The following is a 57671-nucleotide window of genomic DNA, read 5'->3' as shown; positions in this document are numbered from 1 at the left end:
CCAGAGATGCATGAGCTGAATATCGGCCATGCCATTATTGGCCAGGCGGTGATGAGCGGTCTACCGGCCGCGGTGACGGACATGAAACTACTGATGCGGGAAGCGCGTCGCTAATGGCGGTACTGGGCTTGGGAACCGACATCGTGGAGATGGCGCGTATCGAAGCGGTGGTGGAACGTAGCGGCGATCGCCTGGCTCGCCGGGTGTTAAGCCCGGCCGAATGGGAGGTGTATCAGCAGCATCAGCAGCCGGTACGCTTCCTGGCTAAACGTTTTGCGGTCAAAGAGGCCGCCGCCAAGGCGTTCGGCACCGGCATCCGCAACGGCCTGGCGTTCAATCAGTTCGAAGTGTTCAATGATGGCCTGGGGAAACCCAATATCCGGCTGCATGAACGTGCTGCCGAGCTGGCGCAGGAGATGGGGGTGAAGTCGATCCACGTTTCTCTGGCGGATGAACGCCGCTATGCCTGTGCTACGGTGATCATCGAGGGGTAAGGACGGATTTGCTCTGAGTGGCTGTCAGGTGCCGGAGTCAATCTAGTCCCCTCATCCCAACCTTCTCCCACTGGGAGAAGGAGCTAGTTAGGTGTCGCCGTCTGTTACAGAAGTAAGTCTATGGCACCTTCGTTGGAAGAGCAAAGGTGAGCTCAGTAACGATAAATAGCTCGATCGGCCCCCTCTCCCTTTGGGAGAGTGCATTTAACTCACAGGCTATCGGCATGGTGCAGCACGACAAACTTGTCCCACAGCTGTTCCTGGTTCTCTACGTGCTGCGGATCGGTAATGATGGTGTTATCGATCGGGCACACCTGCTGGCAGGTTGGGGTCTCGTAATGCCCCACGCATTCGGTGCAGCGGTTGGCATCGATCTGATAAATCTCATCCCCCATCGAAATCGCCTGGTTCGGGCATTCCAGCTCGCACATATCGCAATTGATACATTTTTTGGTGATTAATAGAGCCATATCAACTGATTGCCTTTTCTTAAATAAATCAATTGGTTAAGTGTTCTTTGCTTTCCTTGTTATTTACCCCATGGAACTAATGGATAAGGAATTTCAACGCCGCGCACTGTAACACAGAATACGGCCAACCCCAAAATCACTAGTGTCTAGCATAGTTTATAAAATGCCGCCTCTAGATAGAAGCGGCGGAAATAATTAGTTGCAACCTTTGGTGAAATCTATTACCAGTATGTTATTTATTTGATAAAGAATAAAATGGTCGGTTTCAGCTTTAAAGGCTGTTGAACAACGAGAGTTTATGGCATCGGCTTGGGCTGCCGACGTAGCTGGAAGCCACTCTCGCTTTATGCCTTCAAATTCAAAGCGTTTATTGGTCCACCACCAACCCGGGGAGTATCTGTTAATGGCGGAAATAATGGGGAAGTTTTTTTCGCTGTTGGCAAAGACTTCTGATTGAGGAAAGCTGCCTACGGTTACAATATGTTTATAGACCAGGTTAGCAGCGCTTGCTTTAATTTCTTGAATTAAAATGCTGGTAAAGTACTCTTGCGATTTTATTGCATTAGTAACGGCACTAACCATGATTAAGGTATAAAGGAATGCCGCCAGGGGAACAATAAGGAAGAGTTTCGTCTTTTCCTTGAGTGCCAGCATGATAACCATGTTAAAGAAGATGACGACGCCACCGATACCAACGTAAATTCGTGGAAAGTTACTAATAGGGGTTTCAAGAATCAATAGAGAGCCCACGCTCATTATCAATACGGCAAATGGTGAAATTAAGATAATGGCTCTTAACGAAATCTCCTGAATGTTACACTCCTTCTTTTTTCTTGAAAGAAGAATCAATGTGATGGCTATGAGCGTCAAAACTAAAAATAAGGCAACCATTATAGTTCCATTGCCTTTCATGAAACTATTATTAATGAATGTATAGTAGGAAATGAAATTATCAACAATCAGCTTTGTTATACTCTCGCTGGCAAGCCCTGGGTGATCCTCTGTATGGTTGCCACTAAAGTATTTTGGAACGACTACCAATAGGTATAGCAAAGATGCAATGACAAATTGGCCTGTTCTGGATGCCAATCTCAGCAGCGTAAGTTTGTTACTCTCATTATCACTGTAAGACTTAATTAACTCTATCGCTGCAAGAATGACGAAGAGGTTAACCGAAGCTTGATAAGTGCTGTAGGTGCCCACAACGACAGCAACACCAAGCAGAAAGTTTTTATATTCTTGCTGATATCTATAGCTGAAAGCTATCAATGGCAATGAAATGCTGATGAGTAGTGTCAGACTGTCAAATCTATATAACAATATCTCTGGCGTGGAAGGAGCTAGCAGATAGGTTAGTGGAATAATCGCATAAATTTTGTGACTGGGTAGATAGACTTTTGCATAGGCATTGAGGCAGATGACGAGAATGATACTGCCAAATATTAACGGCAATGGGTAAAGATCAACAAGATGGCTTCTGAAGTTAATGATTTTCATTACTAAATCGGCAATAGGTCGCCCATCGGCCCCCCAGTTGGTATAACCAATGGTGGCTCTGCCCATATCATCGACATAATACAGGTTTGCCAATAGAACTGGCAGTATGAGTAGTCCTATAGCATAGCTGAGGAGTTTTAAATGGCTATGGTTTTTCATTTTTTGCCTTTCAGTAAATAGCGTGGTCTTTTTTTAGTTTCGATATAGATCCTGCCAATATACTCGCCGAGTACACCGATCCCTATCAATTGCACACCACCAAGAAACAGTATTGAAACAAGAATCGAAGGATACCCAGCAACGGGATTTCCCCAAATCAGCTTATCAATGATCATCCATACCCCATAGAAAAAGGATAAAGCTGCCACAAAAAAGCCGATATATGACCAGATCCTGAGCGGGAGTGTTGAAAAACTGGTAAAACCTTCAAGTGCCAGGTTCCATAACTTCCAGCCATTAAATTTTGTCTGACCTGCGATTCGCTCGGTACGGGTGTATTCCACGACCGCAGTATCTCCTTCCACCCAACCGAGGATCCCCTTCATAAACAAATTTCTCTCCTGCAACAATTTGATATTTTCTACTGTTTCTCGGGAGAGCAGTCGGAAATCGCCTACGTTCTCTTCAATTTTGGAAGAACTTATTTTATTGTGAAGTTTATAGAACCATCTGGCTGTTTTACGCTTGAAAGGACTGTCGGTGCTCCTATCGGCCCGTTTGGCTAGCACGATCTGCCAGCCTTCCTGCCATTTATTGATCAACTGAGGAATGACTTCGATAGGATCCTGAAGGTCAACATCAATCGGGATGACCGCATCGCCGATGGCATGTTCCAAGCCAGCCAAGAGGGCGGGTTCCTTGCCAAAATTTCTTATGAAGCTGAGGGCCTTTACGGCTGGGTCCGCATTTGCAAGTGATTGAATAATCTGCTCGGTCGCATCTTTGCTACCATCATTAATGAAGACAATTTCGATATCATATTCGGACAGCTTTTCTTTTACTGTACGATAGAATATAGGTATTGCATCTTCTTCGTTGAAGACTGGAACAACTAATGAAATTTTCATTTTTTCACCCTGAAAACAATGAAATTAGAATAGACAAAGCCTGCTATAAGGCTGATAAAGGAAAATGCGACTAGCGTGATCAGGGGAGGAGTATGCATTTTATCAGCCGACCACCCTATAGTTGCCGCCATTGCCCCCATAAAGAGCACAAACAGTATATAGCGCAGAGAGGTTGCCTTTGCTTGAAATGTCCAGCGAGCGTTGGCAAAAAATGAGAAGGTTACTGCGACACAAAATGCTGCTGAATTGGCCAGTAACTGACTGGCTCCCAGCGTGTATAAAGCCGCGAATACCAACCAGTGGATCAGTGTATTAATTAACCCTATTGATGTATACCTGGCGAATAATGATAATATTTTGGATGGCTGGCCCACTCTAGGATCCTGTTTTTGGTGTTTACTCTAGCTACCCAGCATCTTAGCCGTTGTTGGTTAGATGAAAAAGCAGCAATTGCCGTGCTGGGAATGAAATGTTGATTTTATGATCCTGTCTTGGTGGCACGAGCCCTGTGGGCTGGTTTTCTGCTGTGTACCGGATATAACTTCACCTGCTCTAATTAGTTACAGGGGGATTTCTGAGCGCGCAGATTATACGTCTTACACCCGTTTTTTCACTAACTGTTCGCTGTGGTGGAGGCAATCGCGGGCATGATCGAGCTCGAACTCGTGCTGGAGCAGCGCCATAAACAGCAGGTCGGTCAGGGCGAACTGCGCGGTGCTGGAAGATATCGCCGCGCTGCGGATATTGGGCTCTTGCGCAATGGTATAAAGGCAGTGATCGGCCCGTTGCTGTAGGCCATTAGGCGAGAAACTGGTCAGAGCCAACACCTTGGCTCCGGCAATACGTGCTTCTTCGGCGGCCAGGTTGATTTCACGCCGTTCGCCGCTAAACGAGATCGCCAGCAGCAGGTCATCCTTACTCAGCGCCTTTATCGTCGCCAGTTGAACGTACATATCCGCTTCTGCCACCGCCATCACGCCAATCTTTAGCAGCTTGAACGACAGGTCTTTGGCCACTAGCCCGGAAGCCCCGATGCCGACCAAGATCACCCGCCTCGCCGCACGCAGCATCTCCAGGGCGGTAAGCAGCCGCTGTTCACTGTTGATATCCAGAGTAGCTCGTAATGCGGCCTGCTTTTCCAGCAGCAATTTCTCGCCGACGGTTTTGAGTGGATCGCTGCTCAGAATGTGATTATGGACAGTCACCACCGGTGCGACCTGCGGTTGAGCCAACACCTCACCCAATGCCAGTTTCAGCGCCGGAAATCCTTTGTAGCCCAGTTTCTGGGCGAACTTGACCACGCTCGATTGGCTGACACCGGCCAACTGGGCCAGCTTTTGTGAGCTGAGGTGAAGGGCCTGTTCGGCGTCATCCAACAGAAAGTCCGCCAGTTTGCGATCGTTTTGTGCCAGCGTTGGGTAAATCTGACGAATGCGAAGAAGGGTACTCATGGTTTTTTCCTTTGAGCCAACTGGCATTCTGCCACGCCGGTGGCAAAACGGGCAGCAATCATTTTTGCGAGCAGCAACACTATGACTTGATGAGTTAACGCGCCTTTGGCGTTGAGCAATGTCGGTTGTATCTGGTTGGTCTAGTGATTACGATAATAGCCGGTTGTATTTTCACCTGCATAATGGGGTCAACGATCCCGAGGAGTAACGCTTGACTGACAAAGCGGTTGCACAGGCCCAGCGCGTGGTATTTTTCGATCTGGATGGCACCTTGCATCAGGAAGACATGTTTGGCAGTTTCCTGCGCTTTTTGCTACGGCATCTGCCGTTGAACCTGGTGCTGGTGGTGCCGCTGTTGCCCATTATCGGATTGGGTTTGTTGATCGGTGGGCGGGCAACGCGCTGGCCCATGAGCCTGCTATTGTGGGCAATGACTTTTGGCCGTTCAGAGGCCAGGCTGAAAGCGCTGGAGGCGAAATTCGTCGACTATTTTCGCCGTAAGGTCACCGCCTTTCCGGTCGTGCAGATGCGTTTGCGTCAGTACCTGGATGCCCAGGATGCTCAAGTATGGTTGATCACCGGCTCGCCGGAACGGCTGGTGGAGCAGGTTTATCGGGACTCTGCGTTCCTGCCACGGGTACAACTGGTGGGGAGCAGCATTGTGCGTCGTTACGGGGGCTGGGTATTGCCCATGCGCTGCCTGGGAGTACAAAAGGTGGTGCAACTGGAGCAGCGTCTGGGAGCGCCATTGAAATTGTTCAGTGGCTACAGTGACAGCAAACAGGATAACCCTTTGCTCTATTTTTGCGAACACCGCTGGCGGGTAGGTAAAGAAGGCGAGTTACAGCAGTTGGATTAAATGAGGCTCCCCCAGTAAAACGAGGGAGCCTGGCAGCGGTTACATGGCTGCTTTAAAGATTGCAACGATCTGTTCGTGGCTTGCCTGAATTGGGTTGGTAAATCCGCAGGCGTCGTTCAGGGCGTTAGTGGCTAACGTAGCAAAGTCTTCTTCTTTGACTTGCAGATCGCGTAAGCCAGCAGGAATTCCCACATCTTTCGCCAGTTGGCGAATGGCGGCGATACAAGCGGCAGCCCCTTGCTCATCGCTAAGGCCTGCAACATTTACGCCCATAGCGGCGGCAATGTCTTTCAGACGCCCTGCGGCCACCTGAGTATTGAACTCTTGCACGTGCGGCAACAGCACGGCGTTACACACGCCATGTGGCAGGTTGTAGAAACCACCCAACTGGTGCGCCATAGCGTGCACATAACCCAATGAGGCGTTATTAAATGCCATACCGGCCAGGAACTGGGCATAGGCCATGTTCTCGCGCGCCTGCATGTTTTGCCCATCGTTGACCGCATCACGTAAAGACTCGGCAATCATGGTGGCGGCTTTCAGCGCGCAGGCATCGGTGATTGGGTTGGCGGCGCTGGAGACGTAAGCTTCGATAGCGTGGGTCAGAGCATCCATACCCGTGGCGGCGGTCAGGCCTTTTGGCATGCCAGCCATCAGGTGAGGATCGTTTACCGACAGGATCGGGGTGACATGCTTGTCGACAATCGCCATTTTGATGTGGCGCGCTTCGTCGGTGATGATACAAAAACGCGTCATCTCGGAAGCGGTACCCGCAGTGGTGTTGATCGCGACGACCGGCAGCTGTGGCTTAGCTGAGCGATCAACCCCTTCATAGTCTTTGATTTCCCCGCCGTTAGCGGCGACCAGGGCAATCCCTTTCGCACAGTCATGCGGCGAACCGCCACCCAGAGAAACGACACAGTCGCAGCGATGTTCGCGCAACAGTGCCAGGCCCTGTTTTACGTTTTCCGTGGTCGGGTTGGGATGTGTGCCGTCATAGACGCAGCTTTCAATGTTCTGTGCCGCTAACAGGGCTTGCACCTGAGCGACGACGCCAATGCCGTTCAAAACCTTGTCGGTCACGATCAGTGCGTTATGCAGACCATGCTCTTTCATGGTTTTTGCCGCGTCTTCCAGACAGCCGGAACCAATCATGTTGACGGAAGGGATAAAGAATGTTGAGGCAGCCATAACCTACTCCTTATAAAGGCTTTTTACGTGAGGTAAACCTTATCGTGCTAATGCATAAGAGAATATGATCTATCACAATTTAGTTAGAAAAAATTTGCTTAATTTTACAGCTTGATTTTCCACCAGTTTATAACGTTTATCTGAAATTCTAAGAGGTGAACAAAATTTAATCATCATTAAATATGATGTTATTGATTTGTTGGTGGCGTTTTGAGCGATCGACAAACGTGGCAGGTTCAAGCTTATTTGCATCAACAAGGCCGAGTGGCTGCGGCAAAAGGGACTAGTGTGTATAATGCCCGCCGCGATGCGCACGAGGACTGATGTGGTGAATGAATATAGTGATGAGTATTGGATGCGTCAGGCGTTAAGCCTGGCTCAACGTGCGCAGGAAGAAGGTGAGGTGCCGGTTGGGGCGCTGCTGGTGCTGGACAATCAGGTGATTGGCGAAGGTTGGAACCGGCCGATCGGCCGCCACGATCCCACCGCTCATGCTGAAATCATGGCGCTGCGGCAGGGGGGGGCGGTATTGCAGAATTACCGCCTGCTGAATGCCACGCTGTATGTCACGCTGGAGCCTTGCGTGATGTGCGCCGGGGCTATGGTGCATAGCCGCATCCGTCGTTTGGTATACGGTGCGGCCGATGAAAAAACCGGAGCGGTGGGTTCGCTGGTGGATATTCTGCGCCATCCGGGCATGAATCATCAGGTAGAAATCGTCTCGGGCGTGCTGGCAGAAGAGTGCGCCGCCACCCTCAGCAACTTTTTCCGCATGCGTCGCGAGCAGAAAAAAGCGCTGAAACTGGCGCAGCGGGCCGGCAAAGACCCGCAATAACTACAGTTGAATAACTACAGGGCGAGTGCCAGCTTGGCCTCTACGGCCGGATAGCCCTTGGCCAGTTCGGCCTGTTTCATCGCTTCTACCGCTTTCTTCTCTTTTTCCAACAGATAGCCCACCAGGCTGACCTGATAACGGCGGATGTTTTCCACGTAGTTATAGGCTTCGCGGCCACGGGCATAGCCATAGGTGAGTGACGGATAGTAGCGCTTCTGGCTCAGCATCGGCAGGCGCTGTTTCACATCGACCCAGCTGTCGGGGTTGCCTTGTTGGCTTTTGGTGAGTTTACGCGCGTCCAGCATATGGCCCCAGCCCATGTTATAGGCGGCCAATGCGAACCAGATCCGTTCATCTTCCGGCACCGTGTCGGGTACCTTCTCCATCAGACGTTGCAGATAGAGCGCCCCGCCTTGAATACTCTGCTCCGGATCGAGCCTGTCGGTGACGCCCAGGCCGTCGGCGGTAGCTCTGGTCAGCATCATCAGCCCACGGACACCGGTGGGGGAGGTCGCCTGCGGATTCCAGTGCGATTCCTGGTAAGCGATGGCGGCCAGCAGCTTCCAGTCAATTTCGCTGGCATACTTTTCAAACAGCGAACGGAAAGTGGGCAATACCGAGTCGATGGCCGACAGGAAGGTTTTGGTATCAACGTAGTCAAAACTGCCCACGTGCCCCAGATACTTCTCTTCCAACCGGGCCAGCGTGCCGTCTTCTACCCTTTGGCTATAAAAATCCAGCAGCGCGGCGTACAGGCTATCGTCATTGCTACGCTTCAGATACCAGGTCACAGGTTCTTCATCGGTAATGTCAAAAGCGACGGCCAGCTGTGGATGGATGCGTTGCAGCAGGGCAATGGTCACGGAGTCGCCGATGGTGTAATCCAGCTTGCCATCGGCCACCTGTTCCAGCAGCTCTTTCGAGGTCATATCGCTTGATGCTTCCCAACTGAGATCGGGGTATTTGTTTTGTTTGAGCTGCTTTAGCGTGCTGACGTGGGCCGAACCGGAGGCCACCGCCAGCTTGCCTTTGATATCGGCAAAGGTTTTTGGCCGCGTGGTTCCCAGCCGGTAAACCAACTGCTGGGAAACGGAATAGTACGCTGGGCCGGTACTGGCGCGGCTGAGGCGATCCCGGTTGTAGATCAGCCCGGCGGCGAGAATATCGGCATTGTCATCATCGAGATCGTCAAACAGGTCATTGATGTTTTGGTGTGGGATCACCACCAGCTTGACCCCCAGGTAGTTGGCAAAGCTTTTGGCCAGCTCATAGTCAAGGCCACTCGGCCCCTGCGGGGTAGTGAAATAGGTTAACGGTGAGTTTAACGTGCTGACGCGCAATTCTCCCCGCGATTTGATCGCCTCGAGCTGGCCTCCCTGTCCACCACGCCAGGCGATATTGGGCCACAGGGCAAGCGCCAGCAGCAGGGCCACAACACCGATTAGAATGTAATTTATTTTTAGGCGTTTCAAATAGTTATCTCAAATAAATGCACGCTTTATGTTGACCGTAATCAGGATTTTTTCATGGTTAAATCACCAGTGCCGGGGCATTTTGCGCAACATTACGCCAGCGCGCAACTTTATTGATAGGTTATGAGAATTCGGCAACGGGAATAGCTTTTATCAATAATAGCTACGCAAACGGTTTCGTCGGCGGCTTGGATTATCTATAATGGCGCGCGTTTTCCCCCTGTTGCGCCCAATGAAGTGCTGAACCCAGTTGCTTCGAAGACGAGAGAACTTTGATTATGGAAATACTGCGTGGTTCGCCCGCTTTATCGGCTTTTCGTATTACCAAACTACTGTCCCGCTGCCAGGATGCTCAACTCCCGATCGTTGATATCTATGCCGAGTACGTTCACTTTGCCGATGTCAGCGCACCGTTAAGCGCCGAAGAGCAGGCCAAGCTGCAGCGGTTGCTCAAGTACGGCCCTTCTCTCGCTGAACATGCTCCGCAAGGCCGACTGCTGTTGGTGACGCCACGCCCGGGCACCATTTCGCCGTGGTCTTCCAAAGCCACCGATATCGCCCATAACTGTGGCCTGACGCAGGTGGTTCGTCTTGAACGCGGCCTGGCATTTTATGTCACAGCGCCGACCTTGACCGAGGCCCAGTGGCAACAGCTTGCCACCCTGCTGCACGATCGCATGATGGAAACGGTATTCAGCGAGCTGCAACAGGCGGAAACACTGTTCTCTCATCATCAACCCGCACCGTATCAGACGGTGGATATCCTGGCCCAAGGCCGCAGCGCGCTGGAACAGGCCAACACCAAACTGGGGCTGGCCCTGGCGCAGGACGAGATCGACTACCTGCTGGCCGCCTTTACCGAGTTGGGGCGCAACCCAACGGATATTGAGCTGTACATGTTCGCACAGGCCAACTCCGAACATTGCCGCCACAAGATTTTCAACGCCGACTGGGTCATCGACGGCGAACAGCAACCGAAATCGCTGTTCAAGATGATCAAAAATACCTTTGAGCAGACGCCGGACTACGTGCTTTCTGCCTATAAAGATAACGCAGCGGTGATGGAAGGTTCCCAGGTAGGGCGCTTCTTTGCCGCGCCGCAAAGCGGCCTGTATGACTATCATCAGGAAGAAGCACACATCCTGATGAAGGTGGAAACCCACAACCATCCAACGGCGATCTCGCCTTGGCCAGGAGCTGCGACCGGTTCTGGCGGTGAAATCCGCGACGAAGGCGCAACAGGCCGTGGCGCGAAGCCGAAAGCTGGCCTGGTAGGGTTCTCGGTTTCCAACCTGCGTATTCCGGGTTTCGAACAGCCTTGGGAACAGGATTTCGGCAAACCGGATCGCATCGTCACCGCGCTGGATATCATGACCGAAGGCCCATTGGGCGGCGCGGCATTCAATAACGAGTTTGGTCGTCCGGCGCTGGTCGGTTACTTCCGTACTTATGAAGAGCGCGTCAATAGCCACAACGGCGTTGAGCTGCGTGGCTACCACAAACCGATCATGCTGGCAGGCGGCCTGGGCAACATCCGCGCCGATCATGTGCAAAAAGGTGAGATCACCGTTGGTGCCAAACTGGTGGTGCTGGGTGGCCCGGCGATGAACATCGGTTTGGGCGGCGGGGCGGCTTCGTCGATGGCCTCTGGCCAGTCTGATGCCGATCTGGATTTTGCTTCGGTGCAGCGTGATAACCCGGAAATGGAACGCCGCTGCCAGGAAGTGATCGACCGCTGCTGGCAGATGGGCGATAGCAACCCGATCCTGTTTATCCACGATGTGGGTGCCGGTGGTCTGTCGAACGCGATGCCGGAACTGGTTAGCGACGGTGGCCGCGGTGGCCGTTTCGAACTGCGTGACATTCTCAACGACGAGCCGGGCATGAGCCCGCTGGAAGTGTGGTGTAACGAATCCCAAGAGCGTTATGTGATGGCGGTAGCGCCTGAGCAGATGGCGACCTTCGAGGAAATCTGCCGCCGTGAGCGCGCGCCTTTCGCGGTGATTGGCGAAGCGACGGAAGAACGCCATCTGACGCTCAACGATCGTCACTTTGACAATCAGCCGATCGACATGCCGTTGGATGTGCTGCTGGGCAAAACGCCAAAAATGACCCGCGACGTGAAACGTCAACAGGCGAGCGGCGAAGCGTTGCAGCGTGCTGGTATCTCCATTGCCGATGCGGTCGAGCGGGTGCTGCACTTGCCAGCCGTTGCGGAGAAAACTTTCCTGATCACCATTGGCGACCGTACCGTCACCGGCATGGTTGCGCGTGACCAGATGGTCGGCCCGTGGCAGATCCCGGTAGCCGACTGTGCAGTAACCACGGCCAGCCTGGACAGCTATTACGGAGAAGCGATGTCGATCGGTGAGCGTGCTCCCGTCGCATTACTGGATTTTGCCGCCTCTGGCCGCCTGGCGGTAGGGGAAGCGTTGACCAACCTGGCCGCGGTGGAAATCGGTTCGCTCAAGCGGGTGAAACTTTCCGCCAACTGGATGGCCGCAGCGGGCCACCCTGGCGAAGATGCCGGTCTGTATGAAGCGGTGAAGGCGGTGGGGGAAGAACTTTGCCCAGCGCTGGGGATCACCATTCCGGTGGGCAAAGACTCGATGTCGATGAAAACCCGCTGGCAGGAAGGCAATGAACAGCGGGAAATGACGTCACCACTGTCGCTGGTGATCACCGCATTTGCTCGCGTCGAAGATGTGCGCCACACCGTGACGCCGCAACTGCGTACCGACAAGGGTGAAAGTGCGCTGTTACTGATCGACCTGGGCAATGGTCACAATGCCCTGGGGGCAACGGCGTTGGCGCAGGTCTATCGCCAACTGGGCGACAAGCCAGCCGATGTACGCAACGTGGAGCAATTGGCCGGTTTCTTCAACGCGATGCAGCAGCTGGTGGCGGATCGTGCGCTGTTGGCCTATCACGACCGTTCCGATGGCGGCCTGTTGGTCACCTTGGCCGAGATGGCGTTTGCCGGGCATTGCGGCGTGGAAGTCGATATTCAGGCGCTGGGTTCCGACGCCTTGGCTGCCTTGTTCAACGAAGAACTGGGTGCGGTGATCCAGGTGCCTGCTGCGCAGCTGGCAGCCGTACAGCAAGTATTTGCCCAACACGGTCTGACGGATAACGTGCATCACCTTGGCCAGGCGCTGAGTGGCGATCGTTTCGTTATCACCAGCGCTGGCAAACCGGTGTACAGCGAAAGCCGCAACACCCTGCGTACCTGGTGGGCTGAAACCACCTGGCAGATGCAGCGCCTGCGTGATAACCCGGAATGTGCCGATCAGGAGCACCAGGCCAAGCAGGATGAACGCGATCCGGGCCTGAACGTCAAGCTGACCTTCGCGACCGATGACGATATCGCGGCACCTTATATAGCCAAGGGCGCACGCCCCAAGGTTGCGGTATTGCGTGAGCAAGGGGTTAACTCCCACGTTGAGATGGCGGCGGCGTTCCACCGTGCCGGTTTTGATGCGGTTGACGTTCACATGAGCGATCTGCTGGCAGGCCGCCGCGATCTGCAAGAGTTCCATACGTTGGTGGCCTGTGGCGGCTTCTCTTATGGCGACGTGTTGGGTGCCGGGGAAGGCTGGGCGAAATCGATACTGTTCAACGAGCGCGTACGTGATGAGTTTGCCGATTTCTTCCATCGTCCGCAGACCTTGGCACTGGGCGTTTGTAACGGTTGCCAGATGATGTCTAACCTGCGTGAACTGATCCCGGGGGCTGAACATTGGCCGCGCTTTGTGCGCAACCTGTCGGATCGTTTCGAAGCGCGCTTCAGTCTGGTGGAAGTGGCCAGTAGCCCGTCGCTGTTTATGCAGGGTATGACAGGCTCGCGCATGCCGATTGCCGTTTCTCATGGTGAAGGCCATGTAGAAGTGCGCGATGCGGCGCATCTGGCGGCGTTGGAACATCACGGCCTGGTTGCGTTGCGCTTTGTCGACAATCATGGTCAAGTGACCGAAGCTTACCCTGCCAACCCGAACGGTTCACCGAATGGGATTACCGCAGTGACCAGCAGCAATGGCCGCGCCACCGTAATGATGCCGCATCCTGAACGCGTGTTCCGCACCGTCAGCAACTCCTGGCATCCAGAGGAGTGGGGTGAAGACAGCCCTTGGATGCGCATGTTCCGCAACGCTCGCAAGCAACTGGGGTGATTTAACCTGAGGTTTGCGTGAAAGTTTACTAAGGCGCTGCATTGGCGCCTTTTTTTATTTCTTTATTTTTTAAGTGGTTAGCTAATATGTCGGTTTTTTGAGACAAAGGCCATATTGCCTGTCTCTAAAAAGAGACATTTAACTCATTGATTTTAATCAGGGTTAAAGCGATTGGATTTAGTTGTCGTGTTTTGGCGACGGTGTGTCGGATTAATACTCAAACTCGACTACCCAGGTAGCGCGCTGGACGTGACGTTGAAATAAATTATGTTTAATAAACAATATGATGAAAATATTTTTATAAAGTTGGCACGGATGGTGCATTATAACTATCAGTTGCTCATTCACCTTTTTATGATTGGCCCCGTCTAGTACGGAACAGCGCCTCATAAGCCTCCGAATGATGCCTAAGAAATGGTGCCTATCGTCCAACCAAACCGATAACAGACGCGCAAGCGACTTTATCAAGCATCGGACGACACGTGGAGTGAGGCACCGCCTAGTATCCAACTGTGATGAAGCGTTCATCAATCCCGGATACTTTTTGGATGCTATTCGTCCTGATCAGATGCCAGCCTAGTGCTACATCACCTGGGGACGAGGAGTAAGGGCATCCACATATTCCTTGCGATGGGGCATCATGCCCCAGCGTCAATATCCAAACCGCATTGCCTTCGTTATTTCCCTCGATACGTTCTCAAACCACATCAGTTTCCTCTTTTGGGGATAACGCGTTTTTGCTTATCTAAGCGCCATTAATCCGCTGCCGGGCTTTTCTCTCCCCGGATTGTCGGTTAGCATCTGGGCAGACTAGAGATAATGAGATGATTTCTTTGAAAAGATGGCGTCTATTTCCACGCTCGTTGCGCCAATTGGTCGTAATGGCGTTCCTGCTGGTGCTGTTACCGCTGCTGGTATTGGCTTATCAGGCCTACCAAAGCCTGGATCATCTCAGCGCGCAGGCGGCGGATATCAACCGTACGACGCTGGTGGATGCCCGCCGTAGTGAGGCAATGACCAGCGTGGCGCTGGAAATGGAGCGCAGCTATCGCCAGTATTGCGTACTGGTCGATCCGACCCTGGAGCGGCTGTACCAGAACCAGCGTAAACAGTATTCACAAATGCTGGATGCCCACGCCCCGATCCTGCCGGACGAACGTTACTACCAGACACTACGTAAACTGCTGACTCAGCTTGCCACCATCAAGTGCCAGAGCAGCGGGCCGGACAAGGACGCTTCACAACTGTTAGAGTCTTTTTCACATTCCAACGCCGAAATGGTCCAGGCCACGCGCACCGTGATTTTTTCCCGTGGGCAGCAACTGCAACAGGCGATCGCCGAGCGCGGCCAATACTTTGGCTGGCAGGCGCTGTTGCTGTTCCTGGTCAGCGTGCTGTTGGTGGTACTGTTTACCCGCATGATTATCGGGCCCGTCAAGGCCGTTGAGCGTATGATTAACCGTTTGGGGGAAGGGCGACCCATCGGCATGACGGCATCCTTTAAAGGTCCACGTGAACTGCGTTCTTTGGCTCAGCGTATTGTCTGGTTGAGCGAGCGCCTGGCCTGGCTGGAATCGCAGCGCCATGAGTTCCTGCGCCATATCTCCCATGAGTTGAAAACGCCGCTGGCCAGCATGCGTGAAGGCACCGAGCTGTTGGCTGATGGTGTGGCAGGCCCGCTCACCTCCGATCAGAAAGAGGTGGTGGCGATCCTCGATCAGAGCAGCCGCCATCTACAATTGCTGATTGAGCAACTGCTGGATTACAACCGCAAACTGGCAGATGGCCCGTCGGAACATGAAAACGTCGAGCTGGAAGAACTGGTGGATATGGTGGTCGCCGCCCACAGTTTGCCAGCTCGTGCCAAGATGATCCGTACGGAAGTCAAACTTGAGGCGGAAATCTGCTGGGCAGAGCCTACGCTATTAATGCGCGTACTGGATAATCTCTACTCCAATGCGGTGCACTACGGCAAGGAATCCGGTAACATTTGGATCCGCAGCCGCCAGGTCGGCCAACGGGTACAGATTGACGTTGCCAATACCGGCAGCGCGATCCCGCAAGCGGAACGCACCATGATTTTTGAGCCTTTTTTCCAGGGGAGTCACCAGAGAAAAGGGGCCGTTAAAGGAAGCGGACTGGGGCTGAGCATTGCACAGGACTGTATTCGCCGTATGCGTGGCGAATTGATATTGGTGGATCTCGCCGATGCCGACGTCTGCTTCCGTATTGAATTGCCATTAACCGCCGAGAATGAATAAATAATGTACACAGGGTCTAATCGCGCTTATCAATCGCAGACCGAAGGTTCACCGCGTGTTTCTCTACGCGCACCGCTCGGCAAACATTCGCTTTCTTTTTTGGGCACGATCCTTTTTGCCCCGTTTCTGCTGATCGGCTGTGTCGATCGTGCCGTCAGTAGCGGCCCGGCCCAGCAGCAACAGGAAGCGATCCCGGATACCAAGGTGGTGGATTACCGCATTGCGCCTTGCGATACGCTATGGCAACTTGACGAAAAAGAAGCCTTGGAAAACTCACTCTTCTGGCTAAGGGCGATGGACTGCGCCGATCGTATTGGCTCCACGCAGGCCAGAGCGTTGGCGAAAACCCTGCCGGGCAACGATTGGCAGAACGTGTTCAAGCAAAGCATTTTGCTGGGCAGCGCTGAGCCAAGCTCGAGCGAGCGCCGCCAGATCATCGATCGTCTGAACAGCTATCGCCTCGAATTCCCTAACTCGCTGCGTCCATTGCTGCAACTGTGGCGTCAGCAGCAGGCGTTGCAAGTGAACCTGTTTGACGAGCGGGCGCGTTACCAGCACCTGCAGGAAAGTTCGGACAGCCAGATCGATTCGCTGCGCCAGAACCAGATCCATCTGCAGAGCCAGTTGCAGGAGACCTCCCGCAAACTGGAGAACCTGACCGATATCGAACGCCAGCTTTCGTCACGCAAGCAACTGCAGGGGGAAATCCCGGAAAGCAGCGTGGCGCAGCCTAAAGCAGATGCTGCAGGCAAGCCCGCAGCACCCGCCAAAGTGGCCGAGCCCGCAGAGCCAGCCCCGGTGACTGAAACCGGTACCGCCTTGCCGGTAGAGCCGGAAGAGACCTACACGCCGCCCGCGGCTAACAAGGAGTCCCCAGCGCAATGACAGCTCGCAAACCGGCCAATCTTTTGTTGGTTGACGACGATCCCAGCCTGCTTAAGCTGTTGGGAATGCGCCTGACCAGCGAAGGTTTTCACGTTACCACGGCGGAAAGCGGACAAGAGGCCTTGCGTCTGCTGGCCCGTGAAAAGATCGACCTGGTGATCAGCGATCTGCGGATGGATGAAATGGACGGCATGGCGCTGTTTGCCGAGATCCAGAAATACCAGCCGGGGATGCCGGTGATCATCCTGACCGCCCACGGTTCCATCCCGGACGCGGTGGCGGCGACCCAGCAGGGGGTGTTCAGCTTCCTGACCAAGCCGGTCGATCGTGATGCGCTGTATAAGGCGATCGATGAAGCGCTGTCGCTGTCGTCGATCCCTGCCGGTGATGACAGCTGGCGTGAGGATTTTGTCACCCGTAGCCCGATTATGCTGCGGTTGCTTGAACAGGCCAAGATGGTCGCCCAGTCGGACGTCAGCGTGCTGATCAATGGCCAGAGCGGCACCGGCAAAGAGGTGCTGGCACAGGCCATCCATGCGGCTAGCCCACGGGCCAAGAAAGCCTTTATCGCCATCAACTGCGGTGCGTTGCCGGAGCAACTGCTGGAGTCGGAGCTGTTTGGTCATGCCAAGGGGGCGTTCACCGGTGCCGTCAGCAGCCGTGAAGGTTTGTTCCAGGCGGCAGAAGGTGGCACGCTGTTCCTGGATGAGATTGGCGATATGCCGCTCTCGCTGCAGGTAAAATTGCTACGCGTGTTGCAGGAACGCAAGGTGCGTCCACTGGGCAGCAACCGCGATCTGGATATTGACGTACGTATCATTTCCGCCACCCACCGCGATCTGCCTAAGGCGATGGTAAAAAACGAGTTCCGTGAAGATCTCTATTACCGTCTGAACGTGGTTAACCTGAAAATACCGGCGCTCAACGAGCGGGCCGAAGATATCCCGCTGCTGGCCAACCATCTGTTACGTGCTTCGGCGCTGCGCCACAAACCTTTTGTACGCAGTTTCTCCTCCGATGCCATGAAACGCCTGATGACCGCCAGTTGGCCCGGCAACGTGCGCCAGTTGGTGAACGTGATCGAGCAGTGCGTGGCATTGACCACGGCGCCGGTGATCAGTGAAGCGCTGGTCGAGCAGGCGCTGGAAGGGGAAAACACGGCGCTGCCGACCTTTGTCGAGGCGCGCAACCAGTTTGAATTACACTATTTACGTAAACTGTTGCAGATCACCAAGGGTAACGTCACCCAGGCCGCGCGCATGGCGGGCCGTAACCGTACTGAGTTCTATAAATTGTTGTCGCGCCATGAACTGGACGCCAACGATTTCAAAGAATGATGTTTTCTTTTCTGAACCTGCATGCGCAGGTTCTCAACAAAGTAGCCGGAATGATTTACACTCCGTTTTCTTTGTTGTGGCATGGCAGACCATAGAGATATGAGCAGATCACTTTCCATTGCGTTGGCCCAGCTGAATTTGCTGGTGGGCGATATTGAAGGCAACAGCGAGCGCATGTTGCAAACCGTGCAGGAGCAGCAGAAGGCGGGAGCCGATCTGGTCATGTTCACCGAACTGGCGCTGTCCGGCTATCCGCCGGAAGACTTGCTGTACCGTGATGATTTCTACCAGCGCTGCGATACTCAGCTAAGCCGCTTGCAGCAGGCCTCCGCCGATGTGGCGATCCTGGTCGGCCACCCGTGGCGTGAAGATGGCAAGCTGTATAACGCGCTGTCCCTGTTCTCTGAGGGGGCTTTGCAGGCCCGTTACTTCAAGCAACAGCTGCCTAACTACGGCGTATTCGATGAGAAGCGCTATTTCCATGCGGGCGATAAAAACTGCGTGGTGGAGCTGAAAGGTTATCGCCTGGGGTTGCTGATCTGCGAAGACCTGTGGTTCCCGGAACCGGTCGATTCGGCGAAAGCGGCGGGGGCAGAGATCCTGCTGTCGATCAACGCTTCCCCGTATAACCGTGAAAAGCCGTATATCCGCAAAACCCTGATGGCGGGCCATTGCCAGCGTACCGGTCTGCCGTTGGTCTATCTGAATCAGATCGGCGGGCAGGACGAACTGATTTTCGACGGCTGTTCAAAAGTCTTTGATGCCGCTGGCAATATGACTCATCGCCTGGCGGCTTTCGCCGAGCAGGTGACTCTGCTTGAGTTCAAAGGCCTGGAAGTGGTGCCGATGACGGCTCCGGCGGCGGAGTTGCCACAGCTGGCGCAGGTGTATGAAGCGCTGGTGCTGGCCGTACGCGACTATGTGACCAAGAACGGTTTCAAAGGTGCGGTGCTGGGCTTGTCTGGCGGGATCGACTCGGCGCTGACCCTGGCGATCGCCGTGGATGCGTTGGGCAAAGACAAGGTTCAAGCCTTGATGATGCCGTTCCGCTATACGGCAGACATCAGCATCGCCGATGCCAAGGAAGAGGCCGAAATCCTCGGTATCGAATTTGACATCGTCTCGATTGAACCGATGTTCGACGCCTTTATGGGCCAGCTCGCCCCGATGTTTGCTGATAGCGCACGGGATACCACCGAAGAAAACCTGCAGGCCCGCTGCCGTGGCGTGGTGCTGATGGCGTTGTCTAACAAACGCGGTAGCATCGTGTTAACCACGGGTAACAAAAGCGAGGTGGCTGTCGGATATTGCACGCTGTATGGTGACATGGCCGGTGGCTTCGACGTATTGAAAGATGTGCCGAAAACCCTGGTGTTCAAGCTTTCCGAATACCGTAATACTGTCTCCTACGTGATCCCTCAGCGGGTGATCGATCGTCCACCGTCTGCTGAACTGGCGCCGGATCAGCTCGATCAGGACAGCCTGCCACCGTATGACATTCTGGATGCTATTCTGGAAGGTTATGTCGAGCGCGATAAATCGGTTGCCGATCTGGTTGCTGAGGGCTTTGAAGAAGCCGTGGTGCGCAAGGTGATCCGCCTGGTGGATATCAACGAGTATAAACGCCGTCAGGCCGCCGTCGGGCCGCGCATTACCGCCCGTAACTTTGGCAAAGACCGCCGCTACCCGATCACCTCCGGCTTTGGCCGTAAAAATTGGTAATTAAGGAATAAAAATGAAAAAAATTGACGCGATTATCAAGCCCTTCAAACTGGATGACGTGCGTGAAGCACTGGCCGAAGTCGGCATCACCGGCATGACGGTGACAGAAGTGAAAGGCTTTGGTCGCCAGAAGGGCCATACCGAACTGTACCGTGGTGCCGAGTATATGGTCGACTTCCTGCCAAAGGTTAAAATCGAGATCGTAGTGGCTGACGATATCGTGGACACCTGTGTGGAAACCATCATGCAGACGGCGCAGACCGGTAAAATCGGCGACGGTAAAATTTTTGTCTTCGACGTGGCCCGTGTGGTGCGTATCCGTACCGGCGAGCAGGACGAAGAAGCGATTTAATCATTCGGCTGACAAGCCAACAGGCTCACAACAAAGGCGCGGCTTAGCTGCGCCTTTGTTGTTTTTGTGCACTGCCTCCCTATTTGCGTTCTAAAAAAGCGAACGATATCGCGTTTTTCACACATTTCCTGATGGCTTTCCGGTGAGCATCTACACTCAAACCAACTGTTTTGTTTGAGGTTGTTACCATGATGACGTTACGCCAAATCCGCCATTTTATTGCCGTGGCCGAAACCGGGTCGATCTCGGCGGCGGCGCAGGCGGTGTTTGTGTCACAGTCTTCGCTTACGCTGGCGATCCAGCAGTTGGAAACCGACATTGGTGTGCGGTTGTTTGAACGTCACGCCAAGGGAATGAACCTGACCCACCAGGGGCACCAGTTCCTGCGCCAGTCGTATCTGATCCTGGCAACGGTGGATAATGCCAAGCGCAGCCTGCAACTAGGCACCGAAAGCCTGAGTGGCAAATTGACCATCGGCGTCACCAGCCTGGTGGCGGGGTATTTCCTGGTTGAGCTGCTCAAGCGCTTCAAGTCTGCCTATCCCAACGTGACCATCCAGGTGATTGAGGACGAACGGCCCTATATCGAGCATTTGCTGGTGAGCGGTGAAATTGATATCGGGGTGCTGATCCTGTCGAACATTGAAGACCGCGATGCCTTACAGACCGAAGTGCTGATGCACTCCCCGTATCGCCTGTGGCTGCCGCCGCTGCATCCGCTGCTGGAGCACGAAAGCATCGGTTTGGCAGACGTTGCCAAACAGCCGCTGATCCAACTCAACGTTGATGAAATGGACGTTCATGCCCGGCGTATCTGGGGGAGAGCGGGCCTGAAGCCGGAGATCGCCATGAAAACTGCCTCCACCGAAGCGGTGCGCAGCCTGGTGGCGGCGGGCATGGGCATTGCCATCCTGCCGGATATGGCTTACCGCGCCTGGTCGTTGGAAGGCAATATGATTGAAGCGCGCAAGCTGGTGGATTTGCTGGAACCGCTGGATATCGGTCTGGCGTGGCGGCGTGGCAGCGCACGGCCTGAATTGGTGACGCCATTCCTCACCATTGCGCGGGAGAACAGCAAAACGAACATGACTGGCCTCAAGCCTTCGATTTAATCGAACGCTGCCTTCAGTATTTAGAATTTGTTGTCCGCAGTGCGCTCGCTTAGTCTGATTAAAACTAACTTATCACATTTAGTTAACGTTTTTGTCACATGAGGCGGCGCAATGGCAGAGTTACAGTTGGTTTCAGGTTTGTCCTGTCGGCAATTCATTAACGGCGAATCGGTCGAGGGTGAAGGCCACCAGGAGACCATTGTTAATCCTGCCAACGGTGAAACTCTGGTTTCCATTGCCGAGGCAACGCCAACTCAGGTGGGTCACGCAGTTGCCGCCGCGCAGCGGGCATTTTCCCACTGGTCACGGACCACTCCCGCTTTCCGAGCAACAATCCTGCTGCGTATTGCCGATGCTATTGAACGGCAGGCAGAACATCTGGCGCGCCTTGAAGCGCTGAACTGCGGTAAACCTTTCCATCAGGCACTGAACGACGATCTCCCCGCAGCCATTGACGTATTCCGCTTCTTCGCCGGGGCCGTGCGCACCCAGCAAGGCCAGTTGGCCGGTGAATATGTTGAGGGCCATACCTCAATGATCCGGCGTGACCCGATCGGTGTGGTGGCCTCCATCGCGCCATGGAACTATCCGCTGATGATGGCGGCCTGGAAGATTGCTCCGGCGCTGGCCGCAGGCAACACCGTAGTATTCAAGCCCTCCGAACATACCCCATTGACCATCCTGGCCTTGGTGCCTGCGTTGCAGGAAATCCTGCCGCCAGGCGTGTTGAACATTGTTTATGGCGGTGGCGAAGGGGTGGGTAGTCATCTGGTGGGTCATCCGCAGGTTCGTTTGGTTTCGGTTACCGGCGATATTGTTACCGGGCAAAAAATCCTGCAGGCGGCGGTCAAAAGCGTCAAGCGTACCCATCTGGAACTGGGCGGTAAAGCCCCGGTGATCGTCTGTGACGATGCCGATCTGGATGAGGTCGTCAGCAGTATCCGCACCTTCGGTTACTACAATGCCGGGCAGGATTGCACCGCGGCCTGCCGCATTTACGCCCAGGCAGGAATCTATCCGAAGCTGGTGGAAGCTTTGGGGGAGGCAGTCTCTAGCCTGCGCTTTGCCCGCAAGCGCGACGAAGATAATGAAATTGGCCCACTAATTAGCAGCCGCCAGCGTGACCGGGTGGCCAGCTTTGTCGAACGGGCCCTCAGCCAGCCACATATCGAATTGATCACTGGCGCGGCGGCGCACTCTGGCCCCGGCTTTTACTACCAGCCCACGCTATTGGCTGGCTGCCTGCAAACCGATGAAATCGTCCAGCGTGAAGTGTTTGGCCCGGTGGTCAGCGTGACGCGTTTCGACACCCTGGAGCAGGCGGTGACCTGGGCCAATGACTCCGAATACGGTCTGGCCTCCTCGGTCTGGACACAGAATATCGACCGCGCGCTGCATATCGCGGCGCATTTGCAATATGGCAGCACCTGGATCAATACCCACTTTACCCTGGCGAGCGAAATGCCCCACGGTGGCTTAAAGCGCTCCGGCTACGGCAAAGATCTCTCCAGTGATTCATTACAGGATTACAGCGTTGTCCGGCACGTGATGGCGAAGTTCAAGGCTTCCTTCTAACCACACGGCCGATAAAAAATCGGCGGCAACCGTTCCTTGCCGCATATCTACTGCAACACAGGGGTAATTACGATGGGAAAAACACACGCAATCACCACAGTCACCGCGCTCTGTATGACGATCCTTTGCGGTATGGCTCAGGCTGCTGATACGCCGCAGCAGTTGGGCAAAGGGGAAGGGCGGTTGGACATCATCGCCTGGCCCGGTTACATCGAACGTGGTCAGTCCGACAAGAACTACGACTGGGTGACCCAGTTTGAGAAACAGACCGGCTGTGCGGTGAATGTGAAAACCGCCGCGACCTCGGATGAAATGGTCAGCCTGATGGCGAAAGGCGGTTACGATCTGGTGACCGCTTCTGGCGATGCGTCGTTGCGCCTGATCTTCGGCAAACGCGTGCAGCCAATCAATACCGCGCTGATCCCTAACTGGAAGAATATCGACCCACGCCTGTTGAACGGTCCTTGGTACAACGTGGCGGGGAAAACCTACGGTACGCCGTATCAGTGGGGGCCAAACCTGCTGATGTATAACACCAAAACCTTCCCGACGCCGCCAGACAGTTGGGCCGTGGTGTTCCAGCAGCAAAACCTGCCGGACGGCAAGACCAATCAGGGCCGGGTGCAGGCTTACGACGGCCCAATCTATATCGCCGATGCGGCACTGTTCCTGAAAGCGACTCAACCCCAGCTTGGCATCACCGACCCTTACCAACTGAACGAAGAGCAGTATCAGGCGGCACTGAAACTGCTGCGCAGCCAGCACGCGCTGATCCACCGTTACTGGCATGACACCTCGGTACAGATGAGCGATTTCAAAAACGAAGGCGTGGTGGCCTCCAGCGCCTGGCCATACCAGGCCAACGCCCTGAAAGGCGAAGGCCAGCCTATCGCTACCGTATTCCCGAAAGAAGGGGTTACCGGCTGGGCAGATACCACCATGTTGCACGCCGAGGCTAAGCATCCAAGCTGCGCCTACCAGTGGATGAACTGGTCGCTGGAGCCGAAGGTCCAGGGTGACGTCGCTGCCTGGTTTGGTTCATTACCAGCAGTTCCAGCAGGCTGCAAGGCCAGCACCTTGCTCGGCGACAAAGGGTGTGAAACCAACGGTTTCAACCAGTTCGACAAGATTGCTTTCTGGAAAACGCCACAGGCCGAGGGCGGCAAGTTCGTCCCTTATAGCCGCTGGACACAGGACTACATCGCCATTATGGGCGGTAGATAACTCTCATTGCTCTCACCTGCGAGCGCCAGACGGCTCCCTCTCCCTTTGGGAGCGTTGGGGTGAACAACTGGACTACATCGCCATTACGGGCGGTAGATAACCACCACTGTTCTCACCTACGAGTGCCTGACGGCTCCCTCTCCCTTTGAGAGAGGTTGGGTGAACTGCTGGACTATATCGCCATTACGGGTGGTAGATAACCACCACTGTTCTCACCTACGAGTGCCTGACGGCTCCCTCTCCCTGTGGGAGAGGGTTGGGGTGAGGGGCAACATTTTGGAGCGTACATCATGACCATTGCTGTGCAGTTTATCGATGTCTCGCGCATTTTCGGCGATGTTCGCGCCGTAGATCGGGTTTCTGTTGAAATACAGGACGGCGAGTTTTTCTCCATGCTTGGGCCTTCTGGCTCGGGTAAAACCACCTGCCTGCGGTTGATTGCCGGCTTTGAGCAACTGAGCTCCGGCTCCATCCGCATTCATGGGCAAGAGGCGAGCAATCTGCCGCCTTATCAGCGCGATGTGAATACCGTGTTCCAGGACTATGCGCTGTTCCCGCATATGTCAGTGCTGGAGAACGTGGCCTACGGCCTGATGGTGAAAGGCGTTGCCAAGCGTGAACGACTGGCCCGGGCAAATCAGGCATTGGAAAGCGTGGCGTTAGGGTTTGCCGCTGAACGTAAACCGGCGCACCTTTCCGGCGGCCAGCGTCAGCGCGTGGCTCTGGCTCGTGCATTAGTCAATCGCCCACGCGTACTGCTGCTGGACGAACCGCTCGGGGCGTTGGACCTGAAATTGCGTGAGCAGATGCAGGGGGAGTTGAAGAAGCTGCAACGCCAATTGGGCATCACCTTTATCTTCGTCACGCACGATCAAAGCGAAGCCCTGTCGATGTCCGATCGGGTGGCGGTATTTAACAATGGCCGTATTGAGCAGGTAGATGCGCCACGCGAACTGTATATGCGGCCAAGAACGCCGTTTGTTGCCGAGTTTGTCGGCACGTCCAACGTGGTACGCAGCGAACTGGCGGAACGGTTGCTGGGGCAATCGGCCACCTTCTCGATCCGCCCGGAGCATATCCGCCTGCTGGATCAAAGCGGCGCAACGCAAGGGGAAGTTCAGGTTCAGGGCACCTTGCAGGATATCCATTACCAAGGGGCGGCGACACGCTATGAAATCGCCCTCAGCAGCGGTGAGAAACTGCTGGTCAGCCAGGCTAACCCGCAGTGGCAGGCCGTGGCACAGCAGCGCCTGATCGGCCAGCCGGTCACCGCCTGTTGGGCCAGAGAGGCAATGGTACCGCTGCTGGAGGAGAGGTGAGATGGACATGAGCATCGAGCAGCCGGCAGCGCCCGGCGGTAAAATTCGCGCGATTTCAACCTACCTGTACCGCAAGCCAACGCTGTATCTGCTGTTATTGCTGGTGCCACCGCTGCTGTGGTTTGGGGCGGTGTATCTGGGCTCGTTGCTGACCTTGCTGTGGCAGGGTTTTTACACCTTCGACGATTTCACCATGACGGTGACGCCGGATCTGACCTTTGCCAACCTGAGCGCGCTGTTCAACCCGGCCAACTACGACATCATCGTGCGTACGCTGACCATGGCAGTGGTGGTTTCGCTGGCCAGTGCGGTATTGGCATTCCCGATCGCCTATTACATGGCCCGCTATACCAGCGGCAAGGTGAAGGCGTTCTTTTATATCGCCGTGATGATGCCGATGTGGGCCAGCTACATCGTTAAAGCCTATGCCTGGACGCTGCTGCTGGCGAAAGACGGCGTGGCCCAGTGGTTCCTGCAACATATGGGGCTGGAGCCGGTATTGGCGAGCATTCTGAGCATTCCCGGCGTAGGGGGTAATACGTTATCCACTTCCGGTCTTGGGCGCTTCCTGGTGTTTGTCTATATTTGGCTGCCGTTCATGATCTTACCGATCCAGGCGGCGTTAGAGCGCTTGCCACCTTCGTTGCTGCATGCTTCTGCGGATCTGGGGGCTCGCCCATCGCAGACGTTCCGCTATGTGATCCTGCCGCTGGCGGTACCGGGGATCGCAGCCGGTTCTATCTTTACTTTTTCGCTGACGCTGGGCGACTTTATCGTGCCACAGCTGGTGGGGCCGCCGGGCTACTTTATCGGCAGCATGGTGTATGCCCAACAGGGGGCGATCGGCAATATGCCGATGGCGGCTGCCTTTACGCTGGTGCCGATCGTCCTGATCGCCATTTATCTCTCGATTGTGAAACGCCTGGGGGCCTTCGATGCACTCTGAACGCGCGCCGTTAGGGCTGAAACTGGCCGCCTGGGGTGGCCTGATCTTCCTGCACTTCCCGATAGTGATTATCGCCATGTACGCCTTCAACACCGAAGACGCGGCGTTCAGCTTCCCACCGCGGGGCTTTACCCTGCATTGGTTCAGCGTGGCGGCGGGGCGGCAGGACATTATTGATGCGGTACTGCTTTCGGTGCAGATTGCCTGCCTGGCCACGGCGATTGCGCTGGTGCTCGGCACGTTGGCTGCGGCGGCGCTGTATCGCCGGGACTTCTTCGGCAAGGACAGCATTTCGTTGCTGCTGCTGTTACCTATTGCCTTGCCGGGGATTGTCACCGGTCTGGCGCTGCTGGCGGCGTTTAAGGCGCTGAATATCGAACCGGGGATCATGACGATCGTCATCGGCCATGCCACCTTCTGCGTGGTGATCGTGTTCAACAACGTGATCGCCCGCTTCCGCCGTACCTCACACAGCCTGATCGAAGCTTCGATGGATTTGGGGGCTGATGGCTGGCAGACCTTCCGTTACGTGATCTTGCCGAATCTGGGCTCGGCACTGTTGGCGGGGGGGATGCTGGCGTTTGCCCTGTCATTTGACGAAATCATCGTGACCACCTTTACCGCCGGGCACGAACGTACGCTGCCGCTGTGGCTGCTGAATCAACTGGGCCGCCCACGTGATGTGCCGATCACCAACGTGGTGGCGCTGTCGGTGATGGTATTGACGATGTTCCCGATCCTGGGCGCGTACTACCTGACCAAAGGCGGAGAAAGCGTCGCTGGTAGCGGTAAATAACACCTTAATTGATGCCAATATTTCCAAAGGATAACCCTATGCAAAGCCAACTGCTGATTAATGGTCAACTGGTTACCGGCCAGGGCGAAAAGTTGCCGGTCTACAACCCGGCGACGGGAGAAGTGATTGTGCAGGTGGCCGAGGCCAGCGCACAGCAGGTTGAAGAGGCCGTGCTGGCCGCCGATGCGGCGTTTGAACAGTGGGGGCAAACCACCCCGAAAGAACGTGCTGAGCACTTACTGGCGCTGGCGGACGTGATTGACCAGCATGCGGAAACCTTCGCCAAACTGGAATCCCTCAACTGCGGCAAGCCTTATCACTGCGCGTTGAATGACGAATTGCCTGCGGTGGCCGATGTCTTCCGCTTCTTTGCCGGTGCCAGCCGTTGCCTGAGTGGTATGGCGGCCGGTGAATATCTGGCGGGACACACCTCGATGATCCGCCGCGATCCGCTGGGTGTGGTGGCTTCGATTGCTCCCTGGAACTACCCGCTGATGATGGCCGCCTGGAAGTTGGCACCCGCGTTGGCGGCGGGGAACTGCGTAGTGATCAAACCTTCTGAACAGACGCCGCTAACCACCTTCAAGCTGGCCGAACTGGCTGCTGGCGTGTTTCCGCCGGGCGTACTCAACGTGTTGTTTGGCCGTGGTGCCAGCGTGGGCGATGTGCTGACCGGCCATGACAAGGTGCGCATGGTATCTCTTACCGGTTCTATTGCTACCGGCGAGCATATCATTGCCCATACCGCACCTGGGATTAAACGCACCCATATGGAGCTGGGAGGCAAAGCGCCGGTAATCGTCTTCGATGATGCCGATATCCAGCAGGTTGTTGACGGTATCCGCACCTTCGGTTTTTACAATGCCGGGCAGGATTGCACAGCCGCCTGCCGGATCTATGCGCAAAAAGGCATTTACCCGCAACTGGTGAAAGCGCTGGGTGAAGCGGTGGCCAGCTTGAAGATCGGGCCTCCGGAAGACAGCAGTACCGAATTAGGGCCGTTGATCACTTCCCAGCATCTGGAGCGGGTGATTGGTTTTGTTGAGCGAGCCAAAGCACTGCCTCATATCCAGGTGGTCACCGGGGGTGAAAAAGTCGCTGGCCCTGGCTTCTATTTCCAACCAACGCTGTTGGCAGGCGCGCGCCAGGAAGATGAGATCGTCCAGCGTGAAGTGTTTGGCCCGGTAGTGACGGTGACGGAATTCGACGACGAAGCGCAGGTGCTGGCCTGGGCCAACGCCTCCAATTACGGCTTGGCTTCCTCCTTGTGGACGCGTGACGTAGGGCGTGCCCATCGCCTGAGCGCGCGTTTGCAGTATGGCTGCACCTGGGTCAACACCCACTTTATGCTGGTGAGCGAAATGCCGCACGGCGGGCAGAAGCTGTCTGGCTATGGCAAAGACATGTCGATGTACGGGCTGGAGGATTACACCACCATTCGCCATGTGATGTTCAAACACTAATCTGCTTGATCTGGCTGGATTTATACGCACAATAACGCGGCTCTCAGGCTGGCTTCGGCTGGCCTGATAATAATAAAGAATAAAAGGACGCTTTTATGGCTATCACCCGTCGCGATTTTCTTAATGGGGTGGCGATCACCATCGCCGCCGGGCTAACGCCGATGCAGATCCTGCGCGCATCGCCGCAAGCCGCCCATCAAACCCTGTATTACCCACCCGCGTTAACTGGCCTGCGTGGTAATCACCCAGGCTCATTTGAACATGCCCACCAACTGGGGCGTGATGGCAAAACCTTTGATTTTGGCAGCCTGCCGATCGAGGAGGAATTCGATCTGGTGGTCGTCGGCGCTGGTATCAGCGGACTGGCGGCGGCCTGTTTCTGGCAGCAGATGAAGGGCAAACAGCAACGTATTTTGCTGATTGATAACCATGATGACTTTGGCGGCCACGCCAAACGTAACGAATTCAGCAGCGAGAACGGTACTCTCCTTGGCTACGGGGGCAGCGAATCGCTACAGTCGCCGCGTTCCAACTTCAGCCCGGTCGCCATGGGGTTGCTGAAAAATCTGGGCGTTAGCCTGGACGGTATGGAAAAGGCCTTCGACACCACCTTCTACCCAGACCTGAATCTCAGCCGTGGCGTCTACTTCGATCGCCAGAACTTTGGCGTTGATAAGGTGGTGAGTGGCGATCCGGGCCGAGTGGTGGCGGATGATATTCCGCGCGATCGCCTCAATGGTCGCTCTTATGAAGATTTTATCAACGACTTCCCGTTGCCGCAGGCCGATCGCCAGGCCTTGATTGCGCTGCACACCGTCGAAAAAGACTACCTGCCGGGGCTGAGCCAGGAAGAGAAGGTGGCCTGGTTGGACAAGCACAGCTATAGCCAGTTCCTACGTGAGAAAGTGGGGCTGAGCGAAATGGCGATCCGCTATTTCCAGCAAACCACCAACGATTTTCAGGCCGTCGGCATTGATGCGACCTCATGCAGCGATGCCCGCATCTGTGATCTGCCAGGCTTGAGCGGTATGAACCTGCCGCCGCTGGACGAGGAATCGCAGGCCGATCTCGACGATCCCTATGTATTCCACTTCCCGGATGGCAACGCTACGCTGGCTCGTCTGATGGTGCGTCATTTGATCCCTGCGGTGGCACCGGGTGGCAAAGATATGAACGACGTCATCCTGGCGCAGTTTGATTACAGCCAGCTGGATCGCCCAGAGTCGCCGGTGAAACTACGCTTGAACAGCACCGGGCTGCACGTGGCCAACGTGGGTGATAAGGCCGAGGTGGCCTATATCAACGGCGAGAAGATGGTCAAAGTGCGTGCCGGGCAGGTGGTGATGGCCGGTTACAATATGATGATCCCTTATCTGATCCCGGAAATGCCTCACGAGCAGCAAGAAGCGCTGAAGCAGAACGTCAAATCGCCGTTGGTGTACAGTAAGGTGGTGATCCGCAACTGGCAGCCGTTTATCAAACTGGGGGTGCACGAAGTCTATTCTCCTACCGCGCCTTACAGCCGGGTGAAACTGGACTATCCGGTAAGCATGGGGGGATATCAGCACCCGCGCGATCCAAACCAGCCTATCGGGCTGCATATGGTGTATGTGCCGACCTTGTCCGGCAGCGGCCTGAGCCCGCGTGAACAGTCGCGCAAAGGACGAGCGCTGTTGCTAGGAACCCCGTTTGAGGTACACGAGCAGATGATCCGTGAACAGTTGCAGGGCATGTTAGGTGATGCCGGATTTGATCATCAGCGGGATATTCAGGCGATCACCGTCAACCGCTGGTCGCATGGTTACTCCTATTTCCTCAACGGCATGTTCGATGATGAAGATGAGGCTAAAAAGATCATCGAAACCGCGCGGCAGCCGATCGGCAAGATCGTCATTGCCAATTCTGATTCCGACTGGAGCCCGTATGCCAACTCGGCGATCGATCAGGCTTGGCGAGCAGTGAATGAACTGGCTTACGGCAAAGTGGCTGCCAAGGAGGGGGTATGACATTACGTCCGTTGTATCTGATGCTGTTACTGGCTGGTGGCTCGGCTCACGCCATGTCCGCCGGTGAATACGTGGCCAAGGCAGGGGACTGTACGGCTTGCCATACGGCTCCGGGTGGTAAGGAACTGGCGGGTGGGATGAAGTTCCCAACGCCGGTGGGGGATATCTATGCCACCAATATCACACCGGATAAACAGCAAGGTATTGGCAGCTACAGCTTTGAAGAGTTCGACCGTGCCATGCGGCAGGGCGTGGCCAAAGATGGGCATCGCCTGTATCCCGCCATGCCTTATACCTCTTACGCCAAAATGAGCGAACAGGACATGCGCGCTCTCTATGACTACCTGATGCACGAAGTCCCGTCGCAAGACACTGCCAACCGGGAAAGCGATATCAGCTGGCCAATGTCCATGCGTTGGCCGTTAGCGGTATGGAATACGTTATTCCATGAAGACCAAACCTATCAGCCAGACAGTAAGCAAAGCGCCCAATGGAATCGCGGCGCCTATCTGGTGCAGGGGTTGGGTCACTGTGGCAGTTGCCATACTCCGCGCGGCTGGGCGATGCAGGAACAAGGGCTGGATAACCAATCCCCAGAGTTCCTGAGCGGCGCAGAGTTGGATGGTTGGTATGCACCGAGCCTGCGTGGGTTGAAGCCGGATGATGTGGTTGCGCTGCTGAAAAGCGGCCGTAGCCGACATGCGGCTGTGGCCGGGCCGATGAGTGACGTGGTGGCGCACAGCACACAATATCTCAGTGATGACGATTTAAAGGCTATCGCGCAGTATGTACACAGCCTGGAGATAGAAGCACCGAAACCTGTAGCAACCATGGCGGCATCAAGCGCGAGCATGGCTTCTGGCGGGCAGACCTATGCGATGTACTGCTCAACTTGCCATGGCAATAAGGGGGAGGGGAGCGACAACGTAATACCTGCTCTGGCGGGTAATCTGTCGGTGACGGCGGAAAATCCGCTGACCGCCTTGCGCGTGGTGCTGGAAGGCGCTCACACGCCGGTCACCCAACATGCCACGGCGATCGTTATGCCGGGTTATGGCTGGGTGCTCAACGATCAGAAGACTGCCGATCTGATGAGCTATCTGCGTGGAAGCTGGGGGAACCAGGCTGCGCCGGTGACGGCGGAACAGGTACGGGATGCGTGGAAGCGGACTAAATAACAGGGTGTTGCGGTGTGTCACTCTGTGCTTGTTTTATAGGGTTCGAACATGTTCGAACCCTATAACTTCAGCCACTTATTGTTTTTTATTTCCCTTACTTTATCAGTCAACGCAAAACAATCCTCCAGCGGTTCTCCATCTAACGCCCAGTATTCAATTAACTGAAAATGCTTCTGATGATTGTTTGAAAGCAAACCTAATGCTTTAACGATAACATCATCATTTGCATCCATTCCCATATTTAAACAATCATTAGTAACATCAAGTATCAATTGCATCAGCAAATCTTGCTCAGATTCAGAGTAACTATAATTTGAGTAAGTTAAGATATATTTTTCAGCCATTCCTCAGTGCGAAATCCCTCAGGTAATTCATATGCCCAATCTTGGGTGAACTCATCCCCGCAAGGTAAGCCAAGATCTCTACATATACGCTCTATTGAATTCATTTTATGTTTCTCTATATTTTTTGAGATGTGTTGAGTTATAAAGTTTATAGTGCTTCATGTAGACGCCGAACACTTGTAGTGTGACGTTATTTTGGGATTGGTAGTTTTTAAATCAAAACTCACCGCACTCCAATAGATTGATATTTAATCCATTTTCTTTCAAAAATCGTTTCAATTTTATTTTTGATCACATTTTGCTCGTTCAGGTTTCCATAAATGAATAGTATGACAATATCCATAGACATAGAGAGATAAAAAAGGGGAGTGGCGCTATTTTGATAAAAATTACCTTTGTGGACGAAGCCGATATTCTTTTTACGTGAATAGACCATGTCATAATCATTGATTAAGTCACAAGTGATTTTATTTATAAAATCATCAATAATCTTGTCTACTTTAGCAAATAGTTCTAGACCCATAATGCTTACTGTCCTCCTGAGCTAGTATAGCTCTGATGAATAATAACGATACCGACTTTAGTACAACTTGCTTTCTACATCATGGAAATACCCATTCAAAATGAGCGACTGTGGAAAGGACTCAATAAACGCTACCGTCAGATTGCCTGAAGCGCGGCGTACCGCGCCTACGGCAATCTGACTTTTATCAATTATCAACCCCGGCGGGACCTTACCAATGCTTCAATTCCACTACATGTTACCAGTTGCGTTGAGTGAAATTGTTTACTTAATGCATCAGTCAAGGCGATTTTTGTTGGTAGTTAATTATTTTATCACCTTAACTCTTCACTGAGTAAATTAAATTCATCACTTTCATCATCAAATTTATAAGTATAAATCTTATCACTTGAATACACATGTCTACTAACATGTGTAACATCTTTGTTTTTCAGTGCTTCCTTAATGAATTTATCTTGTTCAACTATATTACTAACATGAACATATAGGCCATAATCTTTCAGATCCTCATCATACTGTTCCTCACCCTCTATATTTTGAATGATGTCTATTTTTCCATTATTATCGAAATCGAAAGTATTGTGTTCTCCTAGGTAACTCCCTTCTCTTTCTGTATATTCCATATCTAGCATGGATGAAAATAACTCACTATAGAGAGCCATGTCATTACTCTTAATCGCTAGGGTGTCATATTTTTTAACTTTATTTTCAGTAGTCATTATTTATTTACCTTTAATGAAGGTCGTCTCAATGCCTCAGTTGAATTATCAAAAAGCATGAGTTCAACATCTCTACCAGATATTTGACTAAGCTTAAGCCTAAGATCATCTAACTTCAAATATTCTGCCTGATTATCAGTAAGTGGCCCTATACGTAGAGGGCCTGTTTTTTGTTTGAATTTTTTATCTTTTGGTGCATTTAAAGCCCCTAAGTATAAATCATCGTTAACTATCGCAATATCAAAATCGCTTCTGCGGTTAACATCAAATTTTTCGCCTGTCGAGTGCTTATACCCTGTTGCTGAGCTACCTTGGAAATAAACATCAGTATTAGGGGGGTAAGTCATCTAACAATACTTTCTTAAATGTATTATATTCCTCAAGTGAATTAAAACCATGAGGAATTTCTGTACGATAACCAGGATTACTTAGCTCCTTACAAGGATCACTCGCCAGCCCCAGCGGATCCACCCATCCGGTCGGGTTAGGCACATACTGCGTCTGGTTCAGTCCACCGGCCAGCCCAATAGGGTCAGGGGTGATAAATCGGGCTGTCTCCGGCGAATAATAACGATACCGGTTATAGTGTAGCCCGCTCTCCGCGTCGAAGTACTGGCCCTGAAAACGCAGCGCCTGCGGCACAGATTCAACGAACGCTACCGCCAGATTGCCGTAGGCACGGTACGCCGCGCTCCAGACAATCTGTCCTTTGCCGTTGACCTGTTCCTGTGGCGTTCCCTGGTGGTCATTCAGGTGGTAGTAAATTGGCCTTTGCCCAGCAACTGCGCCAGTGGCACAAAGCTGCTAGGGCTAGGTTACCGGAAGTGCGATAGGGCGGATTCCCGGTAATCTGGCTTTAAATTTTTATTTAATCAATAATGCACCTTTGCTTTCAGGATCGAAGTTATCAGGCCATATTGTAAGCCTATTATAAGTAGCTTGATTAAAGCTAGCTGTTTCAATTCTTGATGATGATAAGTTGGCCCCACTCAACTTTGCGTTGTTAAAGTTAACACAAAATAAGTCAGCCTCAGATAAATTCGCGTTAATCATATTTGAACCAAGAAAAAAAGCTCCCATCAGTTTTGCATTTGATAAATTGCAATTAATTAGTGATGCATTTAAAAAATTAGCATTCATTAACAATGAATTGGAAAGGTCAGAAAAATCAAGAACGCAGTTGGAGAAGTTAGCACTTCGTAAATTGGCGCTTTCAAAATTAGCTTGGCGTAATACATAGCCCTCAAAAATAGCCGTATGTAAAGATGCGCTAGAGAAATCGAAACCCTCTAAACTAGATGCATTGATAACTTTAACTTCTCCAGATTCAAATTTAATAATAAACATTAATTATTGCCCCAATCAGTTGGATCAACTATTGTTTCATGCATTGGCTTGACTCTAGGTATATTACTTGGGGATAATGTCCCCGCACCTATTTCAGGAAGGACTCCAACGACCTTTCCTGCAACATATCGATGGTTACCCTCAACGATTACATTACCATCAACTTTGATCGGAGGTGCAATGTCTCCTTTCAATAATCGGTCAACATAGCGTTGAACAGCAGGGAGTGAAACCATCCCCTGTACTGTTTGGAGAGAATCTCCTTTTAAAGCTGTGTGAATAACTTCAGGTGTAACGTCGGCACCACGCGTGATCTTAGGGATCTCCGGCTCACCCGTCTTCACCCCAGCCGGTATATCTGAGTCCGGAGGGCACCCCCTCTTCACACTAGTCAACCCCAGCGGATCCACCCACCCAGTAGGGTTAGGCACATACTGCGTCTGGTTTAGGCCACCGGCCAGCCCAATAGGGTCAGGGGTGATAAACCTTGCGGTCTCCGGTGAGTAATAACGATGCCGGTTATAGTGCAACCCGCTTTCTGCATCGAAGTACTGCCCCTGAAAACGCAGTGGTTGCGGCACAGATTCAACGAACGCTACCGCCAGATTGCCGTAGGCGCGGTACGCCGCGCTCCAGGCAATCTGTCCTTTGCCGTTGACCAGTTCCTGCGGGGTGCCCAGATGGTCATTCAGGTAGTAGTAAATCTCCGACTTGCGTCCTTTGCCCAGTAACTGCGCCAGCGGCACAAAGCTACCGGGGCTGTACAGGTAGCTTTTATAGGTCGCCAGGTGCGCCGGTTTTGGGTCATCCGCCGTAAAGATATTATCATCGTCGGCGCATTCTGCCACCATCCGCTCGCCCTGCCAGAAGAACCGGGTTATGGCATTAGGCCGTTGGGCCAGCAGGTCCTGCTTTTGGATACGCCGACCAAAGGCATCATAGGTATAGGCAAAATGGGTTTTCTGCCCCTGGCGCTGTTCAATGAACTCCACCAACCGGTGCTGGCAGTCATAACGGAACTCCCGCACCCACAGTGGCTTGTTGCTGCGCACTTCATGTGTCAGGTTGCCAAACTCGTCATATTCGAACTGCACATCGCCTTTCTGCTTCAGCAGGTTGCCACGCACTTGTGTTCCACGGGAGGCAGCATCGTTCCCCAATACGTTACCCGCTGCATCGTGCGTAAACCGTTCACTGATACCCCGCCAGCGCAGCGCCTGCGGCAAGGCTTCAGGGTAGGCTATCGGGTGGTGCAGCGCTTCGGTCAGGCGATGTTGCTTATCGTAGCGGTATTCCCGGTTGCCTTTGTGCGGGTCGAGGATCTGCGTCAGGTTGCCTGCCGGGTCGTACTCGTAGCGGCGCTGCATCACCGGTGTTACGTCTGGGGCGTCACCCTCCATTTCTGCCTGTACCACGGCGGTAGCCCGTTGATAGCGCAGGCGTTGCTGTCCGTCATAATCAAACTCGCTCACCACCTTGCCGGTGATACGCCGGGTTTCCTGCTCACCGCGATACTGGTGCTCACTCAGCACCTGGCCATTGAGTGCAATACGCGAGACCTGCCCCTGCTGGTACTGGTAGGCCAGAATGTTGCCGTCGGGCAGGCATTGGCGTGTCAGGTTACCTGCGCTATCGTAGCCGTAAAACAGGCTGGCGAAGCCCTGATACTCTTCCGTCAGCCGCCCGACTTCATCGTAACCGTAAGCCAGCGGCCACTGCCCGTCGTCCACCAGCCGCAGGCGGTTAAAGGTGTCGTAGGCGTAGCTGATTTCCTTGCCGTCCGGCAACACTTTGCGTACCAGTCGTCCGGCAGCATCCCGCTCATAGCGGGTAACCAATGCGGTCTGTTCACTCTGGCTGGTGCCGTACTCGGTGCGCTGGGTCAGGTGCCCGTTCAGGTCGTAGTCATAGAGGAAGTGGCGTCCGTCAACGGTGTGTTCTTCACTCACCAACCCGTTGGGGTGATAGGCCAACCGATGGTGTTCACCGTTCTGGTTGATGATGTCGCTGACTAAACTCTTCGGACTGTCATAACGGTATTCCACCTGGCTGAGGTCGGGGTAAATCACCCGGCTCACCAAACGGGAATTTGGATAGTATTCGTATTGGGTGGTCAGTCCCTTTTCATCACGCTCATTGGTGACCTTGCCGTAGGCGTTGTACCGGTAGTGGCGCACCGTGCCGTCATGCGCGTGAATAGCCTCCAGCCGGTTGGCGGCATTCCAGGTATAACGGGTGCCGTTGACCCCGGCCTCGTCCAGTGGGCTGTCGCTGTGCCGGATCACTTGCCCCAGCAGGTTGTAACGGTAGTAGTGGGTCAGCCCGTTGCGCTGATGGTGTTCCAGCACCTGGCCAAACGCATCGCGGACAAAGCGCTCGCGGCTGCCATCCGGGTATTGCACCTCGTTGAGTGCCCCTTGTGCAGACCACAGGTAGTGGCAGGTATTGCCCAATGCATCGGTTTCCTCCGTCAGGTTGCCCTGCGTATCGTAGCGATACCGTTCACGGAGCTTGTCCTCCTGATCGAGGCTCCAGGTGGTTTTCTCTACTACTCGGCCACGCGAATAACGGTATTGGGTCTCCTGTCCGTCAGGCGTTCGCACCCAGGTGCACTGCAGTTCACCGTTATAGTCATATTCGGTGCGGTTGCCCAACGGATCGGTTTCACTCAGCAGCTCACCGCGTTCACCGTATTCATTGAGGTGGGTCGCGCCGTCCGGGTCGACTTTCTTGATCAGACGGCGGAAGCGGGTGTCATGTTGCCAGGTCTCCCGTGAACCGTCCTGATGGACCAGGGTGACGGCCCCGGGTTGCTCATCCCACAAAAAACGTTGGTCAAGGTTAGGCAGGTTGCTCCAGTGGCGCACCGCACGGGCTTGTTTGCCTTCCCCTTGCCATTCCCAATAAAACTCAGCCCCGCCGGCCAACTGCCGCAGGCTGAACACATAATCATCACGATACTGATAGCGCTCGGCCTCCCCGGCCGCATTGATAGCGGCACTCAGTTGCCCCCGCTCATCGTACTCATAGGTCATCAGCGGGTGGAGAGCCTCTTCCCGACCCGATTCTGGGGTCAGGCTCAGCTGCGTCAGGCGCCAGCCTTGAGGCAGCTCCTGATAGCTGAACTGCAAGGCCGCACCAGCCGGATGTTCCAGCCGAACAGGTAAGCCATCGTGATAATGCAGGGTCAACCGCAACTGGCGGTGTGAAAGGCCGGTGATGCGCCCGGTCGTTTGCCCCGTAACCCGATGCACATGCAACACCCAGCCTTCCATGCTACCGGCCATCAGGCAGTAGCTATCGGGCTCTTCGTCCAGATAGGCGGCGGCCCCGGCTACATAGTTAAGCCCGCTTGGGGAAACTTCGATAGGTAATGGCAGAATGGTGGTGAGGGTTTGATGATCGGTCCAGTGCAGTTCATCACCGATAAACTCCACCTGATGTTGCAGGCTATGGCTCCAGCCAAAACCAAATACAGACGTACGTTCGACAGCGGTGGTGCGGTACTGACGCTGGAAGATAAAGGGCGTCAGGCCAATCAGTTGCCCATCGTCCAGAGTAAGCAACTCTTCGCCGTTGATCAGCGAGACCGGGCAGCCGCTGCCGGGGGTGCACTGCGAGTTCACCGTGGAGTGGCCTGCCGCATCTTTCGCGGCGCTGTTATGCACCGCGCCTGAATTATCAGTCAGTTGTGCATGGTTTGATTCGCGTACTTTGTTATTCCGCCCCTGTTTCAACCGGGCACTGGCCTGACGCTTGAGGTTCCATTCACGAGTTTTTTCAAAGAAATGCTTGGCCAGTTTCTCGGTTGCTTGCAGGATAGTCATGAGCCCATCCCAGATGAGTTTCCCCACACTACCCAGTTTTTTTAGCGCCGCTCCCACTTTATAGACCAGGAACGCGACCCCTAACCCTCCGGTCACCAGGGACAGTACGGCTCCGATAACCAGGCCAATCAGGCTATCGCTGATCAGCGAGCCTCCGGCCTCCACCACCGGTCGCAGCAATGTGCCCCACGGGTACATGTACACTTGCAGTTCCACCGAGCGCATAAGCAGATACAACGCAGCTTCGTCATTAAACAGCGCCAGCAACTCACGGGTCATCTGCATGCTGCCCTTCAGCAGTGACTCCAGGTCTTGCTCATCCAGTTCGGGAATGAGATCTTTGTACTTGCTGGCTTCCGAATAGATTTTCTGGCCGTACTCTTTTGCATTGGTCGCCACATGGAAGGCCAGCTTGATATCATCCCACATGGAGAACAAACCGGCGTATATTCCCTTTCTTAGGGCCCCCCACAACTCCTCAGCAAGCTTATCTTTTTGCCACTGCGGTTTGTACGTTAACCATTGCGTCGATAGGGCGCTGTGCATATCCAGCATCAAGCCGTCATAGGCTTGCAGCATCTGGTCGTTGTGCTGTTTCATTTGGTTGTCAGTGGCGATAACACGGTATTTTTTGCCAGCGGTAAGATCAGGAAAGAGCGCCACACCTTGTTCATCGGTTTGCTTCGTCCCCACCAAGGTGTACTTATCCTTATTGGTATTTTCATAGACCTCGATAGTCACATCGGGGATGGGCAGTTCAAACGTGGACTCATAGGCGAGGGCCACTCTGATCTCACCGTTTTTCGGGCAGGTAACCACAGTGCTCTCGAAACTACGCTCATCTTCAGAGGCCACGGTTTTGTTATTGTTGAGCCGTAGGGTTTTTTCCATCTCCAGCGTCGGCCCACCGATTAGGCCGGAAAGCTTGCTGGCGACGGCCCACTCCTTGACAGCCTGCCGATAATCTTTGGTCAGCAGGGTCTTGTTTTTGAAGCCCAGTAAGGCATTGTCAATACTCGCAATATATTCGGTCGTCATAGTCCATTACTCACGGTCGAAAAGAGGAAACGTTGAGGGTGATCACCTCGAACGGATTGGTACGGCGGCTCAGTGCGTCTACCAGAGCCAGGGACAACCGGGCGGTTCGCTTCTTCGGATCTGGTGTCTGTTGCCAGACCTGTGGGTAAAGCCGCAACGCAATCTGGCGCAACACCGGTTCCGGCACGGCTTGATAGAGTTCAAACTCATTCTCGCGCAGCCAGGTCAACTGGTTGGCGATCAGCGGCTCCGGATCTTCATCCAGCAGTGCATCCACCATCCCTTGGGGCACCTGCCACCAGGGGCTAATCTGGGCCTGCGCGGAAGGATCTATCGGGCAGGTAAAACCCTCGCCGTTCACCCAGTAATCGGAGAACACCGGCAGGATAGTGCGCCACTCATCGCCAAAGTAGCGCAGGTAAGCTGGCAGATAACGCCCATCCCAATAGCGGAAAAACACCGCTTTGCCGCTGGGCATAATCACCTGCGTCAAACCGGCAAGGTGGGCCGCCAGGGCAGCCTGTGGCAACGGTGAACGTGCCAGCCAGCCCCAGTTGCGTAAAGGGGTATCTGCCACCCAGCGTAAGAATGGGCTGCCTTCGTTAAGCTGCACCAGCACCGGCATCACTTCAAACCAGTTGGCATAGGGTGTGTTGGCGTAAAGCCCGTACGGCGTGCGGCTGCCGTCCTCACGGTAATAGGCTTTGATGCCTTGCGCGCCATGGGTGTTGGCCAGGACTGCGTATAACTGTGTGCCCGTCGTTTCTCTTACCCAGTCCTGTAAGGTCTGTTGCATCTCTGTACCTCCTTGAAGATGACGCAAATAGTGAGTCCACTGATGCGTTCAACGTACACTTTCCATAATTAACAACGTGAATGAGCAGGTAAGGCTGCCAAAAAAGGTATTAGCCTGACGGGAGTATGGCGAGAGTGGTGGATCAGATTACTGGCGAAAATACAGCGAGGTGCTGAAAGCTGGATCATCCTTGCGCTCCATGCAAAGTCCTTATCAATGGGGCGTAGATTTACCACAGTGTCGGATTAAAAACGATAGCGAAAAGGGGAATAACATTAAGGAAATTGTAGATTTTAGATTGAGCTCAAACTGACAATATCATTGATTATTATCGCGGGCACCGTTTCTTCGGCACCCGCACTTGGCACGCAAATTAATCAATAACATTCGCACCTGATAATGTTACCAAGAGACTAGAGCCTTACAGCACCTTATGCGGGCCGAAGCATTCGTAGTGGATACGTTCGGCCTCCACGCCCATCGCCAGCAACTGCTTACCCACGTGCTGCATAAACGGCACCGGACCACAGAAGTAGTAATGCATTTGCGGATCGCTCAACTCGCTACGCAATGCGCTCAGATCCATCAGGCCCTGGCTGTGATAATCGCGGCCCTGCACATCATCGGCATTAGGTTCACGGTACCAGACATGACGGCTCAGATTAGGCATGCGCCCGGCGATATCCGCCACTTCGTCGGCAAAAGCATGCACTGAACCGTTTTCTGCTGCATGCAGCCAGTGGATGTTGGCAGGATGCTGATTGTCGTGCAGGGTGTTAAGCATCCCCAGCATTGGCGTTTGGCCAACGCCTGCCGAGATTAATGCCACCGGTGTAGTAGGTTCCACCTGCAGGAAGAAATCGCCGTGTGGTGCCGCGAGATGAATAATATCGCCTTCTTTGGCCTGCTGATGCAGGAAGTTGGAAACGGCGCCCTGTTCCTCACGTTTGACCGCGATACGGTAATATTCCCCGTTCGATGCGGTGGTGAGTGAATACTGGCGGATCTCCTGATGTTGCAGGCTGCCATCGTTAATATAGACCGCCAGATACTGGCCTGGTTGGTAATCGGCCACGCGGCCACCGTCTACTGGAGCCAGTACAAAGCTGGATATCACCTCACTCTGCGGCTGTTTTTTCACGATGCGGAAGGCACGCAAATCACGCCAGCCACCGTCACTCTTTTCCGTTTCCTGATAGATCTGGCCTTCACGCTGAATAAACACGTTGGCCAGCACTCCGTAAGCTTTTCCCCAGGCATTAAGCACTTCCTGGCCAGGGCTGAGCATTTCGTCCAACGTGGCTAACAGGTGGTGGCCGACAATCTGATACTGATCGGGCTGGATATTGAAGCTGGCGTGCTTCTGGGCAATGCGTTCTACCGCAGGCAGCAGGGCGGCCAGGTTTTCCAGATTGCTGGCGTAAGCGCAGATAGCATCGAACAACGCCTGGCGCTGATCGCCGTTACGCTGGTTGCTCATATTGAAAATATCTTTCAATTCAGGGTTATGAGCAAACATGCGATCGTAGAAGTGGGCGGTCAGTTTGGGGCCGGTTTCGGCTAATAGAGGGATGGTAGATTTAACGGTGGCGATGGTTTGACTATCCAGCATGGTGAGGCTCCTTGGGGATGTTTTTATGGTCATTTAGTAGATGTATTTTAAATGCATCTTATAAAATTACCCCGTGCTTGTAAATATCCCTGTTATTGTTGCGGGGTTGTTAACCGTCGATCGTCTTCACAGAACATGAAAAAAGCGCATTTTGTTGATGAGTAAAACTCCGTTGCCAAAATGTGACCTTTAAGGGTTCAAAGCCTTACGCCACCTGATGCCAATCGTTTGCGTAAAAACCTCTGTCAAGACCTATCTTCGATAGGCCGAAACGGTTTACACTGTGGCCCAGAACCATATGGGTAAAATTATCCCCGTCGTCTTTCAAGCTGCAGCGTTGTTACCTGCACTATCACACCCCAGTCACTTACGAAAAGTAAGCTCCTGGGGATGAGATAGCTTGTCGCCTAGCTGCAGCATGAAATCCATAGGGGAAAGCTAGCTGATTTCAGTCAGGAGATGCCGGATGTTAAAGCGTGAAATGAACATTGCTGATTATGATGCCGAACTGTGGCATGCAATGGAGCAGGAAGTGGTGCGTCAGGAAGAGCACATTGAGCTGATTGCGTCTGAGAACTATACCAGCCCGCGCGTGATGCAGGCTCAGGGTTCCCAACTGACCAACAAATACGCAGAAGGCTATCCGGGCAAGCGTTACTACGGCGGTTGCGAATACGTTGATATCGTTGAGCAACTGGCGATCGATCGCGCCAAAGAGCTGTTCGGTGCCGACTATGCCAACGTGCAACCACACTCAGGTTCCCAGGCTAACTTTGCCGTTTATACCGCACTGCTGCAGCCGGGCGACACCATCCTGGGGATGAACCTGGCACATGGCGGCCACCTGACGCACGGTTCACCGGTGAACCTGTCCGGTAAGCTGTATAACGTGGTGCCTTACGGCATCGACGAAACCGGGCAGATTGACTATAACGATCTGGCCAAACAGGCGCAGACCCACAAACCAAAAATGATCATCGGCGGCTTCTCGGCCTTCTCCGGTGTGGTTGATTGGGCCAAAATGCGTGAAATCGCTGACAGCATCGGCGCTTACCTGTTCGTGGATATGGCACACGTGGCGGGCCTGATTGCCGCTGGCGTTTACCCGAACCCGGTTCCTCATGCCCACGTCGTGACCACCACCACCCACAAAACGCTGGCGGGTCCGCGTGGCGGCCTGATCTTGGCCAAAGGTGGTGATGAAGAGCTGTATAAGAAGCTGAACTCTGCCGTCTTCCCTGGTGGCCAAGGCGGCCCGCTGATGCACGTGATCGCGGGTAAAGCGGTAGCGTTGAAAGAAGCGATGGAGCCTGAGTTCAAGGTTTACCAGCAGCAAGTGGCCGATAACGCCAAAGCGATGGTGAAAGTGTTCCTGGAGCGCGGTTACAAAGTGGTTTCCGGCGGCACCTACAACCACCTGTTCCTGCTGGATCTGGTAGATAAGAACCTGACCGGTAAAGAAGCCGATGCCGCGTTGGGTCGTGCCAACATCACCGTTAACAAGAACAGCGTGCCAAACGATCCGAAGAGCCCGTTTGTGACTTCTGGCATCCGTCTGGGGACTCCAGCGGTGACTCGCCGTGGCTTTAAAGAAGCCGAAGTGCGTGAGCTGGCTGGCTGGATTTGTGACGTGCTCGATAACCTGAACGACGAAGCCACCATCGAACGTACCAAGAAGAAAGTGCTGGATATCTGCGCTCGTTTCCCGGTTTACGCCTAAGTACTTCGATTGGTTTGCAGATAAACCCGCCTCGGCGGGTTTTTTTAGCGTTGTTGCAGCGAAACTGTGAACTGCTTTGCACTCTAGCCCTTTGAGCATGAATGAAGATTGCTGCAAGGTGTGAGCTCTGTCAAAGTATTGCCCTCATCCTGGAGGGAACATGGTTCTGCAATCAACGCGTTGGCTCGCTCTCAGTTATTTCACGTACTTCTTTTCTTATGGCATCTATCTACCGTTTTGGAGCGTTTGGTTAAAAGGTGAGGGCATACCGCCTGAAACCATCGGTATCTTGCTCGGCGCTGGCCTGGTAGCGCGCTTCCTGGGTAGCTTGCTGATTGCTCCACGCGTTAAAGATCCCTCATATTTAATCACCGCGTTGCGTTTGTTGGCATTACTCTCCTTGGCGTTTGCCGTCGGTTTCTGTTTCGGTAATGGCTGGGCCTGGCTGATGCTGGTGATCGCCGGTTTTAACCTGTTCTTCTCCCCGTTGGTTCCGCTGACCGATGCGTTGGCTGCCACCTGGCAACGGCAGATCACTCTGGACTATGGCCGGGTGCGGCTGTGGGGATCGCTGGCCTTTGTGATCGGTTCGGCGTTAACCGGTAAGCTGGTGTCCGTTTGGGGCCATAATGCGATATTGATCAGCCTGTTGGTCAGCATTTTGGCGATGCTGGTGGGCATGTTGCTGAAACCGAGCGTGCTGCCACAAGGTGAGGCTCGGGCGCAGAATGAACCCAGCCGCTCCTGGCGTGAACTGCTCAGCGAAGGACCTGTCTGGCGTTTTCTGCTGTGTGTGACGCTGTTGCAAGGGGCACATGCCGGTTATTACAGCTTTGCCTCCATCTATTGGGAAGAGGCGGGTTACTCTGCGGCAACTATTGGCTACCTGTGGTCTTTGGGCGTGGTCGCAGAAGTGGTTATCTTTGCCAGCAGCAATTTCCTGTTCCGCCGCTGGAACGCGCGTAATCTGCTGTTACTTTCCGCCGTATGTGGCCTGCTGCGTTGGGGCTTGATGGCAACCACGACAGAAATCGGCTGGCTGTTGCTGGTGCAGGTGCTGCACTGTGGTACCTTCACGGTCTGCCATCTGGCGGCAATGCGCTTTATTGCGGCGCGTCAGGGGGCGGAAGTCATCCGTCTGCAGGCGGTTTATTCGGCGCTGGCAATGGGCGGTGGAATTGCCGTTATGACCGTGGTGGCGGGCTTCCTGTTCGAGCACTATCAGGGCGGAGTGTTTTGGGTGATGGTTGCAGTGGTGGTGCCAGCGTTGTTTATTCGCCCACCGGCGGTGGCGGTTAGCAATAGCCGTTAAGGGCTTTCCAGCAGCGCACGGATCGCCTTGCGCTGCTGACGCTCCAGCGGCAGTTCGGTAATAATCAGTATGGGTGGTTGCTCCTGGCTCGGTGTGGCGTAGGGGCTAATCACCAGCGTAATCCCTTGTGGTGCACCAGCAAGCAGGTAGTCGTGCAATGGCTGATATTTGATGTTCAACGGCAATAGCGTCAGTTCGCGGATCTGATATTCCACTTCTTCTTCCAACTGCGGGTTATCCAGCGTCAGCAACAGTATCTGCTTTTCATGCAGCGCGTTGCCCTGCATCAACCAGGCACCAAAGCTGATCGCCACTAGCCCGGCTTCTTCCCGCGAAAATTGAATCCCATATTCCTGTTCAAACGGCGCTAACGCCTCCTGCGTGGTGCGCATCAGACGGGGATATTTACGGACTACCTCTTCCAGTAGCGTATTGTCGATGCCGATAGCAAACCGGCAGCGTTCCACGGCAGGGGCCAAATGGGCAAACAGCTGGCTGATTAACCCCTCCTGGCTGCTGAAATGCATGCCGGAGATCTGCTGGAAGCGTTCCACCACCTGCCCAATGGCCGCCATCAGGCGTTGGTCCTCTGGCGAATCGCTGCTCTGGTAGCTGTGACTTTTCAGCAGGGTAAACATCAACGCCAGGAAGTCGCATTCTCTACTATCACCGGGCTGGCCAAATAGCTGATTCAGCGCTTGATGCAGTTCCGCTGCTGCCAGGTGCTCTGGCTTGCTTTGCAGCCACTCATGCTGGCGGCGATCAAATTGAGGATGGCGCTGATGCTGGCTAGCCCAGACGCAATAACAAAGATAGTGTTGCAAAAACAGTCGGTCACGCTGTTCAAAACGGCGGTTAAGGCGCTGTTCACATTGGTTGATGCACAATTCCAGTGCCGGAAGCTGTTGGTGCTGAAGTTGCATCGCCCGCTGAAACTGAGGGCCAAAGTGTTGTTCGACAAACTCAGGGCTGCAACGCAAGGCTCGCCGTAGCCATTGGAGCAGACACAAGCGAAGATCCAGCGCGCTGCCCTGGATCTGGTAGCCTTCGTCGGGATCGCCGCTGATTTCCAGATGATGGAAATGCTGGATCTCGCTGGCAACCTCGGCTATATCTTGCCGGGTAATGAGCATGTCTACGCCGTTGATTTGGCCGATTGTTTCCAGTTGTACCGAGGGTACTGGCGCATACAGCATCAGCAGTAAATGACAGCGCCGTTGTTGACCGGAGAACTCAGGCGCAGAAGAAGTCTCCAGGCTCATATCACCTTCTGGCAGGTCGTGTTTAAATTATGTTTAAGCATAGCAAAAGGCTCTGCGGGGCGTGGCAGTTACCCCTGCTTTTACTTCGGCTTACTACTTTCGTCACAGTTATTCGGCTTGTTAACGCCGGTTGAGGTTTTGTTGATGTTATATTATAACAATAAAAAGTATGCTTGGAGGATGAAACTCCGCGCCCTGGTGGCCTGCTTGGTAATGATGATCAGCATGGGGGCACTGGCCCACCCACACAGTTTTATCGATATGAACACCACCTTTGTGGCTAAGGATCAGAAGCTGACCGGTTTAAAAATGGTTTGGGTAATGGATGAGATCACCTCGGCGGATCTACTGTATGACGCAGAAAATGCCAACAGCGATTCAGAAGTCTGGAAAAAACTGGCGGCGGAAGTGATGGCTAACGTCCTCGGGCAGCACTATTTCACCGATATTTACCGCGCAGGCAAACCGGTGAAATACCTCAACCTGCCAACCGAATACCATCTATCCCGGCAGGGCCATAAAGCCGTGCTGGAATTTGTGTTGCCGCTGGCGGAGCCGCAGCCGCTGGTGGGGAAACCCTTTGAGATTGCCACCTACGATCCCACCTATTTTGTGGACATGACCTATCAGGATCAAAAGGCGTTGCATCTGCCGCCAGAAATGGCAAAGCAGTGCAAATTCAGCCTGATGACACCAAAGCCCGATTCGTCATTACAAGCCTACGCATTGTCTCTCGATAAGAACGACTCGCCCGGTGAAGATATGGCATTAGGGCAACAGTTTGCCCAGCGGGTGACGTTAACATGTCAGTAAACCTCAGCAAGACCAGCAAACCTCAGCGCCATTGGGCCTTCAGCCTGTGGCCGTTGTTGCTGTTCTTTATTCTACTGGCAGCGGTGGGTCATTGGGTTTGGCATTACTGGCCGCAGCTGTTGATGCAAAGCGTGGTGTGGCAGAAAGGGCTACATCAGGAAATGGCGGCCTTGCTGCAACAGGTCAAGGCGGCTCCCCAGCAAGCGGGAGTGGCGCTGATGCTGTTCAGTTTAGGTTATGGTGTGTTGCATGCCCTGGGGCCGGGCCACGGTAAAGTGGTGATCGCCACCTATCTGGCTACCCACCCGGCACGGTTGAAAAGCAGCCTGAAGCTGACGTTTGCCGCCTCCGTGGTGCAGGGATTGGTCGCGATCGTCCTGGTCACGCTAGTGCTGGTGGTGCTGCAACTTTCTTCCCGGCAGTTGCATCAAAGTAGTTTCTGGCTGGAGAAGGGCAGTTTTATTCTGGTGATCCTGCTCGGTGTCTTGCTCAGTTGGCGGGCGTTAAAGCGCTTGTTTATGGCGGTGAAAGCCATGCGGCCTCGGCCTGCGCTGCGCATCAACAGCTTGCAGCCTCTGCCTGCCGATCATGTACATAGCGCGAATTGTGGTTGTGGCCACCGGCATTTGCCGAGCGATGAGGAACTGAAAGCTGGCAATGATTGGCGTACCAAAACGGCGATTGTGCTGGCAATGGGGCTTCGGCCTTGCTCCGGGGCAATCTTGGTCTTGCTGTTTTCCAAGGTGATCGGCGTTTTTACCTGGGGCGTGTTGTCGGCACTGGCCATGGCACTGGGTACCTCGATCACGATTTCCGGGTTGGCGCTGTTGGTGCATTACAGCCGTAAGCTGGCGATACGCATCAGCCGTCAGCGCGCACCGGCGGCCTGGAGTGCGGTTGCTTGGGGGGCGTTGGCGTTAGCCGGAGGGTTAATTCTGCTGTTTGCCGGTGTGCTGCTGTACGTCAGCGCTCAGCCGGAATTTGGTGGCGGGATACGGCCTTTTGCCCGTTGATGACATAAAAAAAGCGCTGCAAATGCAGCGCCTTGATTTTCATCTGAGTTCTTAACGCTTCAGCGCTTCGCTCAGTTCTTCACGCATGTTGGAAAGCAATGCTTTCACCACGCGCGGGTTACCGGCAACCACGTTGCCAGAGCTGAAGTGGTTATGCCCGCCAACAAAGTCGGTGACCAAGCCACCAGACTCACGTACCAGCAGTTCGCCAGCAGCAAAGTCCCAAGGCTTCAGACCAATCTCAAAGAAACCATCAACGCGGCCAGCGGCAACGTAGGCCAGATCCAGCGCGGCGGAACCGGTACGACGGAAATCGGCACATTGGGTGAACAGTTTGCCCAGTACGTTGATGTAAGCCGGTGCGTGCTGTTTGACTTTGAACGGGAAGCCGGTCGCCAGGATGGTGCCATCCAGATCTTTGGCATTGGTGCCGCGCAGACGGTAACCATTGAGCTGTGCGCCCTGGCCACGGGTGGCGGTGAACAGTTCGTTGCGCATTGGATCGTAAACCACGGCCACTTCGGTACGGCCTTTAATGCGTACGGCGATGGAAACGGAGAAGTGTGGAAGACGTTTGATGAAGTTGGCGGTGCCATCCAGTGGATCAATCACCCATTGTACATCCTGATCTTCACCGGTTAACTCACCGCACTCTTCACCAATAACGGTGTGTTTCGGGTAAGATTTACGGATGATTTCGATGATCAGACGCTCAGCCTCGCGATCGACGTTAGTGACAAAGTCGTTAGAACCTTTTTGTGTCGCTTCTACAGCGTCTGGAGTCTCGTAATTTTTGGCAATCAGGTTGCCAGCCTTGCGCGCAGCGCGCACGGCGATAGTCAGCATCGGATGCATGGGTATCTTCCACAGGATGTTAAAGAACAGGAAACGGCGCGAAGTATAGCAGGTGTTCGGCAAAATACCTACGACTGTGTTAGGATGCTACGATTTTCCGCAACGCTCAGAGTTTGTATGCTGCACAATATCCGCATTGTTCTGGTTGAAACTTCTCATACTGGCAACATGGGCTCTACTGCCCGTGCCATGAAAACCATGGGGTTAACCAACCTTTATCTGGTCAATCCGCTGGTGAAACCCGATTCTCAGGCGATCGCCCTGGCCGCTGGCGCCAGCGATGTGATTGGCAACGCCACGATTGTCGATACCTTTGATGAAGCCATTGCGGGTTGCCGCTTGGTGGTGGGCACTAGCGCTCGTTCGCGCACCCTCCCATGGCCGATGCTGGAACCTCGCGAATGTGGCGTGCGCGCGGTACAGGAAGGCGAGCAGGGGCCGGTCGCGTTGGTCTTTGGCCGTGAACGCGTTGGGCTAACCAATGACGAATTACAGAAATGCCATTATCATGTCGCCATTCCTGCCAACCCGGATTACAGCTCGCTGAATCTGGCCATGGCGGTGCAAATCCTGGCGTATGAGGTCCGCGTTGCCTTCCTCGATCGCCAGCAGGCAGAGACCACACCGGTGGAAGAGTCGCCGTATCCTCTGGTGGATGATATTGAACGCTTCTATCAGCATCTGGAGCAGACGCTGGTGCGCACCGGCTTTATCCGCGCCGCCCATCCTGGGCAGGTGATGAACCGTTTACGCCGCCTGTTTGCCCGAGCACGCCCGGAAGCGCAGGAGCTGAATATCTTGCGTGGTATGCTGACCTCGATCGAGAAACAGGATAAACAGCAAGGTAATTAATTTTTGCTGTCGCCCGCAGTTAGGCAAGATAGTATTGCTTATCTGTGGGTTATAAGGTGTATTTTATATACATCGGATAGCAAAGCGCACGAAAAGCACGAATACTTGAGTAAATTAGTAGGTTAAATAGTTGACTGATTTACTCGGGAATGTCAGAATTTGGCCCATGTTTGACCAACAGGTAACCAATTAGCTATGAGACTGACATCCAAAGGCCGTTATGCAGTAACTGCCATGCTCGACGTGGCATTACACTCCCAGGAAGGGCCGGTACCACTGGCGGATATTTCCGAACGCCAAGGTATCTCGCTCTCTTATCTGGAACAACTGTTTTCCCGTCTGCGTAAGAATGGCCTGGTGGCCAGCGTGCGTGGGCCAGGCGGTGGTTACCTGTTGGGCAAAGACGCGGACGCTATCGCCGTAGGTGCGGTGATTTCCGCAGTCGACGAATCAGTAGACGCAACCCGTTGCCAGGGTAAAGAAGGCTGCCAGGGAGGCGATCGTTGCCTGACCCATACCCTGTGGCGCGATCTGAGCGAGCGCATCAGCGGGTTCTTGAACAATATTACGCTGGCCGAACTGGTGAACAACCAGGAAGTGCTGGACGTGGCAGACCGTCAAAATAGTGATACGCGCCGCACGGCCAACGGTCGTCTGCAAGAAACGATCAACGTTAATCTGCGCGCATAAGCAGCTGACGACTAATTTATTGGTTTTTGGAAGTGATGTACGGAGTACAAGAGCAATGAAATTACCGATTTATCTGGACTACTCGGCCACGACCCCCGTCGACCCGCGTGTTGCCGAGAAGATGATGCAGTTTTTGACCCTGGACGGCACTTTCGGTAACCCGGCCTCCCGTTCCCACCGTTTCGGCTGGCAGGCGGAAGAGGCGGTTGATATCGCCCGTAACCAAATCGCTGAGCTGGTTGGCGCAGACCCGCGTGAGATCGTGTTCACCTCTGGGGCCACCGAATCCGATAACCTGGCGATCAAAGGTGCTGCCAACTTCTATCAGAAGAAAGGCAAGCACATCATCACCAGTAAAACCGAACATAAAGCCGTGCTGGATACCTGCCGCCAACTTGAGCGCGAAGGTTTTGAAGTCACCTATCTGGCACCGCAGAGCAACGGGATCATCGATCTCCAGGTTCTCGAAGCCGCGATGCGTGAAGACACCATCCTGGTTTCCATCATGCACGTGAATAACGAAATTGGCGTGGTGCAGGACATCGCCGCCATCGGCGAAATGTGCCGGGCGCGTGGCATCATCTATCACGTCGATGCGACCCAGAGCGTAGGTAAACTGCCTATCGATCTGAGCAAGCTGAAAGTGGATCTGATGTCCTTCTCCGGCCACAAGATTTATGGCCCGAAAGGTATTGGTGCCCTGTATGTGCAGCGTAAGCCGCGCATCCGCATCGAAGCCCAGATCCACGGCGGTGGCCATGAGCGCGGTATGCGTTCCGGTACCCTGCCAGTGCATCAGATCGTTGCCATGGGTGAAGCCTATCGTATCGCCAAAGAAGAAATGGCCAGCGAAATGGCACGCCTGCGCATCCTGCGCGATCGTCTTTGGGACGGCGTGAAAGATATGGAAGAAGTGTATCTGAACGGCGATCTGCAACACGGTGCACCGAACATTCTCAACGTCAGCTTCAACTATGTTGAAGGTGAGTCGCTGATCATGGCGTTGAAAGACTTGGCGGTTTCTTCAGGTTCTGCCTGTACTTCTGCCAGCCTTGAACCCTCCTATGTGCTGCGTGCACTGGGTATGAGTGATGAGTTAGCGCACAGCTCGATCCGTTTCTCCCTGGGGCGTTTTACCACGGAAGAAGAGATCGATTACACCATTTCGTTGGTGCGTAAATCCATTGGCCGTCTGCGCGATCTCTCCCCACTGTGGGACATGTTCAAACAGGGCGTGGATATCAACAGCATCGAATGGGCACATCATTAATTCTCAGCATCCAGGAGCAACGTCATGGCTTACAGCGAAAAAGTAATCGATCATTATGAAAACCCGCGTAACGTAGGGTCGTTTGATAACGAAGATCCTACCGTCGGTAGCGGAATGGTAGGGGCACCAGCCTGTGGCGACGTGATGAAGCTGCAGATCAAGGTCAACAACGAAGGCATTATTGAAGATGCCCGTTTCAAAACCTACGGCTGCGGTTCCGCCATCGCTTCCAGTTCGCTGGTGACCGAATGGATGAAAGGCAAGTCTCTTGATCAGGCCGAAGCGATCAAAAATACCCAGATCGCCGAAGAACTGGAGTTACCTCCGGTTAAAATTCACTGCTCAATTCTGGCCGAAGACGCCATTAAAGCAGCGATCGCCGACTACAAGAGCAAGCACAGCGCCAAGTAGTTATTATTGAGTCAGTTAGCCCGCCTTGCGGGCTAAGATTGAAGAGGTTGTTATGTCGATTACCATGAGCGACAGCGCCGCGCAGCGGGTTCAGGCATTTTTGGACCACCGTGGCAAAGGTCTCGGCCTGCGTCTGGGCGTGCGAACTTCCGGCTGTTCCGGAATGGCGTATGTGCTCGAATTTGTTGATGAAACGAACGACGATGATATCGTTTTTGAAGACAAAGGCGTCAAGGTGATCATTGACGGCAAGAGCCTGGTCTATCTGGACGGTACCGAGCTTGATTTCGTCAAGGAAGGTCTGAACGAAGGCTTCAAGTTCAACAACCCGAACGTCTCAAGCGAGTGCGGCTGCGGCGAAAGCTTTAACGTCTGACAGTCCATCGTGCTCCCCCGTGAACCACGGGGGAACCTCAATCATCACGATAACGCCCCCGAGCACGCTATGGATTACTTTACTTTATTCGGGTTGCCGGTCCGCTACAGCGTAGACGGCAGCTTGCTTACCTCACGCTATCAAGATTTGCAGCGCCAATTCCACCCCGATCGTCATGCCCTCCAACCGGAGCGTGAACGCCTGATGGCGTTACAGCAGGCGGCGACCATCAATGAAGCCTATCAGTCGCTGAAGCACCCGTTAAAACGTGCCGAGTATATGTTATCTTTGCACGGCTTTGATTTGGGCAACGAGCAACATACCCTGCGCGACACCGCGTTCCTGATGGAGCAGTTGGAGCTGCGTGAAGAGCTTGATGCCATTGAACGCTCGCCGGATGCGCAAAACGCACTGGCTGCCTTCGCCACGCGCCTGAACAAGACCTTCAAGCAGCGTAGTGCGCAGATGGTGCAGGAGCTAGATGATCAGCAGTGGTCACAGGCTGCCGATACCGTGCGCAAGCTACGCTTTTTGGACAAGCTCCAGCAACAGATTGAACAACTCGAAGAAAAATTGCTGGGTTTTGAGTAATAGATTCTTGATCTTGATTTTGGAAGCTCTGTAAATGGCCTTATTACAAATTAGTGAGCCTGGCCTCACGGCTGCGCCGCATCAGCGCCGCTTGGCTGCCGGTATTGATCTGGGGACCACCAACTCGCTGGTGGCTACGGTGCGTAGCGGCCAAGCCGAGACGCTGGCTGACCTTGAAGGGCGCTATCTGCTGCCTTCCGTGGTGCATTATCAGGCCACCGAACATCAGGTTGGCTGGAGTGCTCGTGCACAGGCGGCACAAGATCCGGTCAATACGGTCAGCTCTGTCAAACGCATGATGGGCCGCTCTTTGGCGGACGTGCAACAACGCTATCCAAACCTGCCGTATCAGTTCCAGGCCAGCGACAACGGCTTGCCGATGATCGTGACCGCCGCAGGCCTGGTTAACCCGGTTGGCGTATCTGCCGATATCCTCAGGGCACTGGCTACCCGCGCCAAAGCGGCGCTGGAAGGTGAACTTGATGGGGTAGTGATCACCGTTCCTGCCTACTTCGACGACGCTCAACGCCAAGGCACCAAAGACGCTGCGCGTCTGGCTGGCCTGCACGTGCTGCGCCTGTTGAACGAACCGACCGCCGCGGCTATCGCCTACGGGTTGGATTCGGGTCAGGAAGGGGTGATCGCCGTTTACGATCTGGGCGGCGGCACCTTTGATATTTCCATTTTGCGCCTCAGCCGTGGCGTGTTCGAAGTGCTGGCTACCGGCGGTGATTCCGCATTGGGTGGCGATGACTTCGATCATCTGCTGGCGGACTGGTTGCGTGAACAGGCCGGCATTAGCGATCGCCGCGATCATGGTGTGCAACGTCAATTGCTGGATGCCGCGATTGCGGTCAAAATCGCCCTGAGCGATGCGCAGAGCACCACGGTCGATATCGCTGGTTGGCAGGGGGAAGTGACCCGCGAACAGTTCGAAACGCTGATTGCCACGCTGGTGAAACGTACCCTGATGGCCTGCCGCCGCGCGCTGAAAGATGCCGCCGTCAGTGCCGAAGAGGTGCTGGAAGTGGTGATGGTGGGCGGCTCAACCCGTGTGCCATTGGTACGCGAACAGGTGGGCGAGTTCTTTGGCCGCACGCCACTGACGTCGATCGATCCGGACAAGGTGGTGGCGATCGGTGCTGCTATTCAGGCGGATATCCTGGTGGGTAATAAACCAGATAGCGAAATGCTGCTGCTGGACGTGATCCCACTTTCGCTTGGTCTGGAAACCATGGGTGGCCTGGTTGAGAAGGTGATCCCGCGTAACACCACCATTCCGGTGGCGCGTGCGCAGGAGTTCACCACCTTTAAAGACGGTCAGAGCGCGATGATGATCCACGTGCTGCAAGGCGAGCGTGAACTGGTGCAAGATTGCCGTTCGCTGGCACGCTTTACGCTGCGTGGCTTGCCGCCGTTACCTGCCGGTGGGGCACATATTCGTGTGACCTTCCAGGTGGATGCCGATGGCTTGCTGAGCGTGACGGCGATGGAGAAATCCACCGGCGTCGAAGCCTCTATTCAGGTCAAGCCTTCGTATGGCCTGTCCGATGCCGAAATTGCCGGCATGTTGAAGGACTCGATGGCCAATGCGCAAAGCGATGTCGGTGCTCGCAAGCTGGCGGAGCAACGGGTAGAAGCTTCCCGCGTGCTGGAAAGCCTGCAAGGTGCACTGGCGAGCGATGCTGCTCTGCTGAGTGACGAAGAAAGCCTGGCTATCAATAACGCGGTAGCCGAGCTCCAGCAAGTGATGCAAGGCTCCGATCCTGCAGCGATCGAGGCTGCAATAAAAAGAGTCGATGCAACAACCCAAGATTTTGCCGCGCGCCGCATGGATGCCTCCATTCGCCGTGCGCTGGCTGGCCATTCTGTGGATGAGGTTTAACCATGCCGAAAATTGTTTTCCTGCCCCATCAAGATCTATGCCCAGAGGGGGCAGTACTGGAAGCGGAAGTTGGGGAAACCATCCTCGATGTCGCACTGCGTAACGGTATTGAAATTGAACATGCCTGTGAGAAATCCTGCGCCTGTACCACTTGCCACTGCATCGTGCGTGAAGGGTTTGATTCCCTGGCCGAAAGCAGCGAGCTGGAAGATGATATGCTGGACAAAGCCTGGGGGCTGGAGCCGGAAAGCCGCTTGAGCTGCCAGGCCCGCGTCACCGAAGACGATCTGGTAGTCGAAATGCCGCGTTACACTGTTAACCATGCGCGCGAGCACTAGGAGATAAGGATGGGACTGAAGTGGACAGACAGCCGCGAAATCGGCGAAGCCCTGTACGACGCCTATCCAGATACCGATCCTAAAACCGTGCGTTTCACCGACATGCACCAGTGGATTTGCGATCTGGAAGAGTTTGACGACGAACCGCAGGCTTCCAATGAAAAAATACTGGAAGCGATCCTGCTGGTCTGGTTAGATGAAGCAGAGTAAATAGCATGACGGGCTGCCATAGGCAGCCCGTTTATTTTGTATCCGACATACCCGTCGTCTTTCAAGCTGCAGCGTTGTTACCTGCGCGATCTCACCCCAGTCACTTACCAAAAGTAAGCTCCTGAGGCTGAGATAGCTTGTCGCCTGGCTGCAACTTGAAATCCATAGGGTATACAATAAAAATCCCCAATGAATTTCGCTTGATAGAGTGAAGAATGAAGGGGGGAATCCGGAGTAAGGCTATGACAACCGAAATCATGCAGATCACGCTATCCCAGCAACCCGCCGATGCGCGCTGGGGTGAAAAGGCGCTGCTGAGCACCAATGACCAAGGCATTACCATCCATCTGACCGCAACCGGCAAACTGGGCCTGATCCAGCGCGCGGCACGCAGGATCGATGGCCAGGGCATCAAGAAAGTGAAACTGGCCGGGGAAGGCTGGGACCTGGAAAACAGCTGGGCGTTTTGGCAGGGCTTTCGCGGGCCGAAAGGGCAGCGTAGCGTTGAATGGGCCGAGCTGCCGGAAGCGGAAAGCCAAGAGCTGCAACAGCGCCTGAAGATTGTCGATTGGGTGCGTGACACCATCAATATGCCAGCGGAAGAGCTGGGGCCAGAGCAACTGGCAACCCGCGCGGTTGATCTGATGTGTGCTGTTGGTTGCGATGCCGTCAGCTACCGTATCACCAAAGGTGAAGACCTGCGCGAGCAGAACTACGCCGGTATTCATACCGTTGGCCGGGGTTCCGACCGTTCCCCGGTGCTGCTGGCGCTGGACTTTAACCCGACGGGCAACCCGGATGCACCGGTATTTGCCTGCCTGGTAGGTAAAGGTATCACCTTCGACAGCGGTGGCTACAGCCTCAAGCAGAGCGCGTTTATGGACTCGATGAAGTCCGACATGGGCGGTGCGGCTACCATTACTGGCGCATTGGCATTAGCGGTGGCACGCGGCTTGCAGCAGCGTGTCAAACTGTACCTGTGCTGTGCGGACAATATGGTCAGCGGTAACGCCTTTAAACTGGGCGACATTATCCGCTACCGCAATGGCAAGACGGTTGAAGTGATGAATACCGATGCGGAAGGGCGTCTGGTGTTGGCCGATGGCCTGATCGATGCCAGCGCACAAAACCCGCAGTTGATCATCGACTGTGCGACCTTGACCGGCGCGGCCAAAACGGCGGTAGGTAATGATTACCACGCGCTGTTCAGCTTTGACGATGCGTTGGCGCAAGAGCTGTTAGCCAGTGCGGATGAAGAGCATGAGCCGTTCTGGCGTCTGCCGCTGGCGGAATTCCACCGCAGCCAGTTACCGTCAAACTTTGCTGAACTGAACAACGTTGCGGGCCCGGCTTACACCGCTGGTGCCAGTACCGCAGCGGCCTTCCTGTCGCACTTTGTGCAGAATTATCAACAGGGTTGGCTGCATATCGACTGTTCTGCCACCTATCGCAAAGGTGCCGTGGATCAGTGGTCAGCAGGTGCAACCGGTCTGGGCGTGCGTACGCTGGCCAACCTGTTGCTGAGCAAAGCCAAGTAACCTGTATTTGCCCCTCACCCAACCCTCTCCCAAAGGGAGAGGGAGCTGAAACGATGACGTGGTGAAGGGCGGAATTAAATTGTGGCACGGACAGTCCCCTCTCCTTGGGGAGAGGGTTAGGGTGAGGGGAAGATCACTGAAGCAGGAAAACTTCTCACCTCGATTATCCCAAACTTTCCCAGGGGCTCAGCATGCTGAGCCCTTAATACATAGGAGGAGTCGGCAATGAGTTCCCACCATCATGATGATGACGCCGTTTCAGGCGAAAACGAGCTTGAGCGCCTGCTGAGGCTGGCGGCCTCGGAACCGGCACACCGCCCTGCGTTTTTCCGCGAACTGCTGGATTCAACGGTCTACATTCTGGGTGACAGCGAGCAGGTGCCGCACGACGGTGAAATTACGCTGAATGCCGAGACGCCGGTGAACATTCAGCACTGGGAAAAGCAGGATGGCAGCAGCGTGGTGCCTTTCTTCACCTCGTTGGAGGCGCTGCAAAAAGCGGTGGAGGATGAGCAACCCTTTATCGCCATGCCCGCTAGAGTGCTGTTTGAAATCACCCAAGGTGCCGAACTGTTCCTGAACCCGAAAGGCACCCACGGCAAAGAATTCTTGCCAGCAGAGATCGCCATGCTGTTGGCTACCGGTGGC

Annotated in this window: 52 protein-coding genes (2 of these 52 running past the window's edge); 34 read left to right on the top strand and 18 right to left on the bottom strand. The window is 54.2% G+C overall.

What is annotated here, in order from left to right:
• Positions 1 to 114: the 3' end of a pyridoxine 5'-phosphate synthase gene (gene pdxJ, locus N6G83_RS27145; RefSeq protein ID WP_211135891.1), read on the top strand. 618 nt of this gene lie to the left of the window's left edge; only the last 114 of its 732 coding nucleotides appear in the window; its start codon lies off the left edge, out of view; its stop codon occupies positions 112 to 114.
• Positions 114 to 494: a holo-ACP synthase gene (gene acpS / locus N6G83_RS27140; RefSeq protein ID WP_024486233.1), complete on the top strand. Its 381-nt coding sequence runs from the start codon at positions 114 to 116 to the stop codon at positions 492 to 494. The genes pdxJ and acpS overlap by 1 nt, the downstream gene beginning before the upstream one ends.
• Positions 495 to 703: 209 nt before the next feature.
• On the opposite strand, the gene N6G83_RS27135 is transcribed toward acpS, so the two are convergent.
• The 5 genes from N6G83_RS27135 to N6G83_RS27115 form a co-directional block, all read right to left on the bottom strand.
• Positions 704 to 964, bottom strand: coding sequence for a YfhL family 4Fe-4S dicluster ferredoxin (locus N6G83_RS27135; protein WP_211135890.1), 261 nt, complete (start codon positions 962 to 964; stop codon positions 704 to 706).
• Positions 965 to 1159: 195 nt separating this feature from the next.
• The gene (locus tag N6G83_RS27130) at positions 1160 to 2620 is read right to left on the bottom strand and encodes a glucosyltransferase domain-containing protein (RefSeq protein ID WP_260524063.1); all 1461 of its coding nucleotides are present in this window, start codon (positions 2618 to 2620) and stop codon (positions 1160 to 1162) included.
• Entirely contained in the window at positions 2617 to 3528 is a 912-nt protein-coding gene (locus N6G83_RS27125) for a glycosyltransferase family 2 protein (protein ID WP_211136576.1), read from the bottom strand. The genes N6G83_RS27130 and N6G83_RS27125 overlap by 4 nt, the downstream gene beginning before the upstream one ends.
• A complete protein-coding gene (locus N6G83_RS27120) occupies positions 3525 to 3884 on the bottom strand; it encodes a GtrA family protein (RefSeq protein ID WP_211136579.1) in 360 nt (119 codons plus the stop codon). The genes N6G83_RS27125 and N6G83_RS27120 overlap by 4 nt, the downstream gene beginning before the upstream one ends.
• 240 nt (positions 3885 to 4124) lie before the next feature.
• Positions 4125 to 4979: a MurR/RpiR family transcriptional regulator gene (locus N6G83_RS27115; protein ID WP_260524062.1), complete on the bottom strand. Its 855-nt coding sequence runs from the start codon at positions 4977 to 4979 to the stop codon at positions 4125 to 4127.
• 211 nt (positions 4980 to 5190) lie between these two features.
• On the opposite strand from N6G83_RS27115, the gene yfhb reads away from it, so the two are divergent.
• Positions 5191 to 5838 carry a phosphatidylglycerophosphatase C gene (gene yfhb, locus N6G83_RS27110; RefSeq protein WP_211134453.1) on the top strand — a complete coding sequence of 216 codons (648 nt, stop codon included), beginning with the start codon at positions 5191 to 5193 and terminating at the stop codon, positions 5836 to 5838.
• Positions 5839 to 5877: 39 nt separating this feature from the next.
• On the opposite strand, the gene yiaY is transcribed toward yfhb, so the two are convergent.
• Positions 5878 to 7029 carry an L-threonine dehydrogenase gene (gene yiaY, locus N6G83_RS27105; RefSeq protein WP_024529370.1) on the bottom strand — a complete coding sequence of 384 codons (1152 nt, stop codon included), beginning with the start codon at positions 7027 to 7029 and terminating at the stop codon, positions 5878 to 5880.
• Positions 7030 to 7357: 328 nt separating this feature from the next.
• Here yiaY and tadA point away from each other — a divergent pair, with 328 nt between their 5' ends.
• Positions 7358 to 7864, top strand: a complete 507-nt coding sequence (gene tadA, locus N6G83_RS27100; RefSeq protein ID WP_024484269.1) for a tRNA adenosine(34) deaminase TadA — start codon at positions 7358 to 7360, stop codon at positions 7862 to 7864.
• A 14-nt stretch (positions 7865 to 7878) separates the two neighbouring features.
• Here the strand turns inward: tadA and mltF are convergent, their stop codons facing one another.
• Entirely contained in the window at positions 7879 to 9336 is a 1458-nt protein-coding gene (gene mltF, locus N6G83_RS27095; RefSeq protein WP_211134452.1) for a membrane-bound lytic murein transglycosylase MltF, read from the bottom strand.
• A gap of 275 nt (positions 9337 to 9611) precedes the next feature.
• On the opposite strand from mltF, the gene purL reads away from it, so the two are divergent.
• From purL to N6G83_RS27020, 15 genes are all read left to right on the top strand, one after another.
• The gene (gene purL, locus N6G83_RS27090) at positions 9612 to 13505 is read left to right on the top strand and encodes a phosphoribosylformylglycinamidine synthase (RefSeq protein WP_211134458.1); all 3894 of its coding nucleotides are present in this window, start codon (positions 9612 to 9614) and stop codon (positions 13503 to 13505) included.
• Positions 13506 to 14329: 824 nt separating this feature from the next.
• A complete protein-coding gene (locus N6G83_RS27085; protein WP_211134451.1) occupies positions 14330 to 15766 on the top strand; it encodes a sensor histidine kinase in 1437 nt (478 codons plus the stop codon).
• A 3-nt stretch (positions 15767 to 15769) separates the two neighbouring features.
• Entirely contained in the window at positions 15770 to 16651 is an 882-nt protein-coding gene (gene qseG / locus N6G83_RS27080; protein WP_074029481.1) for a two-component system QseEF-associated lipoprotein QseG, read from the top strand.
• Complete coding sequence (gene glrR / locus N6G83_RS27075) at positions 16648 to 17988, top strand: two-component system response regulator GlrR (protein WP_021178888.1); 1341 nt, start codon at positions 16648 to 16650, stop codon at positions 17986 to 17988. The genes qseG and glrR overlap by 4 nt, the downstream gene beginning before the upstream one ends.
• 99 nt (positions 17989 to 18087) lie before the next feature.
• Complete coding sequence (locus N6G83_RS27070; protein WP_211134450.1) at positions 18088 to 19710, top strand: NAD+ synthase; 1623 nt, start codon at positions 18088 to 18090, stop codon at positions 19708 to 19710.
• 13 nt (positions 19711 to 19723) lie between these two features.
• The gene (gene glnB, locus N6G83_RS27065) at positions 19724 to 20062 is read left to right on the top strand and encodes a nitrogen regulatory protein P-II (protein ID WP_004847623.1); all 339 of its coding nucleotides are present in this window, start codon (positions 19724 to 19726) and stop codon (positions 20060 to 20062) included.
• Positions 20063 to 20250: 188 nt separating this feature from the next.
• A complete protein-coding gene (locus N6G83_RS27060) occupies positions 20251 to 21174 on the top strand; it encodes a LysR substrate-binding domain-containing protein (RefSeq protein WP_021178886.1) in 924 nt (307 codons plus the stop codon).
• A 111-nt stretch (positions 21175 to 21285) separates the two neighbouring features.
• Positions 21286 to 22749, top strand: coding sequence for a gamma-aminobutyraldehyde dehydrogenase (locus N6G83_RS27055; RefSeq protein WP_065686622.1), 1464 nt, complete (start codon positions 21286 to 21288; stop codon positions 22747 to 22749).
• A 72-nt stretch (positions 22750 to 22821) separates the two neighbouring features.
• A complete protein-coding gene (gene ydcS / locus N6G83_RS27050) occupies positions 22822 to 23973 on the top strand; it encodes a putative ABC transporter substrate-binding protein YdcS (RefSeq protein WP_024529363.1) in 1152 nt (383 codons plus the stop codon).
• A 290-nt stretch (positions 23974 to 24263) separates the two neighbouring features.
• Positions 24264 to 25292, top strand: a complete 1029-nt coding sequence (locus N6G83_RS27045) for an ABC transporter ATP-binding protein (RefSeq protein ID WP_021178883.1) — start codon at positions 24264 to 24266, stop codon at positions 25290 to 25292.
• Position 25293: 1 nt separating this feature from the next.
• Positions 25294 to 26238 carry an ABC transporter permease gene (locus tag N6G83_RS27040; RefSeq protein WP_021807702.1) on the top strand — a complete coding sequence of 315 codons (945 nt, stop codon included), beginning with the start codon at positions 25294 to 25296 and terminating at the stop codon, positions 26236 to 26238.
• A complete protein-coding gene (locus tag N6G83_RS27035; RefSeq protein ID WP_021178881.1) occupies positions 26228 to 27034 on the top strand; it encodes an ABC transporter permease in 807 nt (268 codons plus the stop codon). The genes N6G83_RS27040 and N6G83_RS27035 overlap by 11 nt, the downstream gene beginning before the upstream one ends.
• A 38-nt stretch (positions 27035 to 27072) precedes the next feature.
• Positions 27073 to 28497, top strand: a complete 1425-nt coding sequence (gene patD, locus N6G83_RS27030) for an aminobutyraldehyde dehydrogenase (RefSeq protein WP_098930043.1) — start codon at positions 27073 to 27075, stop codon at positions 28495 to 28497.
• A gap of 95 nt (positions 28498 to 28592) precedes the next feature.
• Positions 28593 to 30503: an NAD(P)-binding protein gene (locus N6G83_RS27025; RefSeq protein WP_211134449.1), complete on the top strand. Its 1911-nt coding sequence runs from the start codon at positions 28593 to 28595 to the stop codon at positions 30501 to 30503.
• Positions 30500 to 31681 carry a cytochrome c gene (locus tag N6G83_RS27020; protein WP_211134448.1) on the top strand — a complete coding sequence of 394 codons (1182 nt, stop codon included), beginning with the start codon at positions 30500 to 30502 and terminating at the stop codon, positions 31679 to 31681. Before N6G83_RS27025 ends, N6G83_RS27020 begins: the two co-directional genes overlap by 4 nt.
• A gap of 59 nt (positions 31682 to 31740) precedes the next feature.
• Here the strand turns inward: N6G83_RS27020 and N6G83_RS27015 are convergent, their stop codons facing one another.
• The 9 genes from N6G83_RS27015 to hmpA all read right to left on the bottom strand — a co-directional run bounded on the left by N6G83_RS27015 (position 31741) and on the right by hmpA (position 41887).
• Complete coding sequence (locus tag N6G83_RS27015; RefSeq protein WP_248006575.1) at positions 31741 to 32025, bottom strand: hypothetical protein; 285 nt, start codon at positions 32023 to 32025, stop codon at positions 31741 to 31743.
• A 223-nt stretch (positions 32026 to 32248) separates the two neighbouring features.
• Positions 32249 to 32548 (bottom strand): hypothetical protein, encoded by a 300-nt coding sequence (locus tag N6G83_RS27010; RefSeq protein ID WP_211134447.1) that lies wholly within the window; start codon positions 32546 to 32548, stop codon positions 32249 to 32251.
• Between the two features lie 314 nt (positions 32549 to 32862).
• A complete protein-coding gene (locus N6G83_RS27005) occupies positions 32863 to 33267 on the bottom strand; it encodes a hypothetical protein (protein WP_211134446.1) in 405 nt (134 codons plus the stop codon).
• The gene (locus N6G83_RS27000; protein WP_211134445.1) at positions 33267 to 33614 is read right to left on the bottom strand and encodes a hypothetical protein; all 348 of its coding nucleotides are present in this window, start codon (positions 33612 to 33614) and stop codon (positions 33267 to 33269) included. Before N6G83_RS27000 ends, N6G83_RS27005 begins: the two co-directional genes overlap by 1 nt.
• Entirely contained in the window at positions 33598 to 34020 is a 423-nt protein-coding gene (locus N6G83_RS26995; RefSeq protein WP_211134457.1) for an RHS repeat domain-containing protein, read from the bottom strand. The genes N6G83_RS27000 and N6G83_RS26995 overlap by 17 nt, the downstream gene beginning before the upstream one ends.
• A gap of 111 nt (positions 34021 to 34131) precedes the next feature.
• Complete coding sequence (locus N6G83_RS26990) at positions 34132 to 34614, bottom strand: pentapeptide repeat-containing protein (RefSeq protein ID WP_211134444.1); 483 nt, start codon at positions 34612 to 34614, stop codon at positions 34132 to 34134.
• Positions 34614 to 39479: an RHS repeat-associated core domain-containing protein gene (locus tag N6G83_RS26985; RefSeq protein ID WP_260524061.1), complete on the bottom strand. Its 4866-nt coding sequence runs from the start codon at positions 39477 to 39479 to the stop codon at positions 34614 to 34616. The genes N6G83_RS26990 and N6G83_RS26985 overlap by 1 nt, the downstream gene beginning before the upstream one ends.
• Positions 39480 to 39489: 10 nt before the next feature.
• Positions 39490 to 40275 carry a DUF4123 domain-containing protein gene (locus N6G83_RS26980; protein ID WP_211134442.1) on the bottom strand — a complete coding sequence of 262 codons (786 nt, stop codon included), beginning with the start codon at positions 40273 to 40275 and terminating at the stop codon, positions 39490 to 39492.
• Positions 40276 to 40696: 421 nt separating this feature from the next.
• Positions 40697 to 41887: an NO-inducible flavohemoprotein gene (gene hmpA, locus N6G83_RS26975; RefSeq protein WP_211134441.1), complete on the bottom strand. Its 1191-nt coding sequence runs from the start codon at positions 41885 to 41887 to the stop codon at positions 40697 to 40699.
• A 466-nt stretch (positions 41888 to 42353) separates the two neighbouring features.
• Between hmpA and glyA the strand changes: the two genes are divergently transcribed.
• Together glyA and N6G83_RS26965 are read left to right on the top strand one after the other, a co-directional pair.
• Positions 42354 to 43607 (top strand): serine hydroxymethyltransferase, encoded by a 1254-nt coding sequence (gene glyA, locus N6G83_RS26970; RefSeq protein WP_024529358.1) that lies wholly within the window; start codon positions 42354 to 42356, stop codon positions 43605 to 43607.
• Positions 43608 to 43767: 160 nt separating this feature from the next.
• Positions 43768 to 44919, top strand: a complete 1152-nt coding sequence (locus N6G83_RS26965; RefSeq protein WP_074029474.1) for a 3-phenylpropionate MFS transporter — start codon at positions 43768 to 43770, stop codon at positions 44917 to 44919.
• Here the strand turns inward: N6G83_RS26965 and csiE are convergent.
• A complete protein-coding gene (gene csiE / locus N6G83_RS26960; RefSeq protein WP_211134440.1) occupies positions 44916 to 46181 on the bottom strand; it encodes a stationary phase inducible protein CsiE in 1266 nt (421 codons plus the stop codon). The genes N6G83_RS26965 and csiE overlap by 4 nt on opposite strands.
• Positions 46182 to 46361: 180 nt before the next feature.
• Between csiE and N6G83_RS26955 the strand changes: the two genes are divergently transcribed.
• The gene (locus tag N6G83_RS26955) at positions 46362 to 46994 is read left to right on the top strand and encodes a DUF1007 family protein (RefSeq protein WP_370572216.1); all 633 of its coding nucleotides are present in this window, start codon (positions 46362 to 46364) and stop codon (positions 46992 to 46994) included.
• Positions 46985 to 48007 (top strand): nickel/cobalt transporter, encoded by a 1023-nt coding sequence (locus N6G83_RS26950; protein WP_211134439.1) that lies wholly within the window; start codon positions 46985 to 46987, stop codon positions 48005 to 48007. The genes N6G83_RS26955 and N6G83_RS26950 overlap by 10 nt, the downstream gene beginning before the upstream one ends.
• Before the next feature lie 51 nt (positions 48008 to 48058).
• Here N6G83_RS26950 and suhB read toward each other — a convergent pair whose 3' ends face one another.
• The gene (gene suhB, locus N6G83_RS26945; protein WP_021178863.1) at positions 48059 to 48862 is read right to left on the bottom strand and encodes an inositol-1-monophosphatase; all 804 of its coding nucleotides are present in this window, start codon (positions 48860 to 48862) and stop codon (positions 48059 to 48061) included.
• A gap of 117 nt (positions 48863 to 48979) precedes the next feature.
• On the opposite strand from suhB, the gene trmJ reads away from it, so the two are divergent.
• From trmJ to sseB, 11 genes are all read left to right on the top strand, one after another.
• A complete protein-coding gene (gene trmJ, locus N6G83_RS26940; RefSeq protein WP_074029470.1) occupies positions 48980 to 49714 on the top strand; it encodes a tRNA (cytosine(32)/uridine(32)-2'-O)-methyltransferase TrmJ in 735 nt (244 codons plus the stop codon).
• A gap of 195 nt (positions 49715 to 49909) precedes the next feature.
• On the top strand, positions 49910 to 50404 hold the full coding sequence (iscR, locus tag N6G83_RS26935; protein ID WP_021178861.1) for a Fe-S cluster assembly transcriptional regulator IscR: 495 nt from the start codon (positions 49910 to 49912) through the stop codon (positions 50402 to 50404).
• 55 nt (positions 50405 to 50459) lie between these two features.
• Positions 50460 to 51674 (top strand): IscS subfamily cysteine desulfurase, encoded by a 1215-nt coding sequence (locus N6G83_RS26930; protein ID WP_024529352.1) that lies wholly within the window; start codon positions 50460 to 50462, stop codon positions 51672 to 51674.
• 24 nt (positions 51675 to 51698) lie between these two features.
• Positions 51699 to 52085 carry a Fe-S cluster assembly scaffold IscU gene (gene iscU / locus N6G83_RS26925; RefSeq protein ID WP_004952090.1) on the top strand — a complete coding sequence of 129 codons (387 nt, stop codon included), beginning with the start codon at positions 51699 to 51701 and terminating at the stop codon, positions 52083 to 52085.
• Positions 52086 to 52137: 52 nt separating this feature from the next.
• Positions 52138 to 52461, top strand: coding sequence for an iron-sulfur cluster assembly protein IscA (iscA, locus tag N6G83_RS26920; protein WP_021178859.1), 324 nt, complete (start codon positions 52138 to 52140; stop codon positions 52459 to 52461).
• A gap of 69 nt (positions 52462 to 52530) precedes the next feature.
• Positions 52531 to 53052 (top strand): co-chaperone HscB, encoded by a 522-nt coding sequence (gene hscB / locus N6G83_RS26915; protein WP_024529351.1) that lies wholly within the window; start codon positions 52531 to 52533, stop codon positions 53050 to 53052.
• Positions 53053 to 53086: 34 nt separating this feature from the next.
• The gene (gene hscA, locus N6G83_RS26910) at positions 53087 to 54937 is read left to right on the top strand and encodes a Fe-S protein assembly chaperone HscA (protein ID WP_211134438.1); all 1851 of its coding nucleotides are present in this window, start codon (positions 53087 to 53089) and stop codon (positions 54935 to 54937) included.
• Positions 54938 to 54939: 2 nt separating this feature from the next.
• Positions 54940 to 55275: an ISC system 2Fe-2S type ferredoxin gene (gene fdx / locus N6G83_RS26905; protein ID WP_021178856.1), complete on the top strand. Its 336-nt coding sequence runs from the start codon at positions 54940 to 54942 to the stop codon at positions 55273 to 55275.
• 9 nt (positions 55276 to 55284) lie between these two features.
• Positions 55285 to 55485 (top strand): Fe-S cluster assembly protein IscX, encoded by a 201-nt coding sequence (gene iscX, locus N6G83_RS26900; protein ID WP_021178855.1) that lies wholly within the window; start codon positions 55285 to 55287, stop codon positions 55483 to 55485.
• A 242-nt stretch (positions 55486 to 55727) separates the two neighbouring features.
• Positions 55728 to 57023 carry an aminopeptidase PepB gene (gene pepB, locus N6G83_RS26895; RefSeq protein ID WP_074029468.1) on the top strand — a complete coding sequence of 432 codons (1296 nt, stop codon included), beginning with the start codon at positions 55728 to 55730 and terminating at the stop codon, positions 57021 to 57023.
• Positions 57024 to 57248: 225 nt separating this feature from the next.
• A protein-coding gene (gene sseB, locus N6G83_RS26890; RefSeq protein ID WP_065686608.1) for an enhanced serine sensitivity protein SseB crosses the window boundary here: on the top strand, positions 57249 to 57671 show its 5' portion. It continues 414 nt past the right edge of the window; 423 of the gene's 837 nt are visible here — the first part of the coding sequence; the start codon lies at positions 57249 to 57251; its stop codon lies beyond the right edge, outside the window.

It is taken from the genome of Serratia sp. PL7 (assembly GCF_945957435.1).
The sequence above is the reverse complement of the archived record's forward strand: the minus strand, read 5'-3'. Positions and strand labels throughout refer to the sequence as shown.

Bases quoted from the DNA above. Each gene is read 5' to 3' on its own strand.
- N6G83_RS26980 (WP_211134442.1), bottom strand. From the start codon at position 40,275: ATGCAACAGACCTTACAGGACTGGGTAAGAGAAACGACGGGCACACAG.
- glyA (WP_024529358.1), top strand. From the start codon at position 42,354: ATGTTAAAGCGTGAAATGAACATTGCTGATTATGATGCCGAACTGTGG.
- N6G83_RS27000 (WP_211134445.1), bottom strand. From the start codon at position 33,614: ATGACTTACCCCCCTAATACTGATGTTTATTTCCAAGGTAGCTCAGCA.
- iscA (WP_021178859.1), top strand. From the start codon at position 52,138: ATGTCGATTACCATGAGCGACAGCGCCGCGCAGCGGGTTCAGGCATTT.
- pepB (WP_074029468.1), top strand. From the start codon at position 55,728: ATGACAACCGAAATCATGCAGATCACGCTATCCCAGCAACCCGCCGAT.
- N6G83_RS27020 (WP_211134448.1), top strand. From the start codon at position 30,500: ATGACATTACGTCCGTTGTATCTGATGCTGTTACTGGCTGGTGGCTCG.
- N6G83_RS27135 (WP_211135890.1), bottom strand. From the start codon at position 964: ATGGCTCTATTAATCACCAAAAAATGTATCAATTGCGATATGTGCGAG.
- suhB (WP_021178863.1), bottom strand. From the start codon at position 48,862: ATGCATCCGATGCTGACTATCGCCGTGCGCGCTGCGCGCAAGGCTGGC.
- N6G83_RS26985 (WP_260524061.1), bottom strand. From the start codon at position 39,479: ATGACGACCGAATATATTGCGAGTATTGACAATGCCTTACTGGGCTTC.
- N6G83_RS26990 (WP_211134444.1), bottom strand. From the start codon at position 34,614: ATGTTTATTATTAAATTTGAATCTGGAGAAGTTAAAGTTATCAATGCA.
- hscB (WP_024529351.1), top strand. From the start codon at position 52,531: ATGGATTACTTTACTTTATTCGGGTTGCCGGTCCGCTACAGCGTAGAC.
- N6G83_RS27085 (WP_211134451.1), top strand. From the start codon at position 14,330: ATGATTTCTTTGAAAAGATGGCGTCTATTTCCACGCTCGTTGCGCCAA.
- N6G83_RS27045 (WP_021178883.1), top strand. From the start codon at position 24,264: ATGACCATTGCTGTGCAGTTTATCGATGTCTCGCGCATTTTCGGCGAT.
- hscA (WP_211134438.1), top strand. From the start codon at position 53,087: ATGGCCTTATTACAAATTAGTGAGCCTGGCCTCACGGCTGCGCCGCAT.
- acpS (WP_024486233.1), top strand. From the start codon at position 114: ATGGCGGTACTGGGCTTGGGAACCGACATCGTGGAGATGGCGCGTATC.
- N6G83_RS27015 (WP_248006575.1), bottom strand. From the start codon at position 32,025: ATGGCTGAAAAATATATCTTAACTTACTCAAATTATAGTTACTCTGAA.
- N6G83_RS27070 (WP_211134450.1), top strand. From the start codon at position 18,088: ATGAGCAGATCACTTTCCATTGCGTTGGCCCAGCTGAATTTGCTGGTG.
- ydcS (WP_024529363.1), top strand. From the start codon at position 22,822: ATGGGAAAAACACACGCAATCACCACAGTCACCGCGCTCTGTATGACG.
- iscU (WP_004952090.1), top strand. From the start codon at position 51,699: ATGGCTTACAGCGAAAAAGTAATCGATCATTATGAAAACCCGCGTAAC.
- trmJ (WP_074029470.1), top strand. From the start codon at position 48,980: ATGCTGCACAATATCCGCATTGTTCTGGTTGAAACTTCTCATACTGGC.
- N6G83_RS27055 (WP_065686622.1), top strand. From the start codon at position 21,286: ATGGCAGAGTTACAGTTGGTTTCAGGTTTGTCCTGTCGGCAATTCATT.
- N6G83_RS26930 (WP_024529352.1), top strand. From the start codon at position 50,460: ATGAAATTACCGATTTATCTGGACTACTCGGCCACGACCCCCGTCGAC.
- N6G83_RS27130 (WP_260524063.1), bottom strand. From the start codon at position 2,620: ATGAAAAACCATAGCCATTTAAAACTCCTCAGCTATGCTATAGGACTA.
- N6G83_RS27010 (WP_211134447.1), bottom strand. From the start codon at position 32,548: ATGGGTCTAGAACTATTTGCTAAAGTAGACAAGATTATTGATGATTTT.
- N6G83_RS27005 (WP_211134446.1), bottom strand. From the start codon at position 33,267: ATGACTACTGAAAATAAAGTTAAAAAATATGACACCCTAGCGATTAAG.
- patD (WP_098930043.1), top strand. From the start codon at position 27,073: ATGCAAAGCCAACTGCTGATTAATGGTCAACTGGTTACCGGCCAGGGC.
- N6G83_RS27060 (WP_021178886.1), top strand. From the start codon at position 20,251: ATGATGACGTTACGCCAAATCCGCCATTTTATTGCCGTGGCCGAAACC.
- hmpA (WP_211134441.1), bottom strand. From the start codon at position 41,887: ATGCTGGATAGTCAAACCATCGCCACCGTTAAATCTACCATCCCTCTA.
- N6G83_RS27040 (WP_021807702.1), top strand. From the start codon at position 25,294: ATGGACATGAGCATCGAGCAGCCGGCAGCGCCCGGCGGTAAAATTCGC.
- N6G83_RS27025 (WP_211134449.1), top strand. From the start codon at position 28,593: ATGGCTATCACCCGTCGCGATTTTCTTAATGGGGTGGCGATCACCATC.
- N6G83_RS26950 (WP_211134439.1), top strand. From the start codon at position 46,985: ATGTCAGTAAACCTCAGCAAGACCAGCAAACCTCAGCGCCATTGGGCC.
- csiE (WP_211134440.1), bottom strand. From the start codon at position 46,181: ATGAGCCTGGAGACTTCTTCTGCGCCTGAGTTCTCCGGTCAACAACGG.
- N6G83_RS26965 (WP_074029474.1), top strand. From the start codon at position 43,768: ATGGTTCTGCAATCAACGCGTTGGCTCGCTCTCAGTTATTTCACGTAC.
- fdx (WP_021178856.1), top strand. From the start codon at position 54,940: ATGCCGAAAATTGTTTTCCTGCCCCATCAAGATCTATGCCCAGAGGGG.
- qseG (WP_074029481.1), top strand. From the start codon at position 15,770: ATGTACACAGGGTCTAATCGCGCTTATCAATCGCAGACCGAAGGTTCA.
- yiaY (WP_024529370.1), bottom strand. From the start codon at position 7,029: ATGGCTGCCTCAACATTCTTTATCCCTTCCGTCAACATGATTGGTTCC.
- N6G83_RS27125 (WP_211136576.1), bottom strand. From the start codon at position 3,528: ATGAAAATTTCATTAGTTGTTCCAGTCTTCAACGAAGAAGATGCAATA.
- glnB (WP_004847623.1), top strand. From the start codon at position 19,724: ATGAAAAAAATTGACGCGATTATCAAGCCCTTCAAACTGGATGACGTG.
- iscX (WP_021178855.1), top strand. From the start codon at position 55,285: ATGGGACTGAAGTGGACAGACAGCCGCGAAATCGGCGAAGCCCTGTAC.
- iscR (WP_021178861.1), top strand. From the start codon at position 49,910: ATGAGACTGACATCCAAAGGCCGTTATGCAGTAACTGCCATGCTCGAC.
- N6G83_RS27035 (WP_021178881.1), top strand. From the start codon at position 26,228: ATGCACTCTGAACGCGCGCCGTTAGGGCTGAAACTGGCCGCCTGGGGT.
- N6G83_RS27115 (WP_260524062.1), bottom strand. From the start codon at position 4,979: ATGAGTACCCTTCTTCGCATTCGTCAGATTTACCCAACGCTGGCACAA.
- N6G83_RS26955 (WP_370572216.1), top strand. From the start codon at position 46,362: ATGAAACTCCGCGCCCTGGTGGCCTGCTTGGTAATGATGATCAGCATG.
- glrR (WP_021178888.1), top strand. From the start codon at position 16,648: ATGACAGCTCGCAAACCGGCCAATCTTTTGTTGGTTGACGACGATCCC.